The 50,868-nt window shown below is 57.2% G+C and carries 43 protein-coding genes, 1 pseudogene and 3 CRISPR repeat arrays (1 of these 47 only partly in view); of the genes and pseudogenes, 15 read left to right on the forward strand and 29 right to left on the reverse strand.

What is annotated here, in order from left to right:
* The 4 genes from DXX3274_RS18080 to lpxO all read right to left on the reverse strand — a co-directional run.
* On the reverse strand, positions 1-1,434 hold the 5' portion of the coding sequence (locus DXX3274_RS18080; protein WP_042860945.1) for a glycoside hydrolase family 1 protein. The gene continues 57 nt to the left of window position 1, outside the view; 1,434 of the gene's 1,491 nt are visible here — the first part of the coding sequence; it begins with the start codon at positions 1,432-1,434; its stop codon lies off the left edge, out of view.
* Between the two features lie 16 nt (positions 1,435-1,450).
* On the reverse strand, positions 1,451-3,367 hold the full coding sequence (locus DXX3274_RS18085; protein WP_042860946.1) for a beta-glucoside-specific PTS transporter subunit IIABC: 1,917 nt from the start codon (positions 3,365-3,367) through the stop codon (positions 1,451-1,453).
* 221 nt (positions 3,368-3,588) lie between these two features.
* On the reverse strand, positions 3,589-4,461 hold the full coding sequence (gene licT / locus DXX3274_RS18090) for a BglG family transcription antiterminator LicT (RefSeq protein ID WP_042860947.1): 873 nt from the start codon (positions 4,459-4,461) through the stop codon (positions 3,589-3,591).
* Positions 4,462-4,986: 525 nt separating this feature from the next.
* Positions 4,987-5,889 carry a lipid A hydroxylase LpxO gene (gene lpxO / locus DXX3274_RS18095; RefSeq protein ID WP_042860948.1) on the reverse strand — a complete coding sequence of 301 codons (903 nt, stop codon included), beginning with the start codon at positions 5,887-5,889 and terminating at the stop codon, positions 4,987-4,989.
* Between the two features lie 398 nt (positions 5,890-6,287).
* On the opposite strand from lpxO, the gene galR reads away from it, so the two are divergent.
* Positions 6,288-7,298, forward strand: coding sequence for an HTH-type transcriptional regulator GalR (galR, locus tag DXX3274_RS18100; RefSeq protein ID WP_042860949.1), 1,011 nt, complete (start codon positions 6,288-6,290; stop codon positions 7,296-7,298).
* Positions 7,299-7,669: 371 nt separating this feature from the next.
* Here galR and DXX3274_RS18105 read toward each other — a convergent pair whose 3' ends face one another.
* From DXX3274_RS18105 to DXX3274_RS18125, 5 genes are all read right to left on the reverse strand, one after another.
* Positions 7,670-8,158, reverse strand: coding sequence for a GNAT family N-acetyltransferase (locus tag DXX3274_RS18105; protein ID WP_050569898.1), 489 nt, complete (start codon positions 8,156-8,158; stop codon positions 7,670-7,672).
* A 3-nt stretch (positions 8,159-8,161) separates the two neighbouring features.
* Complete coding sequence (locus tag DXX3274_RS18110; protein ID WP_038921112.1) at positions 8,162-8,929, reverse strand: FCD domain-containing protein; 768 nt, start codon at positions 8,927-8,929, stop codon at positions 8,162-8,164.
* A 179-nt stretch (positions 8,930-9,108) separates the two neighbouring features.
* Complete coding sequence (locus DXX3274_RS18115; protein WP_042860951.1) at positions 9,109-9,426, reverse strand: PTS sugar transporter subunit IIB; 318 nt, start codon at positions 9,424-9,426, stop codon at positions 9,109-9,111.
* 9 nt (positions 9,427-9,435) lie between these two features.
* Positions 9,436-10,872: a glycoside hydrolase family 1 protein gene (locus tag DXX3274_RS18120; RefSeq protein ID WP_042860952.1), complete on the reverse strand. Its 1,437-nt coding sequence runs from the start codon at positions 10,870-10,872 to the stop codon at positions 9,436-9,438.
* A 45-nt stretch (positions 10,873-10,917) separates the two neighbouring features.
* The gene (locus DXX3274_RS18125) at positions 10,918-12,258 is read right to left on the reverse strand and encodes a PTS sugar transporter subunit IIC (RefSeq protein ID WP_042860953.1); all 1,341 of its coding nucleotides are present in this window, start codon (positions 12,256-12,258) and stop codon (positions 10,918-10,920) included.
* A 235-nt stretch (positions 12,259-12,493) separates the two neighbouring features.
* On the opposite strand from DXX3274_RS18125, the gene DXX3274_RS18130 reads away from it, so the two are divergent.
* Together DXX3274_RS18130 and DXX3274_RS18135 are read left to right on the forward strand one after the other, a co-directional pair.
* Positions 12,494-12,820 (forward strand): PTS lactose/cellobiose transporter subunit IIA, encoded by a 327-nt coding sequence (locus DXX3274_RS18130; RefSeq protein ID WP_042860954.1) that lies wholly within the window; start codon positions 12,494-12,496, stop codon positions 12,818-12,820.
* 127 nt (positions 12,821-12,947) lie between these two features.
* Positions 12,948-13,958, forward strand: coding sequence for a LacI family DNA-binding transcriptional regulator (locus DXX3274_RS18135; protein WP_042860955.1), 1,011 nt, complete (start codon positions 12,948-12,950; stop codon positions 13,956-13,958).
* Between the two features lie 15 nt (positions 13,959-13,973).
* On the opposite strand, the gene lysA is transcribed toward DXX3274_RS18135, so the two are convergent.
* Entirely contained in the window at positions 13,974-15,236 is a 1,263-nt protein-coding gene (gene lysA / locus DXX3274_RS18140) for a diaminopimelate decarboxylase (protein WP_042860956.1), read from the reverse strand.
* A gap of 485 nt (positions 15,237-15,721) precedes the next feature.
* Between lysA and DXX3274_RS18145 the strand changes: the two genes are divergently transcribed.
* The 4 genes and pseudogenes from DXX3274_RS18145 (at position 15,722) to DXX3274_RS22430 (ending at position 18,414) form a co-directional block, all read left to right on the forward strand.
* Complete coding sequence (locus tag DXX3274_RS18145) at positions 15,722-16,654, forward strand: LysR family transcriptional regulator (protein ID WP_042860957.1); 933 nt, start codon at positions 15,722-15,724, stop codon at positions 16,652-16,654.
* A gap of 142 nt (positions 16,655-16,796) precedes the next feature.
* Positions 16,797-16,913: pseudogene (locus DXX3274_RS24565) on the forward strand (IS5/IS1182 family transposase); the annotation flags it as partial.
* A 186-nt stretch (positions 16,914-17,099) separates the two neighbouring features.
* A complete protein-coding gene (locus tag DXX3274_RS18150; protein WP_042860958.1) occupies positions 17,100-17,579 on the forward strand; it encodes an Hcp family type VI secretion system effector in 480 nt (159 codons plus the stop codon).
* A 1-nt stretch (position 17,580) separates the two neighbouring features.
* Positions 17,581-18,414, forward strand: coding sequence for a DUF4225 domain-containing protein (locus DXX3274_RS22430; protein WP_050569899.1), 834 nt, complete (start codon positions 17,581-17,583; stop codon positions 18,412-18,414).
* Between the two features lie 38 nt (positions 18,415-18,452).
* On the opposite strand, the gene DXX3274_RS18160 is transcribed toward DXX3274_RS22430, so the two are convergent.
* The 6 genes from DXX3274_RS18160 to DXX3274_RS18185 all read right to left on the reverse strand — a co-directional run bounded on the left by DXX3274_RS18160 (position 18,453) and on the right by DXX3274_RS18185 (position 23,849).
* Positions 18,453-18,842, reverse strand: coding sequence for a hypothetical protein (locus DXX3274_RS18160; protein ID WP_042860959.1), 390 nt, complete (start codon positions 18,840-18,842; stop codon positions 18,453-18,455).
* Positions 18,843-19,282: 440 nt separating this feature from the next.
* Positions 19,283-20,275, reverse strand: a complete 993-nt coding sequence (locus DXX3274_RS18165; RefSeq protein ID WP_042860960.1) for an ABC transporter ATP-binding protein — start codon at positions 20,273-20,275, stop codon at positions 19,283-19,285.
* A gap of 33 nt (positions 20,276-20,308) precedes the next feature.
* Positions 20,309-21,091: an ABC transporter permease gene (locus DXX3274_RS18170; RefSeq protein ID WP_042860961.1), complete on the reverse strand. Its 783-nt coding sequence runs from the start codon at positions 21,089-21,091 to the stop codon at positions 20,309-20,311.
* A gap of 20 nt (positions 21,092-21,111) precedes the next feature.
* Positions 21,112-21,954, reverse strand: coding sequence for an ABC transporter permease subunit (locus tag DXX3274_RS18175; RefSeq protein WP_042860962.1), 843 nt, complete (start codon positions 21,952-21,954; stop codon positions 21,112-21,114).
* Positions 21,951-22,775: an alkaline phosphatase family protein gene (locus tag DXX3274_RS18180; protein WP_042860963.1), complete on the reverse strand. Its 825-nt coding sequence runs from the start codon at positions 22,773-22,775 to the stop codon at positions 21,951-21,953. Before DXX3274_RS18180 ends, DXX3274_RS18175 begins: the two co-directional genes overlap by 4 nt.
* Before the next feature lie 21 nt (positions 22,776-22,796).
* The gene (locus tag DXX3274_RS18185; RefSeq protein ID WP_042860964.1) at positions 22,797-23,849 is read right to left on the reverse strand and encodes an ABC transporter substrate-binding protein; all 1,053 of its coding nucleotides are present in this window, start codon (positions 23,847-23,849) and stop codon (positions 22,797-22,799) included.
* A 267-nt stretch (positions 23,850-24,116) separates the two neighbouring features.
* Here DXX3274_RS18185 and DXX3274_RS18190 point away from each other — a divergent pair, with 267 nt between their 5' ends.
* A complete protein-coding gene (locus DXX3274_RS18190) occupies positions 24,117-24,824 on the forward strand; it encodes a UTRA domain-containing protein (protein ID WP_042860965.1) in 708 nt (235 codons plus the stop codon).
* A gap of 38 nt (positions 24,825-24,862) precedes the next feature.
* Here the strand turns inward: DXX3274_RS18190 and DXX3274_RS18195 are convergent, their stop codons facing one another.
* On the reverse strand, positions 24,863-25,321 hold the full coding sequence (locus DXX3274_RS18195; RefSeq protein WP_042860967.1) for an RES family NAD+ phosphorylase: 459 nt from the start codon (positions 25,319-25,321) through the stop codon (positions 24,863-24,865).
* Positions 25,321-25,773, reverse strand: a complete 453-nt coding sequence (locus DXX3274_RS18200; protein ID WP_042860968.1) for an antitoxin Xre/MbcA/ParS toxin-binding domain-containing protein — start codon at positions 25,771-25,773, stop codon at positions 25,321-25,323. The genes DXX3274_RS18195 and DXX3274_RS18200 overlap by 1 nt, the downstream gene beginning before the upstream one ends.
* 145 nt (positions 25,774-25,918) lie before the next feature.
* Between DXX3274_RS18200 and dusA the strand changes: the two genes are divergently transcribed.
* Together dusA and pspG are read left to right on the forward strand one after the other, a co-directional pair.
* On the forward strand, positions 25,919-26,935 hold the full coding sequence (gene dusA, locus DXX3274_RS18205; protein ID WP_050569900.1) for a tRNA dihydrouridine(20/20a) synthase DusA: 1,017 nt from the start codon (positions 25,919-25,921) through the stop codon (positions 26,933-26,935).
* A 189-nt stretch (positions 26,936-27,124) separates the two neighbouring features.
* Positions 27,125-27,400, forward strand: a complete 276-nt coding sequence (pspG, locus tag DXX3274_RS18210; RefSeq protein ID WP_042860970.1) for an envelope stress response protein PspG — start codon at positions 27,125-27,127, stop codon at positions 27,398-27,400.
* A 421-nt stretch (positions 27,401-27,821) separates the two neighbouring features.
* Here the strand turns inward: pspG and DXX3274_RS18220 are convergent, their stop codons facing one another.
* Together DXX3274_RS18220 and DXX3274_RS18225 are read right to left on the reverse strand one after the other, a co-directional pair.
* On the reverse strand, positions 27,822-29,216 hold the full coding sequence (locus DXX3274_RS18220; RefSeq protein WP_042860972.1) for a cytochrome P450: 1,395 nt from the start codon (positions 29,214-29,216) through the stop codon (positions 27,822-27,824).
* Positions 29,217-29,565: 349 nt separating this feature from the next.
* The gene (locus tag DXX3274_RS18225) at positions 29,566-30,567 is read right to left on the reverse strand and encodes a quinone oxidoreductase (protein WP_042860974.1); all 1,002 of its coding nucleotides are present in this window, start codon (positions 30,565-30,567) and stop codon (positions 29,566-29,568) included.
* A gap of 122 nt (positions 30,568-30,689) precedes the next feature.
* On the opposite strand from DXX3274_RS18225, the gene dnaB reads away from it, so the two are divergent.
* Complete coding sequence (dnaB, locus tag DXX3274_RS18230; RefSeq protein WP_042860975.1) at positions 30,690-32,093, forward strand: replicative DNA helicase; 1,404 nt, start codon at positions 30,690-30,692, stop codon at positions 32,091-32,093.
* Between the two features lie 53 nt (positions 32,094-32,146).
* Positions 32,147-33,223 (forward strand): alanine racemase, encoded by a 1,077-nt coding sequence (gene alr / locus DXX3274_RS18235; RefSeq protein WP_042860977.1) that lies wholly within the window; start codon positions 32,147-32,149, stop codon positions 33,221-33,223.
* Between the two features lie 144 nt (positions 33,224-33,367).
* Here alr and DXX3274_RS18240 read toward each other — a convergent pair whose 3' ends face one another.
* The 3 genes from DXX3274_RS18240 to DXX3274_RS18250 all read right to left on the reverse strand — a co-directional run bounded on the left by DXX3274_RS18240 (position 33,368) and on the right by DXX3274_RS18250 (position 36,889).
* Entirely contained in the window at positions 33,368-33,616 is a 249-nt protein-coding gene (locus tag DXX3274_RS18240; protein WP_042860978.1) for a YdgH/BhsA/McbA-like domain containing protein, read from the reverse strand.
* A 243-nt stretch (positions 33,617-33,859) separates the two neighbouring features.
* Positions 33,860-34,627, reverse strand: a complete 768-nt coding sequence (locus DXX3274_RS18245) for a transporter substrate-binding domain-containing protein (protein WP_042860979.1) — start codon at positions 34,625-34,627, stop codon at positions 33,860-33,862.
* A 205-nt stretch (positions 34,628-34,832) separates the two neighbouring features.
* Positions 34,833-35,161: a CRISPR direct-repeat array (repeat unit 28 nt; unit sequence GTTCACTGCCGTGTAGGCAGCTTAGAAA).
* A gap of 354 nt (positions 35,162-35,515) precedes the next feature.
* Positions 35,516-36,889 (reverse strand): amino acid permease, encoded by a 1,374-nt coding sequence (locus DXX3274_RS18250; RefSeq protein WP_042860980.1) that lies wholly within the window; start codon positions 36,887-36,889, stop codon positions 35,516-35,518.
* 371 nt (positions 36,890-37,260) lie between these two features.
* Here DXX3274_RS18250 and DXX3274_RS18255 point away from each other — a divergent pair, with 371 nt between their 5' ends.
* The 3 genes from DXX3274_RS18255 (at position 37,261) to DXX3274_RS18265 (ending at position 39,838) form a co-directional block, all read left to right on the forward strand.
* On the forward strand, positions 37,261-37,737 hold the full coding sequence (locus DXX3274_RS18255; protein ID WP_042860981.1) for an Lrp/AsnC family transcriptional regulator: 477 nt from the start codon (positions 37,261-37,263) through the stop codon (positions 37,735-37,737).
* A gap of 251 nt (positions 37,738-37,988) precedes the next feature.
* Positions 37,989-38,603, forward strand: a complete 615-nt coding sequence (locus DXX3274_RS18260; RefSeq protein WP_042860982.1) for a YitT family protein — start codon at positions 37,989-37,991, stop codon at positions 38,601-38,603.
* Between the two features lie 41 nt (positions 38,604-38,644).
* Positions 38,645-39,838 (forward strand): amino acid aminotransferase, encoded by a 1,194-nt coding sequence (locus tag DXX3274_RS18265; protein WP_042860983.1) that lies wholly within the window; start codon positions 38,645-38,647, stop codon positions 39,836-39,838.
* Positions 39,839-40,269: 431 nt separating this feature from the next.
* Positions 40,270-41,558: direct repeats of the CRISPR family, unit length 28 nt; unit sequence TTTCTAAGCTGCCTACGCGGCAGTGAAC.
* Positions 41,559-41,687: 129 nt separating this feature from the next.
* Here DXX3274_RS18265 and cas6f read toward each other — a convergent pair.
* The 6 genes from cas6f to cas1f form a co-directional block, all read right to left on the reverse strand.
* Positions 41,688-42,242, reverse strand: a complete 555-nt coding sequence (cas6f, locus tag DXX3274_RS18270) for a type I-F CRISPR-associated endoribonuclease Cas6/Csy4 (RefSeq protein ID WP_042860984.1) — start codon at positions 42,240-42,242, stop codon at positions 41,688-41,690.
* Between the two features lie 6 nt (positions 42,243-42,248).
* Positions 42,249-43,256, reverse strand: a complete 1,008-nt coding sequence (gene csy3, locus DXX3274_RS18275; protein WP_042860985.1) for a type I-F CRISPR-associated protein Csy3 — start codon at positions 43,254-43,256, stop codon at positions 42,249-42,251.
* Between the two features lie 16 nt (positions 43,257-43,272).
* A complete protein-coding gene (csy2, locus tag DXX3274_RS18280) occupies positions 43,273-44,211 on the reverse strand; it encodes a type I-F CRISPR-associated protein Csy2 (protein WP_042860986.1) in 939 nt (312 codons plus the stop codon).
* Positions 44,208-45,545, reverse strand: coding sequence for a type I-F CRISPR-associated protein Csy1 (gene csy1, locus DXX3274_RS18285; protein WP_042860987.1), 1,338 nt, complete (start codon positions 45,543-45,545; stop codon positions 44,208-44,210). The genes csy2 and csy1 overlap by 4 nt, the downstream gene beginning before the upstream one ends.
* Positions 45,546-45,940: 395 nt before the next feature.
* Positions 45,941-49,240, reverse strand: a complete 3,300-nt coding sequence (cas3f, locus tag DXX3274_RS18290) for a type I-F CRISPR-associated helicase Cas3f (RefSeq protein WP_042860988.1) — start codon at positions 49,238-49,240, stop codon at positions 45,941-45,943.
* Positions 49,237-50,217, reverse strand: coding sequence for a type I-F CRISPR-associated endonuclease Cas1f (gene cas1f, locus DXX3274_RS18295; protein ID WP_042860989.1), 981 nt, complete (start codon positions 50,215-50,217; stop codon positions 49,237-49,239). Before cas1f ends, cas3f begins: the two co-directional genes overlap by 4 nt.
* A gap of 297 nt (positions 50,218-50,514) precedes the next feature.
* A CRISPR array of direct repeats spans positions 50,515-50,842; the repeat unit is 28 nt; unit sequence GTTCACTGCCGAGTAGGCAGCTTAGAAA.
* The last annotated feature ends 26 nt before the right edge of the window (positions 50,843-50,868 follow it).

The following is a 50,868-nucleotide window of genomic DNA, read 5'->3' on the forward strand; positions in this document are numbered from 1 at the left end:
CTTGCGCGAGCGCTGCTGGGTGCCGTGGCCGTCGTCGTCCTGATCGACGTAAATAAAGCCGTAGCGCTTGGAGATTTGCGAGGTGCCGGCGCTGACTACGTCGATCGGCCCCCACCAGGTGTAGCCGAACAGTTTGACGCCGTCCGCCAGCGCTTCCTTCATTTGTTCCACATGTTGGCGCAGGTATTCGATGCGGTAGTCATCGTCAATTGAACCGTCCGGGTTGACGCTATCCACCGCGCCCAGCCCGTTTTCGGCGATGAACAGCGGTTTCTGATAGCGGTCATACAGCTGGTTGAGCGCCAGCCGCAACCCTTTCGGGTCAATCTGCCAGCCCCACTCGCTGGTGGGCAGGTAGGGGTTGCGGATGCCGCCGGTGATCAGGTTGCCGGTCGCGCTTTCCAGCTTTTCCGGGTGGGCGCTGACGGTGCTGGACATGTAGTAGCTAAACGACACGTAATCCACCGGGTACTGCCGCAGGATCTCGTCGTCCCCTTGTTCCTTGTTCAGCACCACGCCTTTTTCCGCCAGCATACGGTCGGTATAGGCCGGATAGTAGCCGCGCGCCTGCACGTCGCTGAAGAACAGCGACACCCGCTGCGCTTCCTCGCAAGCCTGTAGATCGTCCGGGTGACAGGTGTTGGGATAAAGGATCTGGTAGCTGATCATGCAACCGACCTGCGAGCCGGGAATGATCTGATGGCAGGCCTTGGTCGCCAGCGCGCTGGCGATGAACTGGTGGTGCACGCCCTGATACTTGTCCTGCTCCAGATGCGGATTGTCTTCCTCGATCACCCCGACGCTGACGTAGGGGTGATGCTTGACGCAGTTGATCTCGTTGAAGGTCATCCAGTATTTGACCTTGTGTCGATAGCGCTCAAATACCGTGGTGGCGAAACGCACGTAGAAATCGACCAGCTTACGGTTGGGCCAGCCGCCGTATTCGGTGACCAGACACAACGGCATCTCGTAGTGGGACAACGACACAATCGGCTGAATGTTGTGCGCCAGCAGGGCATCAAGCACCCGGTCGTAAAACGCCAGCCCGTCTTCATTCGGTTCGGTTTCGTCGCCGCGCGGAAAAATGCGCGTCCAGGCGATCGACATACGAAAGCACTTGAAGCCCATCTCGGCGAACAGCGCGATATCTTCCTTGTAGTGGTAATAAAAGCCGTTGCCCCTACGCTTTGGATAGTACTTTTTACTTTGCGGGTCCTGCGCGTCCTCCACCTGCCGGTGGGTCATAAACAACCACTGATCCAGCCAGCGTTCTTTGGGCGTGCGGCTGTCAAAGGTATACACGTCCGATACCGACAACCCTTTGCCGCCCACGTTCCAGGCGCCTTCCAGCTGGTTGGCGGCCGTCGCGCCGCCCCACAGAAAATCCGGTGGAAAAGCGTTTAAATCCGATGGATACGTTTTTGATACGCTCATGCTTGTTTCCTCTCCCTCAGGCCGCCGCAGCGGTCAGTTTCATCAAGGCGTCGCGCGAGTGGACGTCGCCGTTCAGCAACGGGCTCACTTCGCCATAACATTCGGTATTGGTGACGATCACGATCACGCTGGGGTCGATGCCTTCCGCCAGTAGCGCCGGCAAGTCGAAACTCACCAGCGGTTCGCCCACTTCCACTATCTGCCCGGGCTGGGCGTGACGAATAAAGTGGCGGCCGTCGAGTTTGACGGTATCGATGCCGATGTGGATCAGCACCTCGGCGCCAGTGTCGCTTTTGAGCGTCAGCGCGTGGTGGGTGTCGAATATCGATTCGATGCGCCCATTAACCGGCGACAGCAGTTCGCCGTTTTCCGGGTAGATGGCGATCCCCTTGCCGAATACCTCCCCGGCAAAGACCGGATCGCTGAGGCTCTCCAGCGCCACCACCCGCCCGGCTACCGGCGCAAACAGCTTTTCGCTATGGAGCAGCTTGTCGTTATGGAACAACGAGCCGTCATGTCCGCTCAGCGCCACCGGCGCGGCCGGCATTACCGTCTGCCCTTCATGCGGTACGGCGGCTTTTTCCACGTTCTCCTCGAATCCGAGTACGCAGGTCATCACCGTTGCCGTGGTGAAAGAAATCGCCATGCTGGCCAGCGCGTACAGGAAGGTCGGCCCCACCAACGCGGGTAACCCCGGCAGTCCGCTCAAGGCAAAGGCGTAGGTTTTCACCCCGAAAAACATGGCGAACGCGCCGCCACAGGCGCCGCCAATCAGCGCGGCGGCGAACGGGCGTTTGAAACGGATATTGACGCCGTACATCGCCGGCTCGGTGATGCCCATAGTGGCGGTCAGGCTGGTGGACAACGCCAGCGACTTGGTTTTCTTGTCGCGGGCGCGCAGGAACACGCCGAACGCCGCCCCCGCCTGCCCCATGTTGGCGATATAGAAGATTATCTTGAACGGATCGAACCCCATCTTGCTGATGTTGTTGATCATGATGGGGATCAGCACATAGTGCATGCCGGTAATGATGATCATCGACAGCGTGCCGCCCAGAATCAGCCCGGCGAGAATGCCCATGTTGTCCACCAGCCAGACGATACCGGTGGAAAGATGGTTGCCGACGATGATGCCGAGCGGGCCGATGGCGATCAGCATGACTGGCGCGACGATCAGCAACGTCAGCAGCGGCACGAACATGGTTTTCAGTGCGCCGGGCATGATGCGGTCGACGCGGCGCTCCACCCAGGACATCAGCCACACCGCCAGCAGAATCGGGATCACCGACGAAGCGTAAGACACCGGCGATACCGGCAGCCCGAGGAAGGTAATCTCGCCGCCGCCTTGAAACAGCTTGGTCAGGGTGGGATGCAACAACGTGGCCGCCAGCGCCACCGCCACATACGGATTACAGCCAAACTTGTGGGCGGCGCTGAACGCCAGCACCAGCGGCATGAAGTAAAAAATGCCGTCGCTGATGGCGGACAGGATCAGGTAGGTTTGATTGGTGTTGGATACCCAGTGCAGCGCCACCAGCAGCGACAGAATCCCTTTGAGAATACCGGCGCCGGCAATGGCCGGGATCACCGGCGAGAAGATGCTGGAAAACGCTTCCAGCAACGCCGAGATAGGGTGTCGCGGCCGCCCGGCCTCCGGGGCGTCGGCGGTCTGGCTCGCCAGCAGCGGAAACTGCCGGATCAACGCGCGGTAGACATCCGCCACGTCGTTGCCGATGATCACCTGAAACTGTTCGCCGGCGACATTAATACCAATTACCCCGTCTAATGCTTCCAACTGGGCGCGATCGATACGTTGCGCTTCATGCAAATAAAAACGCAATCGGGTAATACAATGAAAAACCTGTCGGATATTTCCTTCCCCTCCGACAAGCGCCACAATGTTCTTTGCCGTCTCCTGATAATTAACTGACATAATAATTCCTCTTTCCAGAAAGAAATCTTACGATTTCTGCAACAACCGCACGGTATTTACCGTGGCGCTTTGTTCCTCTGGGGTTTGCCTGCGTCAGCGGATATCGCCGCTGCCAGTAACAAGCCTATTCGGAATGATTTATACCCTTCATACTTCACGTTGCCGGTGTGTTGGCTGCCCTCATTCACCCCGGTCACTTACTTATGTAAGCTCCCGGGGATTCATTCGGTTGCCGCCTTTCTGCAACTCGAATTATTTTGGGTAAGATAATGGATCATATTATCGATATGAATGGTTAGGTAGAGTTTCTCCGAATTGGTCATGGTGTGTTGGTAGTTTTTTTTGATAAAGGTATTGATGGCTTCCACACAGCCCAGCGTTTTTTGATAGCGTTGTTGAACCATGGTAAATAAATCGCCGTCGTCATTATCCAGCGAGGCGCCTTCCACCACCCGTTGAGAAAAAAACTTCAGGTGGGTAATGAAGCGGTAATAATTGCCGTTGTTTTCATCCAGCGGTACCTGAAAATAATATTTGACGATATTCTGCACCTGGTAAATCAGCTGCGTAATCTGCTTCATATTGCCGATATTCTCGCCAAGCTCGGCATTGACGATATGCAACGCAATACTGCATGCCTCATCTTCCGGCAGAGTGACGCCCAGCGTTTCCCGTATCAACGCGAGCGCTTGCTCCGCCACGGCATACTCTTGCTTGTAGAAGTGGCGCACTTCCCAGTGCAGCGGGTTCTGAATCAGGGTGCCGTTGCGCTGGCACTGCAGGGCGAACGCGAGGTGATCGGCCAGCGTGACGTAAATGCCTTCGCTCAGTTTCTGCTGTAGTTGCTTTTTCACCGTTTCGACAATGTCGCTGGTCAGCTGCAATATTTCCAGCGGGACTTCCTGCGCCAGGTCCTTAAAACGCGCGGAAATGACGTTATCCTGCAAACGAAATATTTTCTCCACCCGCGGCATTTCCACATCCTGCCCGGTTCGGGAATGAAAACCCAATCCGCAGCCGGTCAAGATAAGCTCCTGCCCCTGATTGTCGGTAACGCTGACTACATTATTATTCAGGACTTGAGTTATCTTCATCGCATTTCTCCTGAAAACAGAAACGGGCAAAACTTAAATACAGCAGACGGCGAAGTCAGTCGACTTCATACTGTTGCTGCACTTATGTTTTGCCCGCCGAACGGTAACAAGCCTTATGCAATAAGCAGAAACTATCACCCGCTATTTTTGGCGTCAATCGCGCCTCTGACAGGTGGCAGGATTTCTTTTTTATTTGTGACAAGGGTATTATTTTCCCGCCTGCCGGAACGCAGGCAAAAAAAAACCTACGCATCCGCGTAGGTTGGTGCAATTTGAATGGTTCAATGTGGAGAACACATCGATTTGTCACCCATCAATACCTCTGGGACTTGTTACTCTAAAGAGAGTCATCCCGAATCACTAGCGCAGAATCGAAAGATAAACGTTCGAAGTGCAACCAACTGTAAAATTCTCGAGTGAGCTGTAATAAAGCCGTGAAAAACAACAGTTGTCATGCAATTCGGCCGACTTTACCGACCGACGCCGACCAGAATTCAGCCGGCGGACGATCGCCGTTCGAACCGGCTATAGCGCCAGCCAGATCAGCGCCGCGATACCGCCGAACAGCGTCCACTTCACCAGATAGTAAACCGGCTTATTCCAGCTTTTCAGCCGCTTGCCCACTTTTCTGATCGCATAAACATAGCGGAAGATCCGGTTAATCCCGCCGGTGCGATCCGCGTCGGTATTGGGCGCGGCCGCCGCGCTCATCAGATTGCGCCCCACCCAGTGATTAACCGCCTGCGCCCAGCGATAGCGCATCGGCCGTTCGATATCGCAAAACAGGATCAGCCGGTTCTGGCCGCTGGTGTTTTCCGCATAATGAATATAGGTTTCGTCAAACAGCACGCCTTCGCCATCCCGCCAGCTGTAGCGCTCGCCGTCGACCTCGATAAAGCAGCGATCGTCATTGGGCGTATTCAGCCCCAGGTGGTAACGCAGCGAACCGGCATACGGGTCGCGATGGCGCGGCAAACGGCTACCGTCCGGCAGGGTGGCGAACATCGCCGCCTTTACCGACGGCAGCGAACGCAGCAACGCCGTAGTATTGGGGCACATCACATCCGCGGACGGATGGGCATCCTCATACCATTTCAGGTAGAACCGTTTCCAGCCGGTCTTGAAGAACGAGTTGAAACCGGCGTCGTTATAGCGATCCGACGCTTTGATTTCCTGCATCGCCAGCAGCTTTTCCCCCTCTTCCCGGATCATCGGCCAGTTCTCCTGCAACACCGCCAGTTCGGGGAAATGGCCGGGCCTGAGATACGGCGTCACCGGGACGCGGGAAAACAAGTACATAAAGCCGTTGAGCGGCGCGGTAAAGGTTGAGTGATCCGACAGTTGGCGCCAGAACTTATAACGTACGCGACCACGAAAGTGGACGTAGGCGACCGCCAGAATAAACACCATCAGAATGACATATTTCATGCAGTGACTTCCCTGAAAGCGATGAGCCCACCCGGCGCAGGATGACGGCTCGTTGAAGAAACACACCCATAACGTATGGCAAACAACATATTTACGTTTCACCAATATTGCGGCCGGGGAGAGTATGACGACGCGCCGACAGCGAAAGTTGCGATCCCCGCCTCTTGCGGCTGCGGCTTAATTCCGTGACACTCTGGCAGTCACTTGATTCAGCGCACCATTTTCACATTAAGAGCCTATCCCAGTAGGCGTTATTGGCGCAGCCAGTTTGGACTCGGACAACGCGCAGAAACCGGAGCGTACACATAGTACGTGAGGATTTCGAGCACTGCCCAGGGCCAAAATGGCAAGTGAAATAGCCCTAATGGGATAGGCTCTAAGAACAACAGGAAACCTCCATGGCCACCATTAAGGACGTCGCCAGGCTGGCGGGCGTGTCGGTCGCAACCGTGTCGCGCGTCATCAACGATTCGCCGAAAGCCAGCGCACAGGCGCGCAACGCCGTACTGCAGGCCATGCAGCAGTTGCAATACCATCCGAACGCCAACGCCCGCGCGCTGGCCCAGCAATCCACCGAAACGCTGGGGCTGGTGGTGTCCGACGTATCCGATCCCTTTTTCGGCACGATGGTCAAAGCGGTGGAGCAGGAGGCCTATCGCACCGGCAACTTCCTGCTGATCGGCAATGGCTACCATGTGGCGCACAAGGAGCGTCAGGCGATCGAACAGTTGATTCGCCACCGCTGTGCGGCGCTGGTGGTCCACGCCAAAATGCTGCCGGATGAGGAACTCACGCAACTGATGGAACAGATTCCGGGCATGGTGCTGATCAATCGCATCCTACCGGGGTATGAAGCGCGCTGCGTGGCGCTGGATAACCGCTACGGCGCCTGGCTGGCGACCCGACACCTGATCCTGCAAGGGCACCGTCAGATCGGCATCCTGTGTTCCAATCACGCCATCTCCGACGCCGATGACCGTCTGGCCGGCTACCGGGACGCGCTGGCCGAACACGCGATTCCGCTGGATGAGCAGTTGATCGCCTACGGCGAACCGGACGAAAGCGGCGGCGAAGCCGCGATGATCACGCTGCTGGAACGCGGCCGCCCGCTGACTGCGCTGAGTTGCTACAACGACCCGATGGCCGCCGGCGCGCTGGCGGTGCTGAGCGATAACGGGATTGAGGTGCCGCGGGATATGTCGCTGATCGGCTTCGATGATGTGCTGCTGTCGCGTTACCTGCGCCCGCGCCTTACCACTATTCGCTACCCGATCACCGCGATGGCGACGCAGGCAGCGCAGATAGCGCTGGCTCTGTCCAACGACACGCCGCTGCCCAACGCCATCAACCTGTTCCACCCGACGCTGATCCGCCGGCATTCAGTCGCCAGTTTGAATAATGGGCACTAAATTAGTAAGGCATTAAGACGCAGCAGATACTGGTAAGCACCTTTAGCTAAAGGTGATGGTTTTACGGCGTCAAAAACTGTGCTGAGGCGGGCGACTTCGCCGGGTGAGCGACAGGACGTCGCGAAAGCCCGTGCCGCGTCTGGAACGCGTCACGGGCGGCCCGAACAGCGAAGGCGAACGCCGAAGGGACCGCGGTAGCGGCACAGTTTAGCCACTAGCCAGAGGTCAAGGAGAGGCGGCGCTGAGCCTCTCCTTGTCGTGCGTGCGACGATGTTGCAAAGGGATACCAAAGTCATCAAGCACGAAATCTCTCACCACTCTCAAATGAATCGGCAGTAAAAAACAACAAGGCTGTTTGTCAACAGCACAAATCACCCGAGAGAACGGTGGTACAGCCGCACCATTTTATCGGGGTACTCCGGCGCGTCGCCGAGATAGCGCCAGCCGTGGCGTTCGTAGTAGCCGCTGAAACCGGCGTAGAGATAGAGATCGTGAAAGCCGCGCTCGCGGCTGAACTCCACCACAAAGCGCTGTAGCTCAGCGCCCAGCCCGCGATCGCGGTAGTGCTCGTCCACATAAAGCGCCGCCAGCCAGGGGGTCAGATCCTGCCGGCTGATCAGATCGCAGCGCCATAGCCCGACGGTGCCCACCAGTCGCTCGCCTTCCAGCGCCACAAACGTCAACGGCAACGCCTGCTTGTCCATGCTGTGATGCACGACGCTGGCAAAAAAGTCCCGACTCAGCCCGTCGCCAAACGCCAGCCACAGCCAGTCGACGACCTGGGTTTCAAAATGCGGGTAATCCGCCAGATAGCCAATCGTTAGATAACCAATCGTTGGCTTAGATTTCATCGTCGTCATGCGTCAGACCAGTTTTCCCTGAAAGATCGGTACCGAATCGAACAGGTAGCCGTCAAATTCCGGCGCTTCGGCGTCGGAAATCTCCATCAGGGTGGTTTTGACGTTTTCCAGATGCTGCCACATCGCCTGATAAGAACCACTGACGTCCCGACGGCGCAGCGCCGCCAGTATCGTCTGGTGGTCCGCCAGCCATTTCAGCCGGTAGCCGTGGTTGCCGACATGGCTGTAAAGCTGCTGCCAGATGGGGCTTTCGTCCCGGCAGGACCAGATATTGCTGACCGTTTCCAGCAGCATCTGATTTTGGGTGGCGCCCGCCACCTGCAGATGAAAGATTTTGTCGAAATCGCTGCGGTAATCGTTGGCGGCGATGGCCGCCTGCTCCTGCTCCAGCGTATGCCGTAAGGTATCGATATCATTACGGGTCGCCATGCGGGCGGCAAAGGCGGCGATATTGCTTTCCAGCAACTGACGCGCCTGCAGCATTTCAAACGCGCCGATGCGATTTTGCGCATTGGGAGACGGCTCCTCCGCCGACGGCACGCGCAGCACGTACACGCCCGACCCCTGGCGGATATCCACCGTGCCTTCCAGCTCCAGCATCAGCAACGCTTCACGCACGATGGTGCGGCTGACGCCGTAAGTTTCCGCGATATTCCGCTCCGGCGGAAGACGCGACCCGACCGGGTACTCCCCCTGCTGGATTTTCTCCCTCAGGTCACACCCTATTTCCTGGTATTGCTTTCTTTCTTGTAGAACCACAACCTTCGCCACAATGCCACCCTGAACGGCCGAGAATTGAACACCGCTGCCGCCCCGACGCGGGGCCGGATACCAGGCTGCGCGCCCCTGAATCATCACCTCGCCGGCACAGCGCGCGTTCGTCAGGGGCCACAGCCTAAACGCGGACCGGGGTTGGCACCACCGGTCCGCGCTTTACAGCAATCAGAGGCTCAGTTTACCAAACTCAGCGCCTGATCGAGTACCTTTGCGCCGTTCAGGGTGCCGTAAGCCACTGAGTCGATCACCGCAATCGGAATCTGGTACTCGTCGGTCAGTTTCTTGTTTTCCGTCAGCTTGAAGCGCACCTGCGGCCCCAGCAGCACCGCAATAATATCGCCGCCGTAGGTTTGCAGTTCATCCCGCAGGTTCTGTTCGGGAATGGCGTAAATCTGGAATTCCATGCCGCGCGCCGTCGCTTCTTTTTCCATCTTGGTCACCACCAGCGACGTGGACATGCCTGCCGAGCAGGCCAGTACGATCCGTTTCATCTTTCCCCCTTATTTATCTTCATCGTCCAGTTCGAACGCCAGCACGCCGCTGTCCCGCACCTGACGGAACCAGCCTGCCGATTTCTTCGGCCGCCGCTGCCGGTCGTGCTCCAGATCGATTTCAATCAGGCCGTAACGGTTCTTGAACGCGTTCATCGGCGAGACGTTGTCGGTAAACGCCCATAGCATGTAGCCCAGACAGTTGGCCCCGTCTTCGCGCGCCTTCAGCGTCCAGTAAAGGTGCTCGGCGATGAACGCGATGCGATAATCATCCTGCACCACGCCGCGGCTGTCTTTGAACTGCCCTTCGTTTTCAATCCCCATGCCGTTTTCCGACACGAACCAGGGCACGTTGCCGTATTCATCTTTCAGGCGCATCGCCATGTCGTAAATAATGCGAGGGTTGATTTCCCAGCCGCGGGACTTATTCATGCGGCGGCCGGGCAGCTCGAAATGCTCGTAGTAGTAGGCCGGGTGGAACGGCGTGTTGCTGTTCCACGCCCGGCTGGGCGCTTTGACCCGGTGCGGGTAGTAGAGGTTGATCCCCACCTCATCCACGGTATTGGCGCGGATGATCGCCAGCTCTTCCTCGTTGTAATCCCATTTGACCTGATGTTTTTCCAGCAGCGCCAATAACTCCGCCGGGTACTCGCCTTTCAGCGCCGGATCCAGAAATACCCGGTTGTAGAACAGATCATACAAGCGCGCCGCTTCCACATCGTGCGCGGCGCTGGAACGGGGATAGGTCACTTCCGGATTGAGGATCACCCCGATGCTGCCGCCCTGCCGGTGATAGCCTTTGTCGCGGAACAGTTGCACCACTTTGGCGGTCGCCAGATTCTTGTGGTGGTTCCACTGCATCCAGACGCCGGTGTCCTGCTGGTAGGGATAGCGCGCCGCGTCCAGATAGACACGGGTCTGCACCACGACAGGCTCGTTGAAGGTGAACCAGCGTTTAACCTTACCGGCATAACGGGCGAACACCGCGTCGGCGTACTGTACGAACCACTCCACCACCTGCTTGGACGACCAGCCCTGATACTGCTCGAACAGCACCGCCGGCAGCTCATAGTGCTCCAGGCACAGCATCGGTTCGATGCCCTGCCGGTGCATTTCGTCGATCAGGTTGTCGATGTAGGCGGCGTATTCTTCATCCACCACACCGTTCTCGTAGTCCAGCATAAAGCGCGACCAGTTGATGGAGGTGCGGAAATGGGTCAGCCCGGTTTGCTTCATCAGCGCCACGTCTTCGCGGTAGCGGTTGTAGAAGTCGGTAGCCACCGCCGGGCCGTAGCCGTTGTGCCACACCTGACGGTCGCGCTTGTACCACAAGTCCAGATAGGAATCCTGCCCGGCTTTCTTACCCGACCATCCCTCGGTCTGCCAGGCGGACGCCGCCGCCCCCAGAATGAAGCCCTCGGGAAGGGTCATTGATACCTTGCTCATGCCTGTCTCCCTTTCATTTTTCGACTCGCTTCGTGTTTCGATTCGCTAGTTTTTCGCTGCACCGGCCTGTTCGGCTTCCGCTTCACGCTGCGCCTGCTCGGCACGACGGGACGCCACTTTGACGAACGGCAGGTAAATCAGGGTGGCGACGATGATGCAGACAATCTGCGTCGCCACCGCGCCCATAGAACCGGCGGTGGACAGCCAGGCGTTGATGATGGGCGGCGTGGTCCAGGGCACCATCACCACCGCTTTACCGGCAAAGCCCATGCTGGTGGCGAAGTAACCGATGGTGCCGGTCACCAGCGGCGTGATGATGAACGGAATAGCCAGAATCGGGTTGAGCATGATCGGCATGCCGAAGATCACCGGTTCGTTGATGTTGAACACGCACGGCCCGAAAGAGATCTTGGCGATCTCTTTCATCTCCCGGCGTTTGGAGGCGATCATCACCGCCAGCAGCAGGCCGATGGTCAGGCCGGACCCGCCGATGCTCATGTACACGTCCCAGAACGGCATGGTGATGATGTTCGGCACCTCATGGCCTTGTTCGAACGCGGTCATGTTCACCGCGATGGCCCCCAGCAACAGCGGTTCGCGGATCGGCTTGATCATCTGGTTGCCGTGGATGCCGATCACCCAGAACAGCTGCGCCACAAACATCAGCACCAGCAGCCCCGGCAGGCTCTGCACCACCGACTCCAGCGGCCGTTGCACCACCATGTAAATGGCGTCGTACAGGTACATGCCGGTCACTTTCAGGAAGGCGAAGCCGAAAGTCGCCACCAGCGTCACGGTGATAATCGCGGGAAGCAGTGCCGAAAACGACGCCGACACATTCGGCGGCACGCTGTCCGGCATCTTGATGCGCAGCCGGTCCACCGATTCCAGCTTCGAATAGATTTCGACTGACAGAATGGCGATAAACATGCCGAGGAACAGGCTTTTGGTGTCGGAAAACTGGCGCGCCAGCACATCTTTCACCGGCAAAGTCTGGCCGTTGATCACCATATCGATGGTGGTGGGGGTGATGGAAATGAAGCAGATCACCGCCAGCAAACCGGGGAACAGCCCGCGGGAGCCGTTGATGCGCCCCAGCTCGATGCCGATCAGAAACACGGCGCCGATGGTGAGAAAGTTCAGCGTGGCATAGTTAATGCCGCTCATGATGGGCTTGAGCGGCGCCAGAAATGAGAACATGGCGAAACTCGCCAGTCCGTTCTTGGGGTCAAGCACCATATTGGAGATCAGCACGGAGAAAGCGCCCACGATGATCACCGGCATCAGCGTGATGAACGAGGCTTTGATCGCCATGATGTATCTCAGGCTGTTGAACTGGTTGGCGAACGATCCCAATGAATCGATGGCCTGATCCTTGAATGACATAACTCCACCTCTTTGATTTACCTGCATTTTCAGGGGTTGTTGTTATCAGAGGCTATCGCCTCCGTAGTGGCCGTTACGCGCGGAAGAATGGACGGCAGGTTCAGCGCTTTCGCGTTTGGCATGCCAAAAAATAAAACAAATGAATAATTTTTCTGTGACATTGTTCTCACAAGTCAATATTGGAATTCCAATAACATGGCAAACATCAAATTTGGCATACCAAGAGGGCAACACGATGGAATTCGATATGGAACAGACCGTGATGGAGTTACTGATCAACGCCGGCGAAGCCCGTTCCAGCGCCATGATGGCGATTCAGGCCGCCCGCGGGCAGGACTGGGCGCAGGCCGACGCGCAGTTGCTGGCCTCGAAGGAAGCGGCGAAAGCGGCCCATCTTATCCAGACCCGGCTGATCGGGCTGGATGAGGGCGAAGGCAAGGTGCCGGTCAACCTGATCATGGTGCACGCGCAGGATCATCTGATGACCGCCATGTTATGCCACGATCTGGCCGAAGAGCTGGTGCTGCTGCGCAAAGAACTATTTGACCGCCCGTCGGCCTGACGACGCCGCGCCGGCAGAGAGATATTCTGCACCTGCCCCACTGGCGCCGTGCCAGTGTGCTAGTATGTGACAAAGATTGATAACAACTCTGTGACAGACTTCGGTAAAAACAGGGAAGGTGCAAACCATGATGACCATGCTTGATGTGGCAAGGCATGCCGGCGTATCCAAAGCAACGGTATCACGGGTGCTGAACGGTACCGGTCAGGTGAAGCAAAGCACGCGCGATGCCGTGTTCAAAGCGATGGAAGAATTGGGTTATCGCCCCAATTTTCTGGCGCGATCGCTGGCGCAACGCAGCTCAAACAGCCTCGGGCTGGTGGTATCCAATTTCGACGGCCCTTATTTCGGCCGTTTGCTGCGCCGGGCGGCGGAACGCACCGAAACCAGCGGCAAGCACCTGATCGTTACCGACGGCCACGATACGCCGGAAGATGAACAACAGGCGGTGCAACTGCTGACCGATCGCCGCTGCGACGCCATTGTGCTCTATACCCGTCACATGTCCGACGCGGCGCTGATGGCGCTGCTGGAGCAATCCACGGTGCCGATCGTGGTCATCAACCGCCACCTGCCGATGGCGCCTGACCGCTGCGTCTGGTTCGAACAACAGCAGGCGGTGTTTCAGTTGATCGATTATCTGGTGCAGCAAGGGCACCGCGAAATTGCCTGCATCACCGGACCGATCAACACCCCGACCGCACGCGCGCGTCTGGCGGGTTACCGACGGGCGCTGGACCATCATCACATCCCCTATGACCCGTTGCGGGTCATCAACGGCGACAATCTGGTGCCCGGCGGTTATCAGGCGGTGCGCGAACTGCTGGCGCATGACGCCGGTTTTTCCGCGATCTTCGCCAGCAACGACGATATGTGCATCGGCGCGATGAAAGCGCTGCTTGAAGCCGGTAAACGGCTGCCGCAAGACGTGTCGCTGTTTGGTTTTGACGATATCCCCAGCGCCCCTTACCTGAACCCGGCGCTATCCACGGTGTATTTACCGATTGAAGAGATGATCAGCGCCGCTATTTCCCAGGCGCTGAAATTGTGCGAGGACGAATCGGTCAAACCGATCGCCCCGTTTACCGGCGAGTTGAAACTGCGCGCGTCAGTGGCGAAAGGGCCGCACGCGCGCTGAATCGGCGCAGCGCGGTTACACCCGCTCCAGCGCCAGCAGCTCGTCCAGCGTCTGGCGACGGCGGATCAACCGCGGCTGGCCCTGTTCAAACAGCACTTCGGCAATCAGCGGGCGGCTGTTGTAGTTGGAAGACATCGACGCGCCGTAAGCGCCGGTGTCATGGAACACCAGATAATCGCCCACCTGCGCCGGCGGCAGCGGCAGCGTTTCCACCCCGCCGCCCGCCTGCTGGGTAAACACATCGCCGGATTCGCACAGCGGACCGGCCACCACGGTGTCGCGCAACGCGCACTGGCTCAGGTCGCGCCCGTCGCCCGGCAACAGGGTGATGTGATGATAACTGCCGTACATCGCCGGGCGCATCAGGTCGCTGAACCCGGCGTCCACCAGCACAAAGTGACGGCTGCCCATGTCTTTTACCGCGCGCACCTGCGCCACCAACACGCCGGACTCCGCCACCAGAAACCGCCCCGGTTCGATTTCCAACGTTACCGGATGCTCCAGATGCGCGGCGATCTGCTCCCGCGCCCGGTTCCACAGCCCATAATAGTGCTGAGTGTCAATGCGCTCGCCGCCGTGACGATAGGGAATCGACAACCCGCCGCCGGCGGAAATGGCGTCCAGATCCTGCCCGACCGCCAATACCTGCTGCACCATCGCGTCGCACACCTGCTCCAGATGCCCGTAATCAACGCCGGAGCCGATATGCATGTGAATACCCACCAGCTTCAGACGGTAACGGCCCAGCGCCTCCAGCGCCTGCGGCAAATCGGCATACCAGATACCGTGTTTGCTGTTTTCACCGCCGGTGTTGGTCTTCTGACTGTGACCGTGGCCAAATCCCGGATTAATACGCAGCCACACCGGGTGACCCGGCGAGCGCTCGCCCAACTGATGCAGCATGTCGATAGAGCCGGCGTTCACCGGAATGTTCAGTTCGTGCACCCGTTGCAGCGTCGCTTCATCCAGCACATCGGCGGTAAACACGATCTCATGCGCGTCGGTGCCCGGCTCGAACCCGGCCGCCAGCGCGCGTTCGATTTCGCCCAGCGACACGGAATCCACCTTTACGCCTTGCTGGCGCATCAGCTTCAGAATATGGAGGTTGGAGCAGGCTTTCTGCGCAAAACGGATGGTGTCGAACTGGCGCAGCTGACTGATGCGCTCAATGATAGTCTCGGCGTCGTAGGCCCACAGCGGGCAGCCAAAGCGTTCCGGCAGCGCGCGCAGGCTCTGGGCGTTCAGCGCGTGAGAAAAGTCATTCAGGTCATGTGGCATGGATATCGTACCGTGGCGTTATCAGATGCCGAAATTGTGCTGGCCTGCAACCTATAATACAAATATCCTTTTTCGCAGACTCTATTCATTTCTGATATGGGAATATTCAACAAAAGAACAGACTGCTGATAATCCCCTTTAAGTGCGAAATGAACGGGTTTTACAGCATCAAAAACTGTGCTGAGGCGGACGACTTCGCCGGATGCGCGGCAGGGAAGCCGCGCAAGCTCGTGCCGCGTCCGGAACGCGTCACGAGCGGTCCGAGCAGCGAAGTCGAACGCCGAAGGGACCGCGAAGCGGCACAGTTTAGCCACCAGCCAGTGGTCAAGGAGAGGTGGCGCTGAACCTCTCCTTGTCGTGCGTGCAGTGATGCTGCAAAGGGACAACCGATGCCATCAAGCACGAAACTTCTCACTGCAGGCATAAAGCGCCAATAACAAAGCAACAGTGCTGTTTGCCAACAGCCTCAATAAGAGAGGGGACAGATGGCTGATATTTCCCTGCGCCACATCGAGATCTTTCACGCGGTCATGACCACCGGCAACCTGACGGAAGCCGCGGCGTTGCTCAATACCTCGCAGCCGACAGTCAGCCGCGAGCTGGCGCGCTTCGAACATCTGGTGCAGATGCCGCTGTTTGAGCGGGTGCGCGGGCGGTTGCACCCTACCGCGCAAGCGTTGCAGTTGTTCGACGAAGTGCAGCACTCCTATTACGGGCTGGATCGCATCATCAACGCCGCGCGCGATATTCGGCAGTTCCGACAGGCGCCGTTATCGGTGGCCTGCCTGCCGGTGTTCTCCCAATCGTTGCTGCCCGAGGTATGTCAGCCGCTGTTGGCGCGCTATCCGGCGCTCAACCTGCACGTCATCCCGCAGGAATCGCCATTGCTGGAAGAGTGGCTGTCGGCGCAGCGCCACGATCTGGGACTGACGGAAAACCTGAATACGCCTGCCGGAACGGAACGACAGACGCTGATGGAGCTGAATGAAGTTTGCGTGTTGCCCATCGGCCACCCGCTGGCGCGCAAAACGGTGCTGACGCCGGAGGATTTCCGCGACCAGCCGTTCGTCAGCCTGTCCAGTACCGACAGTTACCGGCAGTTGCTGGACCAGCAGTTTGAGCAGGCAAACGTGGCGCGGCGGCTGGTGCTGGACACCCACAGCGCCGCCTCGGTGTGCGCGATGGTGCGCGCCGGGGTCGGGTTGTCGATCGTCAATCCGCTGACGGCGGTGGATTACGCCAGCAGCGGCACGGTGGCGGTACGCCGTTTCAGCATCGAGGTGCCGTTTACCGTCAGCCTGATTCGCCCGCTGCACCGCCCGGCCTCATCGCTGGTAGAACAATTCACCGAACAGCTAATCGCTTTCGCCGAACGCTTTCCCGCACGGTTACAGCACTGGCTGGCGGCACCAGCCTAACGCAAACAGGCTTGACGGCGGTAAACCGCTTTCGTACCCTCAAATTAACATCAATATTTAAAAATTGAGGTAACATGGCAAAACATCCTGTAGAACAAGCAACTAAGCTTGATTTCACCGCCAGTGATTTCAATGAAATTTTGCATACCTCAGCAAATATGGGATGGCAGATGCGCAGGAATTATCTGTGCCGATTGATACCCGCGATTGTCATGATGCGTTACTGAAGAGAAAAATCAGACCTCAGATTCCGCCACGACATATTTTCATTCCCTGCCAGTCTCCTGCCTTTTCCGGTGCCTGCACCGATCTTATCGATATTATTCAATCCAGTTAATCGGCTGAGAAATGCTTACTGTTGACTCCCCTGATAAAATATGTAGAAATCTTACCCTCACAAGGCGATGGATTTTGTGAAAACGCATGGACACAGCGAGGGATTGATATGGCAAATATCATTTATTTGAAGCTTACAGGTGAGAAGCAGGGGCTTATATCTGCCGGATGTTCGACCGCAGATTCTATCGGTAATAAATACCAGTTGGCACACGAAGACGAAATCTTCGTCTATGAACTGATAAATCAGGTAACAAGAGTAGAGAATGTATCTTTACACCCTGTAGAAATCAGGAAGCCTGTAGATAAATCCACACCACTTCTGGCTCAGGCACTGAACGATAATGAAAAGCTGAAATGTGAATTTCTTTTTTACCGGACTTCTCTATCAGGTGGTAATGAACTTTATTTCAAAGTTAAACTGAGTGATGCCGTCATTACGGATCTTCGTTTTTTTTATCCCAATTCATTAACGAATAATGAGATGCAGCCACAGGAGAACGTTTCTTTCAAATTTGCATCAATAGAATGGGAACACGTTGTTGCCCGTACCAGCTCTTATATATTATGGAATAATGTAGAGTACTGATATGACGGCAGCAGCCTTGCTATATGGATTTTATGATGAGAGTGAGCGACTGAGAAGGATCGCTCTTCTTGCATCTTCTTTTTTCATTGAAGATAAAACCATTCGTATGGAGTATATTAAAGAAATAGACGATTTCATTAATACACTCCGCGTAAAAATCACCTCTTCCACATCAGAGTTTAGCGATCAGAATGCTATTCTAGAAGAGATAAGAAAAGAGCGAGAATCCACAGAAAAAGAGTATCAACGATTAAGAACAGGCGATTATATAAAATATATTGTTACCGACATCTTTGAAGATCAGGGTGTACTAAAATATGCCAAAATTGCATCAGGGGTAGTTTCAGGCGGATTTCAGACATTTGCAGGATATAAATTAAATCAGTTTGGAAAAACGTTCCATATAAAACACTTTAAATCTTTTGGCGTTTTACTAATAGCGCATGGCGCTAATAATATGTACGAAGCGGCATCTCCGTTATTTAATGATGGAATACATAAATCTGGCACATTAAGAAATATATATAGATATATCACCAATTCTTTTGGGTATAACAACGATGATGGTGATTTACTTTATAGTGCAGGAGATCTTTCATTAACCTTATACGCTGCATTCAGAACACCAATACTATTTGAAAATCCAAACCGCATTGTATCCAGAGGTTTTATGGATAGCCCAAGAACTATAAAATTATTCTACTACGTGAATAAAGATCATATTTCTAAATTTTCATCAGCAAGCAACCTGATGAAAATGTATATGGTCGGTAATTCGGCCAGAAAAGTTTACGCCGAATTCAAGGACGGAAATTACGTCTATAGTAAAAATTAGCATTCATTCACTACAAATGGATTTTTTCAAGCGCTGAATTATTTCATCGAATAAAACATCATCATGACTCTGAGAAACATCAATTTCAGAGTCATTTTCATGCTAATCTTGAAAAATACGTTTTTACTTTTAATAAAACAAATCATCATTACAATAAAAAGAAAAGAAAAAACCTTTAAGCTTTTCATTAAAAATTCATCTTCCAGATAATCACCTATTGCAAAAAAAAGACATAAAGCAATGGTAATAGCGATTCCGTCCCAGCATGAATATGCTGTTAAAAAAATATATTCCTGTAATGACTCTGCTGCTTTTATATTCTTACTTTTTCTATAAGGATTCTCTTTAGTAGCCATATAATTTTTTTTGAGAACAAGCAACTCTTTCCTGGAAAGTCCTGCTTTTGCGATAAAATTCCGTTTATTCATTATTACTATCCTTTTTCTCCATTAAACCCTTACCACACATCCAGGCTCAATCCTGATCATTTAAGTTCTTGGTGAGCCAATTTCTTTAAAGCAAGTATCCCAGACTCATCCCTGCATTCGCCACTGTTTCCTCCAAAAATTTGCACAGCGACGGGGCTATACCAATCTGAAAAGTCGAGAATTTACTAGATTTCCCTGGTCATGGTTAGCCATTAACATACCTCAGTCCTGAGATTACATTGCGCAAACAGGTCAGACCTCACCCCAGATCACCTGAAAATCGAGTCCATCCAAAAAGGTATGCAGTACCAGACCGGGGCTAACCACAACGTTATAAGGACTAAGGCTCAAGAAGGGCAGCGTACTGTCCAACTTCTCATTCAGTTGATCTTCATACCCTACATCGTGCGAGTGGCAGAAATACAGTAAGCCAATCCCCTTTACGCCACCTCACGCAGCGCGCTGAGATCGATCTGTACCCCGACCCGGCTGCCGGCCGGGTGTAAATCGGCCACCGAGCGGTTGAGCACATCCACCGACAGCTCCACCTCGCTGATGCGCACCCGATAGCGCACCACGTTGCCCAGCAGGCTATGACCGACAATATCTCCGGCCAGCCCTTGTTCCGGCGAGCACAGCAGCACCGACTCCGGACGCAACGCCACCTGGCTGGAAAAATGTCCGCCGGTCAGGCTCATCGCCTGCTCGGCGCTCAACAGGTTGTAACTGCCGATAAACCCGGCGGCGAACAGGCTGGCCGGTTGGGTGTAGAGCGATTCGGCGTCGCCGTTCTGCACGATTTCGCCTTTGTTCATCAGCACGATACGGTCGGATAACGTCAGCGCCTCTTCCTGATCGTGGGTGACGAAAATGGCGGTCAGATTCAGTTCCTGCTGGATACGGCGGATCTGCTCGCGCAGATGGCGACGAATACGCGCATCCAGCGCCGACAACGGTTCGTCCAGCAGCAGCAGACGCGGGCGGGTCACCAGCGAGCGCGCCAGCGCCACGCGCTGACACTGGCCGCCGGACAACTGATGCGGATAACGGCGGGCATAGTCGCCCAATTCCACCAGGGCGAGCACTTCCGCTACCCGCGCGCGAATCTCGCCGACGGACAGTTTCTGCATCTTCAGGCCAAAGGCCACATTGCCTTCAACGGTCATATTGGGAAACAGCGCGTAGTTCTGGAACACCATGCCGATATCGCGCTTTTGCGGCGACAGCGGCACGATGTCGCGGCCCTGCAGTAAAATCTGGCCGCTGTCCACCGACGTCAGCCCGGCCAGACAGCGCAACAGCGTCGACTTGCCGCAGCCGCTCGGCCCCAGCAGGGTAACGAACTCGCCTTCATCGGCCGAAAATTGGATATCCTGAAACACTCTGGTCGGCCCGTAGTGTTTATTCAGATTGATGACGTCAAGGTAGGCCATGTTCAGCGTGTCCCTTTTTACTCATTACTCGATTCATTGATTGCGGTTAAGCGCATTCGCCAGCCAGGTCACCAGCAGCACCACCAGAAAATAGGAGATCACCAGCGCGCTGGTGAAATGCCCGCTGTCGTTGCGTTTGTTGTAGAGGTACACCTGCAGGGTTTCGTAGTTGGTGCCCGCCAGCAGATTGGCGAATACGAACTCGCCGATCAGGAACGAAAACGACAGCAGCACGGCAATCATCACCCCTTTACGCAGGTTGGGCAGCACCACCCACAGCGCCGCCTGCCAGGTACTGGCGCCGAGCAGGTGCGCGGCGTCCAGCAATTCCTGCAAATTGATGGCCTGCATGTTGTTGGCGATGGCGCGATAAATAAACGGCAGCGCGATGGTGAAATAGCAACCGATCAGAATCCAGGGGGTGCCGGTCAGCGCCAGCGGCTCGGCGGAGTAAAGCTGCAACAGCCCGACCGACGACACCACCGGCGGCACCGCGAACGGCAGCAAAATCAGCACGTTCATCACCCCGTCCAGCTTCGGAAACGCCCAGGCGATCACGAACATCGCCGGCAACACCAGCAACAACGAAAACAGCAATGCGCCGAAACAGATCAGCAGCGAGTGACCCAGCGCCACCAGAAAACGGCCGTCGCCCCACAGTTGCGTAAACCATTTCAGGGTCAATCCCTGCGGCAGAATGGTCGCGCCCCACTCGGTGGCGAACGCGTAAACCAGCGTGGAGAGCAGCGGCAACATCAGAACCAGCAATATCAGCCAGACCACCAGCAGGTGGTAACGGCGTTCAGCGTGGGACATGGCGGTCTCCGGTGACAGAATTAGCGGGCAGCATGGAGGTAACTCCGGCGTAGCAGCCATTGGTGGGCGACGGTAATCAGCGCCATCAGCAGCACCAGCAGCATGGACAGCGCGCTGCCCAGGTTCGGGTCCAGCGAGATATCGCCGGAGACCAGCGCCGCGATGCGGACAGGCACCACGTTGAAATTGCCGGTGGTGAGCGCGTAAATCGTGGCGTACGCCCCCAGCGCATTCGCCAGCAGAATGACGAAGGTGCCGAGCAACGCCGGCGTCAGCACCGGAATGCCGATGTGCAGCCAGTAACGCCAGCGGCTGGCGCCCAGCAGCGCCGCCGACTCCTGCCATTCGCTGCGCAGCCCGTCGAAGGCCGGATAGAGCAGCAGGATGCCGAGCGGAATCTGGAAATAGGTATAAATCAGGATCAGTCCGTCGCGGGAATAGAGATTAAAGCCGTCGATCAGTCCGTTTTGCTTGAGCAACAGGGTGATAAAACCGTTCAGCCCCAGCATGATCACGAAGGCGAACGCCAGCGGCACGCCGGCGAAGTTGCTGGTCATATTGGCGAACGACATCACCAAGCGCCTGATTCGCCCTTCCCCCAGCTGTTGCAGCGAATAGCCGCCGACCAGCGCGATGAGCAGGCCGTACAAACTCGACCAGAACGAGATATCCAGCGAAAAGCGCATCGCCTGCAAATAGAACGGCGACGTCAGCAGGTCACGGTAGTTCGCCAGCCCCCAGGCGCTTTCCATGTCGCTGTAAAAACTGTTGATCGCCATCCACACCAGCGGGGCTATCTGAAACGCGATAAACACCGCAAAAAACGGCAGCAGAACCAGCGCCGCCAGCCATCGACTCCTCACGCTCGCCCCTCCGCGGTGCCTTTTATCAGTAAATTGCGGCTCACAGGCTTGTCATGCGCCACGCCAAGCAGCCGGCACACCGTGCCGCACAGCTCGGTTTGCTGCGGCGCGGCGTCCGGTTGCAGCGAGAAACCGTCGCCGAACACGTACAGCGGCACCTGCCGCTCTTCCGGCAGAATGCCGCCGTGGCTGCGGTCGTCATTCATGCCGTGGTCGGCGGTCACCAGCACCTGATACCCCTCCTCCAGCCAACGCGGCATCCAGTGCGACAGGTAGCCGTCCGCCATGCGCGCCTTGTTGCGGTACTGCGGGGTGGACAGGCCGTAGCGGTGCCCGGCGTCATCGATGTTCATCGGGTGAATCAGCAGAAAGTCCGGCTGGTAACGCAGGCGCAGACTTTCCGCGTCTTCAAACAGATGGGAGTCGGGATAGCCGTCGTCATGGTAGAAGTGGCCGTACTGGATCGGCAGCGACGGCTCGACGGTATGACGATCGCGCGCCGCGTCAAACGGCGTGCGATTGTACAGCTCGCTGACCCAGTGATACGCCGCCGCCGCGGTGGTCAGGCCGGCGTCGCGGGCGTAATGGAAAATGCCGCGCTCGCGGCTCAGCCGGTCGACGCCGTTGTGGATAATGCCGCTCTGCACCGGCGTCACGCCGGTGAGAATGCACTCATACAACGGGCGCGACAGCGACGGCAGCTCGCACTCCAGCTGGTAGAGACAACCGCGCCCGGCGGCGCACTCCGCCTGCAGGTAGCCCATTGCCTCGCGCCCGACCTGAAAGCTCAGCCCGTCCAGTATCACCAGAATCGTTTTCATCCCGTGCTCCCGCCTGCGCCGTTACTGCTTCATGTTGATGATGACGTTTTCCTGCCACAGACGCGGCAGCGCTTTCACCGTCTTGTCCCAGGCTTCGGCGTCGGCGATCGGATGCGCGTTTTTATACTGTTCCTGCGGCAGCAGCTTGGCTTTCACGTCATCCGGCAGGGTAATGTGCTGGGCGCGGATCGGGCGAGCGTAGCCGCGCGCCAGGTTGATCTGGCCGGCGTCGGAGAAGATGTACTCACGCGCCAGTTTGGCGGCGTTCGGGTGTTTGGCGTATTTGTTGATGATGGTGGTGTAGCCGGAGATCACCGAGCCGTCAGACGGGATCAATACCTCGAAGCGATCCTTGTTGATCTTGTCGCGGTAATTCAGGCCGTTGAAGTCCCATACCACGCCCACCTGCACTTCGCCTTTCTCGATATTGGCGATAGCCGGGTTGGTCAGCCCGAGGCGGCCTTCTTTCGCCAGTTTGGCGAAGAAATCCAGCGCCGGTTTCAGGTTCTTCTCGTTGCCGCCCAGCGCGAAACTGGCCGCCAGCACGCCGCTGGAGGCCTGGGACGCGGTGCCGACGTCGCCGATGGTCACCACGTATTTGCCTTTTTGCAGATCCGCCCAGCTATGCGGAATGTCTTTTACCTGCTGTTTATCGACGATAAACGCAATGGTGCCGGTGTAGGCCATCGCCCAGTGGCCATCCTTGTCTTTCGCCCAGTCCGGCACCTGTTCCCAGGTGGTCGGCTTGTACGGCTGGCTTACGCCTTTTTGCACCGCTACCGGGCCGAAGGCCACGCCCACGTCGCCGATATCCGCGCTGGCGTTCTCTTTCTCGGCGGCGAACTTGGCGATCTCCTGCGCGGAAGACATGTCGGTATCGCTATGTTTCAGGCCATATTTGGCGCTCAAATCGTCCCAGGTATCTTTCCAGTTGGCCCAGCTGTCCGGCATGCCGACGCTGTTAACTTCACCTTCGGCGCGGGCGGCTTTTTCCAGCGCCGCCAGATCCTGCGCCATGACGGCGGTCGAAAACAACGCGCTGCTGATTAATACAGAAGACAACAATTTTTTCATCATTATGCTCCATAGGAAGGGAAGTGATACGCTGTTGGTCTGATACTCTGCTGGTCTAGTCCAGCAATAAGTACGCCAATTCAGCACACGGCGATGAAGTTTTCATGTCGGCAGCATGACAAAAAGGTTTCAGCGCCGGTCTGCAAGCGCCTGCAGGCGGCATCTGACGCCCGTCGGCTTGGGATTTGCATCATCCCGACAGACATGCAACCTGATAGTCAACAATCCCTGCTATGGTGCAGGCTGCACAACATCAAGGCTCTAACGATGATGAAAATACAACCGACCGCCGTCGCCCAGATTGCCGATGCGCTGCTCGAACGGATTCGCCGGGGCGAGTTCGCCAGCGGGCGGCTGCCGTCCGAACGGGCGCTCAGCGAGCAGTTTTCCACGACCCGCATTACCCTGCGCGAAGCGCTCACCCTGATGGAATCGCAGGGCATCATCTATCGTGAACTGCGGCGCGGTTGGTTCATCTCACCGCCGCGGCTTAGCTATAATCCGCTGCACAGAAGTCACTTTCATGAAATGGCGGAAAAACAGGGGCGTAAAGCCGCCACCGAGGTGCTGGATGCCGGCGTCATCGCGGCGAATGCGGCGATCGCCCGTCATCTGGAACTGGAGGAAGGCGCGGATATCTACCGTATCCGCCGTTTGCGGCGCCTCGACGGGCGCGCGGTGCTGTACGTGGAACACTACCTGAACCCGGCCTGGTTTCCGGATCTGCTGAAGAGCGACCTGACACGCTCGCTCACCCAGCTTTACCAGTCGCAATACGACATTCGTTACGGCCGGGTGCGTTTCACCATGCTGCCGACGCCGCTGCCGCCGGTGGCCGCCCCGGCGTTAAAACTCGCGCCCGGCAGCCCGGCGCTGTTCATCACCCGCATCAACCGCGATCAGCACGACCGCATCATCGACTGCGACTGCGAGTACTGGCGCTATGACGCGCTGTATATTGATGTGGAAGCGTGACCCGCAGGCCACGGAGGGGGACAGGAAGACCGCCGGAACTACAACAGGCGGGAATCGAAATGGAACGGCACCACCTGCAGCGTGGATAACACCTGCTGCGCCTGCGGGTGTTCAGGGTTGAACAGCGCGTTCCATTCGCCGGTCAGCGTGCTCGGCACTTTCAGCACCAGACTGACGCGCGACGCCAGCCACTCATCGCCGATCTGCCGGGTGGCGTCCGGCGGCGGATCCTGTTGCCAGTCAGCGGGCAAGGCATCCCGGCTTAATTCCATCACCAGCGTATCGGGTACCTCCACCGATAGCAGCGAAAACGCCGGCAGCATGGTCACTTCCCTCAGATGTACCAGCGTCTCCAGCAGGCACAGCGCGATGGTGCCGCCCAGATAGACGCAGGGAACGCCCTTGTTGTTCCAGCGCCCGCCGTACAGTTTCGCGCCCGCGCCATCAAACGCCTGTGACACATATGTCTGCTTTACCAGGCGGTAAAACGTCGCCATCAGCTGATGACGCCGTGGCCGATGCGACCAATCAGATCCAGCACCGCTTCGGTGCCGGCCGGGGTTTTCAACATGGCGGCCGGCGGTTGCCCACCCAGCGCCTTAGCCGGCTGATTCAGCCAGTCAACGGCTTTGGCGTAATCATGATCGAACAGCCGGGCGGCGGCATCCAGCACCCGGACGCTGGCGTAAATTCTGGCGCCCTGCTCCACCGACCAGGTTTTCTCCGGATGTTTCAACCGGCGGTGGTAGGTGCTGCGATCGACGCCGACCAGCCGCAGCAAATAACCTTCATCCAGCTGCGCCTTATTGGCGGCTTCGCGGATGATGCTGACCGGTAAGCCTTCGCTGATCTGTTCATGCGCCCGCACCAGCGAAGAAGAGAGGGACAGAGCGGCTAAGATCCCCTCGTGCTCAAGTACACGGACGGTCGGCGTAAACAGCGCTGTCATAATTCCCTCCTGATTCGTTGCAGTTGCAACATCAGTTTATTGCAACTGCACGGGAAACGCAAAATCCGCCGCCGACCTCCCAAAGACCGGCAAATCACGCTACTATAACGCCCCTTTATTTTCAGCCAGACAGTGAGTTCGTATCGTGACAAGTCCAGCCCCAACCGCTTTCGCCACCGACCAGCCCCAGACCTTCTGGCACGGCCGCTTTAGCGTGGCCCCGATGTTGGACTGGACTGACCGTCATTGCCGCTACTTTCACCGGCTGCTGAGTCACAACGCGCTGTTGTACACCGAGATGGTGACCACCGGAGCGATTTTGCACGGCAAGGGCGACTATCTGGCTTACAGCAACGAAGAGCATCCGCTGGCGTTGCAGCTCGGCGGCAGCGACCCGGCGGCACTGGCGCAATGCGCGGTGTTGGCGGAACAGCGCGGCTATGACGAAATCAACCTCAACGTCGGCTGCCCGTCCGACCGCGTGCAAAACGGCCGTTTCGGCGCCTGCCTGATGGCGGAAGCGCAACTGGTGGCGGACTGCGTGAAAGCGATGCGCGAACGCGTCAGCATTCCGGTGACGGTCAAAACCCGCATCGGCATCGACGATCAGGACAGCTACGAATTTCTGTGCGATTTCATCCGTACCGTTTCCGAACAGGGCGGCTGCGATACCTTCATCGTACACGCCCGCAAAGCCTGGCTGTCCGGCCTTAGCCCGAAAGAAAACCGCGAGATCCCGCCGCTGGATTACCCGCGCGTCTACCAGCTCAAGCGCGATTTCCCGTCGCTGACGCTGGCGATTAACGGCGGCGTCAAAACGCTGGCCGAGGCGCAGCAGCACCTGCAACACGTGGATGGCGTGATGGTGGGCCGCGAAGCCTATCAAAACCCCGGTATGCTGGCGCAGGTCGACAGTGAACTGTTCGGCGCAGACTCGATTGCGCCGGATCAGGCCGACGTGGTGCGGGCGATGTACCCGTATATCGAGCGCGAACTCTCCGCCGGAGCCTCGTTAGGCCACATTACCCGCCATATGCTCGGGCTGTTTCAGGGCGTGCCCGGCGCGCGCCAGTGGCGGCGTTACCTGAGTGAAAATGCCCATAAGCCCGGAGCGGATGCCGCCGTGGTGGAGCGTGCGCTGGCGCTGGTTAACATCGCCTAAAAAAACCAACTATTGGTATTTTTGACCAACTTTCCATCCTCACCTTTCTGCCTGTCGCTGATAAATCAATCACTTATCAGCGACGCATTCTGGCACGGTTCTTGTAATACAGTTCCTGTAATAGTCATGTAGCACGCAGAACGATATTTCCCCTGCGCAAGACGCGGTTTAACGGCTAAGGAGCACACCATGTTGGAAATTTTCTTCGTTATCGGCTTTTTTATCATGCTGCTGGTCACCGGCGTGTCGCTGCTGGGGGTCATGGCGGCGCTGGTTGTCGCCTCTCTGGTGATGCTGATTGGCGGGCTGTTCGCCGTGGCGATAAAAGTACTGCCGTGGCTGCTGTTGGCGGTCGTCGTAGTCTGGCTGTGGCGGCGGTTTCAGGATCGACCGGCATCCAATATGCACCGCTACACGTACCGTAAAAAATATACCTTTCGCCATCGCCGGGGCGGTGAGTGGTAATGCCTGAAAAGCAACACAATCTGCATGACGGATGGAAATGGCGGGCCTTATTACGCCTGATGCAAAATTGTGCGCCAGCAGATATTTTTTCCTTATCGTGGCTGCTAGGATGTCGCTCACTGTTTGGCTCGCCCTTTTCATTAAGGTGCGAGCCGACCCTTTAATTCATCATCGTCAGGAAATAATAGCCGCCCAGCGGTACCTTCGTGACGAGCACCACACTGTACCCTACATGCAGTGGATGAAACTGGCGTCATGGCAACAGCCGTCCTGTGGAATAATGCCGACTCGTCAAGGGTCGGTATTATTACCCGGTTTTATCGCCCCCTGATGTTATCGCGCGCTGTAAAGAATCCCCCACGTCATGACTTATCACCCGCCAGAGCCATCAAGAACGCGGCATAGATTGGCAATATCAAACTCAGGCGGTATCGGGTTGAGGTCGCTTATGCAGCCTCACGCGAAAACCGATCGGGGTCACGGTGAAGGCAAAACTCTCCATAACGTCCGACGCCGGCTGTTGCGCTTCAACACGAAATCCGCTGCACAACGCATGAAACCCCTGTTTGATTTCAATTAATGCCAGCGAGCGTCCGGGGCACATGCGCGCCCCTCCGCCAAATGGCTGAAGGTCGGAAAAAGACGCCTGTCCGCGCTCAAGCCACCGCTCGGGCATGAAATCACCGGGCTGATGGAATAAAGCCTCGTCAAATCCGCTTGCGTTCAGCATCAGCAAAAGGGGCGTTCCCTTTTTGATAAGGAAATCAGCAATGACGGTGTCTTTAACCGGTTCAAGGTAAAGCAGCGGCGCCACCGGTTTAAGCCGCATCGACTCATACATCACGGCGGTGAGCAAAGGCATACGGGGCAAGGGCCACGGCAGGCCGGTCCCCACCGCCTCAGTCGCCTGATGGCACTCCTTAACGACCAGTGCTTCCACCGAAGGTGAAGAGCAAAGCAGAAAGCTCATCCAGGCAAGCGTATTCGCGGTCGTATCCTCTCCCGCCAGCAGTAACGTAAACGCATTAGCCAGAATGTCCGCGTCCGTCAGCGTCCCGTCTTGCTGCTGTTCTGCGATCATGATTTGCAGCATATTTTCAGGGGCGTCCATGAGCTGGGGAGACTGCTGGATGCGCTCCCGCTGACGACGAATAAATTCGTTAAGCTGGTCGTGAATCAGCTTCAGGCTGGCATCAAACTGCTTATCCCGCGCCATCTTGATATAACGCCATAGCGGAATGGGAGAACCACAGCGTTCATTAATCACCGGGAACAGGCGACGTAAACTTTCCGATAGCGGATTCTCGCCCTGCTCAAGGATATTGATATCCTCGCCAAAGGCTAATAACGACGTGATATCCACCGTATAGCGCTTAAATTCATCCACCAGAGAAACCACTTCCCCGGTTTCTGCCAATTTGGCGAAACGTTCTGATAAACGTGTGGTGACTTTCCTGAGACTGGGATAGAAATGTTTCAGATGCCCAGGCTGAAACATCGGTTCCGTCAGTTTCCGCTGATGCATCCATCGTGCGCCCTCCGCGGAGAAAACACCGTTCAGCCCGGCTTCCTGAAAAACGGATTCAATACTGCGTCGACGCCGAAAATCATCAGGACGGGCCTTCATTATGGTACGAATCCATTCTGAATCGGCGATCACCATCGCCGGCGTGAATCCCAGTCTTAACCGGTAAAAAAGACCATAGCGTTCTTTCCATTGCAGCATCTGCAAATGGATGTCAGGTCGTTTTAAATAATCAACATGTCCGAGAATGCTTCTGGCCGGAGGCGCGGGCAGTTGCCTGATTGCTCTCATACTCAATGTCCTTCCTGATCAGGTGATAAGTGACCTGCGAAAAAGCAACTATCGTGATCCCGAAGAGATAAGGAGAGAAGGAATGGCAAATAACGACGCTAAAAACGACGGCACGTAAAAGACTATGGGTAACAGTGCGTATGCCCGGTTTACCGGGGCATGGTTGGCGTTATACAGAATCCGCAATGTGCGGTCACATCGTACCGATCGGCAGGTTAAAAAATAAACATTGCCCGGAGGCTTTTTTGTTAATAAGTAATACACCGGGAAGGGAGAAGGTGTGGCGGGTGCGCCCTTCCCGGTGTTTTAACACGGGGAAAGGCGCCGGTTCCGACAGTTTTCAGGTTACTTAACCATGAGAGACGGAACCGGGAATCAACAGGCATGACCCCTGAGTACTGCGGCTTTCCAGCGCGCGGTGGGCGGACCGGGCGTCTTCCAACGCGAACTTCTGGCTGTCCAGCACGTCTACCTTGATGGCACCGCTGGCGATCAGCGCAAACAGTTCACGGCTGGCCTGCTCCAGTTCCTGACGATTGGTGATGTAGCTGAACAGCGACGGCCGGGTGACGTACAGCGACCCTTTCTGGTTGAGAATGCCGAGATTCACCCCGGTGACCGGGCCGGACGCGTTGCCGAAACTGACCATCAGCCCGCGACGCTTCAGGCAGTTGAGCGAGGCTTCCCAGGTGTCTTTACCCACCGAGTCATACACGACCGAGACTTTTTCTTCGTGGGTCAGTTCCAGCACCCGATGGACGATGTCTTCCTTGCGGTAGTTAATGGTGGCCCAGGCGCCCGCCTGTTTTGCCAGTTCCGCCTTGTGGTCGGAACCGACGGTGCCGATCAGTTTCGCCCCCAGCGCCTTCGCCCACTGGCAGGCAATCAACCCAACGCCGCCGGCCGCCGCGTGGAACAGAAACACCTCGCCCGGTTTCACTTCATAGGTCTGGCGCAGCAGGTAATACACCGTCAGCCCTTTCAGGAATGAAGCCGCCGCCTGCTCAAAGCTGATGTCATCCGGCAGCAGCGCAACCTTGTCCGCCGGAACATTATGCCGTTCGCTGTAAGCGCCCAGCGCCGACTGGGCGTACACCACCCGGTCGCCCACCTTGAGATGTTTTACATTAGCCCCGGCTTTTATCACCACGCCGGCCGCTTCGGTACCCAGACCGGAGGGAAACGACGGCGGCGAATACAGCCCGGAACGAAAATAGGTATCGATAAAGTTAATGCCGATGGCGCGGTTTTCCACCTGAACGTCGTTAAGACCCGGCTCGCGCGGCGTGTAATCCACATACTCCAGCACCCCCGGCCCGCCGTGGTCGCTGAACTGAATACGTTTTGCCATGATGATCTCCTCGCTCTATCGTATGTGCCCGGTGATGTCATCGGACAATATGTCATTCCTGAGTTTAGGATATACAATGCTCCCACCCCTAAAGGTAAATCAACCAGTAAAGAACGCGTTTCATGGCAGAAAAAAAACCAACTAAACCGGCAGAATCCCGCGACCGTCAGGTAGAAGGGCTAAAACTCCCGCCCCATTCCATCGAAGCGGAACAGTCGGTGCTAGGGGGGTTGATGCTCGACAACGAGCGTTGGGACAACGTCGCCGAGCGCGTCTCCGCCAACGACTTTTTCAACCGCGCCCACCGGCTGATCTTTAACGAGATGCAGCGCCTGCTGGAAATGAGCAAGCCCATTGACCTGATCACCCTGTCGGAGTCGCTGGAGCAAAAAGGCGAGCTGGAGTCCTCCGGTGGTTTCGCCTACCTGGCGGAACTGGCGAAAAACACCCCCAGCGCCGCCAATATCGGCGCGTATGCCGACATCGTGCGCGAACGTGCGGTAGTGCGTGAAATGATCGCCGTCGCCAACGAGATCGCCGACGCCGGTTACGACCCGCAAGGCCGCAGCAGCGAAGACCTGCTGGATCTGGCCGAATCCCGCGTGTTTCAGATAGCGGAAAACCGCGCCAGCAAGGATGAAGGGCCGAAAAGCATCGACCGCATTCTGGAAGACACCGTCTCGCGCATCGAACAGCTTTACCAACGCCCGCATGACGGCGTGACCGGCGTTTCCAGCGGCTATCAGGATCTGGACAAGAAAACCGCCGGCTTGCAGAGATCGGACCTGATCATCGTGGCGGCGCGTCCCTCAATGGGGAAAACCACCTTCGCCATGAACCTGTGCGAAAACGCCGCCATGACGCAGGAAAAACCGGTGCTGATCTTCAGTCTGGAAATGCCCGGCGAGCAGATCATGATGCGTATGCTGGCGTCGCTGTCGCGCGTGGACCAGACCCGCATCCGTACCGGTCAGCTCGACGACGAAGACTGGGCGCGTATCTCCAGCACCATGGGGCTGCTGCTGGAAAAACGCAACATGTACATCGACGACTCCTCCGGCCTGACGCCGACCGAAGTGCGTTCCCGCGCCCGCCGGGTATTCCGCGAGCACGATGGCCTGAGCCTGATCATGATCGACTACCTACAGCTGATGCGGGTGCCGTCGCTGTCTGATAACCGAACGCTGGAAATCGCCGAAATTTCCCGTTCACTCAAAGCGTTGGCAAAAGAATTGCAAGTGCCGGTCATCGCGCTGTCTCAGCTCAACCGCAGTCTGGAACAGCGCGCCGATAAACGTCCGGTCAACTCCGACCTGCGTGAATCCGGCTCTATCGAGCAGGACGCCGACCTGATCATGTTTATCTACCGTGACGAGGTGTATCACGAAAACAGCGATCTGAAAGGCATCGCTGAAATCATTATAGGGAAGCAGCGTAACGGGCCGATCGGCACCGTTCGCCTGACCTTTAACGGGCAGTGGTCGCGTTTCGATAATTACGCCGGGCCACAATACGATGATGAATAACCGCATGACGATGAATAACCGTCAATGACGAATAAACGCACTAAGGACTCAGAATGAAAACGGCAACCGCCGTCATTGATCGTCAGGCTTTGCGCCACAATCTGCAATGTATCCGGCAGATGGCCCCGCAAAGCCGGCTGATCGCCATAGTCAAAGCCAACGCCTACGGACACGGCGCCGTGGAAGCCGCCCGCGCCTTTTCCGACGCCGACGGTTACGGCGTTTCCCGCCTCAGCGAAGCGCTGGCGCTACGCGCCGCCGGCATCACCAAACCCATCCTGCTGCTGGAAGGTTTTTTTGCCGCTGACGAGCTGCCGTTGCTGGCCGAACACCAGTTGGAAACCGCCGTACACTGCGAAGAACAACTGGCGGCGCTGGAACAGGCGCGTCTGCCGCACCCGCTGACGGTGTGGATGAAGCTCGACACCGGCATGCACCGTCTCGGCGTGCTGCCGGAACAGGCCGAAGCTTTTTACGCCCGGTTGAGCGCCTGTTCCAGCGTGGTGCAACCGGTGAACATCATGAGTCACTTTTGCCGCGCCGATGAACCACAAGCGGGCACCACTCAGCGTCAGCTCGACTGCTTCGACGCCTTTGTGCAAGACAAACCGGGCCGCCAGTCCATCGCCGCCTCCGGCGGTATTCTGTTGTGGCCGCAGGCTCACCGCGACCAGATCCGTCCCGGTATTATCCAGTACGGCGTTTCGCCGCTGGCGCAGGGCGACGCCAGCCAGTGGCAGCTCAAACCTGCCATGACCTTAACCTCGCACCTGATTGCGGTGCGCGAGCACCACGTAAACGAGCCGGTCGGTTACGGCAGCACCTGGACCAGCCCGCGCGATACCCGGCTGGGCGTGGTGGCGATTGGCTACGGCGACGGCTATCCGCGCGACGCCAAAAGCGGCACGCCGGTGTGGATCAACGGCCGTGAAGTACCGCTGTCCGGCCGGGTTTCAATGGATATGATTACCGTCGATCTGGGGCCGGACGCGCAGGACAAGGTCGGCGATGAAGTGATTTTGTGGGGCGGTCCGCTGCCGGTGGAAAAAATCGCCGCCTACACCGGCATCAGTGCTTATGAACTGATTACCCGCCTGACCAGCCGCACCCGGCTGGAGTACATCGGCTAGCCCCAGCGTTCGTTGTTCAATATCGAGCATTCCATACGCAAAAAGCCCGAACCTCGGATCATCCGGGGTTCGGGCTTTCTCGATCACCGTTAGGGAAATCAGTGATTAATCAATCAGTGATTAAATAAACCGGCGATTAGGCGATTAGTTGTACAGCTCGGCCACACCGCGCAGCTGCTCATCGCCGGTAGCGGTGATGATGCGGAAAGATTTGGCGCCGGCGGCATCGGCTTTGGCGGACAGCTGAGTCTGCAAATCATCCAGAGTGCGGGCAGTGGCGGAAACGGTGCCCAGGTCGCGGCTCTGTACCGATTGCACTTCGGTGGCGGCCATCGAGCCGAAAGAGATAGTAGCCAGAGCGACAGCAGCAACAACAGTTTTGATCGATTTCATGGTAAGCCTCTTCACGTTAATCAGGTTGGGAAGGCTTGACTGCCTTCGATGTGAAGCAGGATAGCGCTGTTAGCGGGCTGTTAAAATCGGGTTAATTTGCTGTCATCTTTCAAAAAGGTTGAATAAAAAAAGCACCAAAAGATAAGCAAAAACTATCTCATGGTGCGCAATAGCGGGATATTATCCCGCTACATACTCTTCAACATATTGCCTTACGTTGATTTACATAACAATAGCCAACTTTTATTCCGCCTTACCCAACCATTCAGAAATTATCCTCTGGTATTCCCCGTTCGCTTTCGTCAGGTGTAGCCATTGATCCACGTATAACTTCCAGCTTACGTCGTCGCGCGGCAGCATATAGGCTTTCTCGCCATACTGCATCGGCGAGGACGGATTGACCGCGCACAGTTGCGGATAGCGTTTCTGCTGGTACAAGGCTTCCGAGGCATCGGTAATCATGACGTCCGCCTGCTTGTCCACCAGTTGCTGGAAGATGGTCACGTTGTCATGCAGCATCAGGTTGGCCTGCGGCAAATGGGCATGAACAAACGCCTCGTTGGTGCCGCCTGCCGGTTCAATTACCCGCACCGACGGCTGATTAATCTGCGCCACCGTCTGATACTTGCTCTTGTCGTCGCAACGCACCAGCGGGATCTTGCCGTCCACGTCCAGCATGCCGGAGAAAAACGCCTTTTTCTGACGCTCCAGCGTCACGGAAATCCCCCCCATAGCGATATCGCACTTACCGGACTGAAAATCCGGCATCAGGGTTTTCCAGCTGGTTTTTATCCACTCCACTTTCACGCCCAGGCTTTTAGCCAGCGATTGCGCCATCGCGATATCGATCCCTTCGTAATCGCCATCGGCACGCAGCGATGTGTACGGCTTATAGTCGCCGGTGGTGCACACCTTCAGCACCCCTTGTTCCTGCACCTGATCGAGATGAGACGCGGCGTTGGCGCCGCCGGCCAGCCCCAGTAACAGAATGAATGAAAACCGTTTTTTCATGATAGTTCCTTGCAAGGTCACGCCTGTCTGGCAAAAGCGTCACTGTAGCACGCCCCTTCCTCGCCCGCCGATTTTGACCTTTTTTTTTCGCCCGTTTATAACTATCTGATTTTTAAAGGTGATAACGGTCGATTAAAAAAAGGGGTTTCAGACAAAAATCCTCATTTCTCTTTTAAAATCAGCCCACCAGCGATAAATTGCTACGGTTCACTGCCGTGTAGGCAGCTTAGAAAGCGCTGAATGCGCGCGGACTCAGCCGTAATCTGTTCACTGCCGTGTAGGCAGCTTAGAAAAATGTCATCCCGATTTATGGTGACAATCTGCATGTTCACTGCCGTGTAGGCAGCTTAGAAAGCTACCGGCTCGACCTGACGCCGGGCGTGTACGTTCACTGCCGTGTAGGCAGCTTAGAAAGGTAGCGACATCCAGGCCTGAATAGCGTTATCGTTCACTGCCGTGTAGGCAGCTTAGAAATGCCAATCAAGGGCGCGACTGGCATTGATAACGTTCACTGCCGTGTAGGCAGAAATTAACGGGTTTGCTGGCGTTAAAAACTACGCTGAGGTGGGCGACTTCGCCGGATGCACGGCATGGATGCCGTGCAAGCCCGTTCCGCGCCGGGAGCGCGTAACGGGCGGTCCGAACAGCGAAGGCGAACGCCGAAGGCACCGCGTAGCGGCGTAGTTTAGCCCTCAGCCAGTGGTCAAGGAGAGGCGGCGCTGAGCCTCTCCTTAAGTCGTGCGTGCAATGAAATGGCAAAGAAACGACACCGTTTATCCCGCACGAAATGAACCACCGACCCGGCATACATTCGACAAATGATTCACTCACCAGGCATAAATCCGACAGTAGCAAAGCCGCCTTGCTGTTTACCAACAGCCCTCTCCCTTACTCCGCCGCCAGTGCGCGAACCGCCCCTCTTTTCTTTTTGATGGCATAACCGGCGGCCAGCGCCAGCAGCCAGAACGGAATCAGCCACACGGAGATCTGGATGCCCGGCGTCATCGCCATGATCACCAGAATCCCGGCCAGAAACAGCAGGCACAGCATGTTGGTAAGCGGATAACCCAGACTTTTAAAGCGGGTTTGCTGTTGCGCGCGCTGCTTGGCCTGACGGAATTTCAGATGGGTGATGCTGATCATCGCCCAGTTGATCACCAGCGCCGACACGACCAGCGCCATCAGCAGTTCAAACGCCTTGCCCGGCATCAGGTAGTTGAGCAGCACGCACAGCGCCGTCGCCAGCGCCGAGACGCCGAGCGACACCAGCGGAATGCCGCGGCGATTGACCGTCAGCAGCGCGCGCGGCGCGTTGCCCTGCTGCGCCAATCCGAACAGCATACGGCTGTTGCAGTACACACAGCTGTTGTAGACCGACAGTGCGGCGGACAACACCACCAGATTCAGCACATTCGCCACCAGATTGCTGTCCAGCGCATGGAAAATCAGCACGAACGGGCTGCCGCCTTCCACCACTTTCTGCCACGGATACAACGACAGCAGCACCGCCAGCGCGCCCACATAAAACAGCAGGATGCGGTAAATCACCTGATTGGTGGCGCGCGGAATGCTCTTTTGCGGGTCATCCGCTTCGGCCGCCGTAATCCCTACCAGTTCCAGCCCACCAAAGGAAAACATGATCACCGCCATCGCCATCACCATGCCGCTGACGCCGTTCGGGAAGAAACCGCCGTGCTGCCACAAGTTGGCGACGTTGGCTTCCGGCCCGCCATTGCCGCTAAACAGCAGATAGCCGCCAAACACGATCATGCCGATAATCGCCGCCACCTTGATGATGGAGAACCAGAACTCCAGCTCGCCGTAGACCTTGACGTTGCTCAGGTTGATGGCATTGATGGCGACAAAGAACACCGCCGCCGATACCCAGGTCGGCACCGCCGGCCACCAGTACTGGATGTAGATGCCCACCGCGCTCAGTTCCGCCATGCTCACCAGCACATACAGCACCCAGTAATTCCAGCCGGACATAAACCCGGCAAAATTACCCCAGTATTGATTGGCGAAGTGGCTGAACGAACCGGCCACCGGCTCCTCCACCACCATTTCGCCCAGTTGACGCATAATGAAAAAAGCGATCACGCCGGCGATGGCGTAACCGAGCAGCACCGACGGCCCGGCCATGCGAATCGTCTGTGCGATGCCGAGAAACAACCCGGTGCCGACCGCGCCGCCCAGCGCGATTAGCTGGATATGCCGGTTCTTTAGCCCCCGTTGCAATTGGCTGTCTTGCTGTGTGTCCATCACCCTTCCCCCAGAAAAATGGTTTAATTCATTTGAAGTAATCACTCTCTCACGGCAATTATCAGGCCAACCACGTCATCGCCGACCGCGGCAGCATGTTTAAGGCGCTTAACAAACTGAATCAATTTAGAAAAAGTTTCACATTCACGCCTCTTGCAACAAAATAGCCATCACGTTGATTTAGTGCGAAAAACACTCAAAATATGCATGAAATCGCCAACCATCCTGGCCGGCATACACTAAAATGAACCAGGATGGTGCAGCCGGTCAGACGGAAAAACGCGCTGGCGGCATAAGATGGCAAACAACAAACTTCCGGAAGCAAAAAAAGCTGATAGTCTGTCTTTTTGTGCTTCTGGCAAGGCAGGGCTATGTACAACATTGATGATTTTGATCTGAAGATCCTCACACTGCTGCAGGCGAACGGACGCCTTACCAATCAGGAACTCAGCGATCTGGTTGGGCTGTCTGCCTCACAGTGTTCTCGCCGTCGTATTGCCCTCGAACAGGCGCAACTGATTCTCGGGTATCACGCCCGACTGGCGCCGGATGCGGTCGGGCTGGAAGTGATGGGCCTGATTGAAGTGCGATTAATCAATCACACTCAGGAATGCGTAGACAGCTTTCACCAGATGCTGGGTGAAGTCGACGCCATTATCGACGCCTACAAAACCACCGGCGACGCGGATTACATGCTGAAAGTGGCGGTGGCGGACCTGCACGGCCTGAGCGCGCTGATCAGCCAGATTCTGGCGCGCAACAAAAGCGTGGCGCACCTGAAAACCTCGGTGGTGCTCAACCGCCTGAAAGAGAACGGGCTGATGGCCCCGGCGACCGCGTTGCCCTAAATTGGTGCGGATGCTGCTTCCACACGGTGCAAGAATGCATGACTCTTGCACCAAAAACAAAATCAACACACGATATAACCATATAAAACAAAATCCACGCACAAAATACGCATAATAAATTCATCCTGTGCATTCAATGCCTTAACCCTTCTCCCGTACAGAAAACCTTCAAACGATGCCTGCCGTCATGACGACTGGTGCGCTTTTTGCTTGAAAAGACAGGTATTCCTTCTTTTATCAGGCGATATTTCATGGATAACGTCATTACCCCCCAACCGGTTTCACATACGCTGCTGGAAGACGTTCTGGCGCTGCTTATCAGCACCCTGATGGTGTCCTTCGGGGTTATTATGCTGCGTCAGGCGGGGGCGCTGACCGGCGGCACCGCCGGGATGGCGTTTCTGTTGCACTACGCCACCCATATCTCGTTCGGCGCCGCGTTCTTTCTGCTTAATCTGCCGTTTTACTACCTCGCCATTCGGCGCATGGGCTGGCAATTCACGATCAAAACCTTCTGCGCGGTAGCGATGGTGTCGCTGTTTTCCGACCTGCACCCGTTATTCATCCATTTTGATCACCTGCAACCGATTTACGCCACGCTGTTTGGCAATCTGATTATGGGGCTGGGGTTCATTGTGCTGTTCCGACATCGCGCCAGTCTGGGCGGGGTGAATATCCTGGCGCTCTATTTACAGGACAAAAGTGGAATCCGCGCCGGAAAATTCCAGATGGCGGTGGATGTAACCATTGTGCTGACTTCACTGTTCGTGGTAAGCATACCCATGCTGATCGCGTCAGTGTTGGGTGCGGCGGCGCTGAATCTGATTATCGCCATGAATCATCGACCTGGCCGTTATACCGCCTAGCGAACAGCTTGACCCTTTATATCTCAGGAGAGTTACCGACCGTGTTCCAGAATGTTGACGCCTACGCTGGCGACCCTATCCTGTCCCTGATGGAAAAATTCAAACAAGACCCGCGTACTGACAAAATAAACCTCAGTATCGGGCTTTATTACGACGGACAGGGCGTCATTCCCCAGTTGCAGGCGGTCAGCGCCGCGGAAACACAGATGCAGGCCGAGCCGCAGCAAGCGTCGGTCTACCTGCCGATGGAAGGGTTGGCCGACTACCGCAGCGCGGTGCAGACGCTGCTGTTCGGCGAACACCACCCGGCGCTCACCGCGCAGCGCATCGCCACCATCCAGACCCTGGGCGGTTCCGGCGCGCTGAAAGTGGGCGCGGATTTCCTCAAATGCTATTTTCCGGATTCCGAAGTCTGGGTCAGCGACCCGACCTGGGAAAACCACATCGCCATTTTCTCCGGCGCGGGCTTTACGGTGCACACCTACCCGTACTTTGACGCCGACACGCTGGGCGTCAACGTGGAAGGCATGATCAACGCCCTGAAACAGTTGCCGCCGCGCAGCATCGTGCTGCTGCATCCGTGCTGCCACAACCCGACCGGCTCAGACCTGACCCACGCCGAGTGGGACCGCGTCATCGAAGTGCTGATCAAAGGCGAACTGGTGCCGTTCCTTGATATCGCCTATCAGGGTTTTGGCGGCGGCATGGACGACGATGCGTACGCCATCCGCGCCATCGCCAGCGCCGGTCTGCCCGCGCTGGTCAGCAACTCGTTTTCCAAAATCTTCTCGCTGTACGGCGAGCGCGTCGGCGGGTTGTCCGTGGTGTGCGAAGACCAGGACGCCGCCGGCCGCGTACTCGGCCAGTTGAAAGCCACCGTGCGCCGCAACTACTCCAGCCCGCCGAGCTTCGGCGCGCAGGTGGTATCGCGCGTGCTGAACGATGGCGCGCTCAACGCCAGCTGGCATGAAGAAGTGGAAGCCATGCGCCTGCGCATTCTGGAAATGCGTCAGACGCTGGTGAATGAACTGAAAAAAGCGCTGCCGAATCGCAACTTCGACTACCTGCTGACCCAGCGCGGCATGTTCAGCTACACCGGCTTTAGCGCCGCACAGGTGGACCGCCTGCGCGAAGAGTTCGGCGTGTACCTTATCGCCAGCGGCCGTATCTGCATCGCCGGTTTAAACCATCACAACGTGCAGCGCGTGGCTGCCGCATTCGCTGCCGTACAGTAAGTTATTCCTTTCACTTTTTTACGCCTTTTCCCCCAGCCGGTAACGGCCGGGGGATTTTTTTATTCCTGTGCAGGAATGGGGCTGTTGACACACAGCCAGGGTGTCTTGTTATTGATTAGCGATATATATCAGGCAGGTGAGTGAATCATTTGTCGCATATATGCCGGGTTGGTGGTTCATTTCGTGCGGGATAAACCGAGTCGCTTCTTTGCCACATCATCGCACGCACGACAATGAGAGGTGCAAGCGCCACCTCTCCTTGACCTCTGGCTAGGTGGCAAAACTACGCCGCTACGCGGTGCCTTCGGCGTTCGCCTTCGCTGTTCGGACCGCCTGTGACGCTCTCCCGGAGCGGCACAGGCTTTCGCGGCGTCCTGCCGCTCATCCGGCGAAGTCGCCCACCTCAGCGTAGTTTTAACGCCAGAAAACCCGTCAACCTCTGCCTATGCAGCAGTGAACGTTAAAGGGGCGGCTGGGCCACCGGTACGCCCTTTCTAAGCTGCCTATGCGGCAGTGAACAACCGGCGGCGCTACGACCAGCCCTCCGCGCAATTTCTAAGCTGCCTATACGGCAGTGAACCATCACGGCTGCCGCTGGTTTTCATCGGAGCGTTTCTAAGCTGCCTACACGGCAGTGAACGCGGTGTTGGTATAGCTACCGGCACTTATCGTTTTCTAAGCTGCCTACGCGGCAGTGAACAGCAACGGTAATGTTTTTATCGTTCACCTCTTTTTCTAAGCTGCCTACGCGGCAGTGAACGCGCATACCAACCGCCGCCGCGACCGCTTCGATTTCTAAGCTGCCTACGCGGCAGTGAACTCAGCATCGCTGCCGTTATAATCCATTGCACCTTTCTAAGCTGCCTACGCGGCAGTGAACCACTCGTGCTTTGCGGATCGGGACGCGGATTATTTCTAAGCTGCCTACGCGGCAGTGAACGAGAATGCATAAATGGCAATCCCATTACGTAATTTCTAAGCTGCCTACGCGGCAGTGAACAAGTGCAAAAATATGGTTTGCCGTTTTCATACTTTCTAAGCTGCCTACGCGGCAGTGAACTGGCACTACTCGATCGTGTGACCCGCATGAACTTTCTAAGCTGCCTACGCGGCAGTGAACGTCATATGACAATCCGACAGCGTCAGCCAATTTTTCTAAGCTGCCTACGCGGCAGTGAACCAGGCCCGCCGACACACACGCCATCTGCCCGATTTCTAAGCTGCCTACGCGGCAGTGAACCCGTAGCTATAAACCACGTAGCGGCGCGGATACTTTCTAAGCTGCCTACGCGGCAGTGAACACTTTGCACAAGTCCGTAGAGATAACCTACGTTTTCTAAGCTGCCTACGCGGCAGTGAACCGCTTCTAAACCGTCTGCCGCCGCTTCTACCTTTTCTAAGCTGCCTACGCGGCAGTGAACAACGCCTTTTGCAGCGATTTAGCGATGGCGTATTTCTAAGCTGCCTACGCGGCAGTGAACGACGATATCAGCGCAGCGCGCCGGGCATCTGTTTCTAAGCTGCCTACGCGGCAGTGAACTATCCTTCGATAACGTCGCTGTTCTTCTCGTATTTCTAAGCTGCCTACGCGGCAGTGAACACGCTCATGTCCCCCTTGAGTAGCCGTGATGCTTTCTAAGCTGCCTACGCGGCAGTGAACGTGCGTATCGCTCCTAACCAAAAGCGCGGCGATTTCTAAGCTGCCTACGCGGCAGTGAACTGTAGCGAACTCGTGCTTATCACCTGATTGTTAAAGAAAAAATGCCATTTTGACGGGAAAACCCTTTTTTCTGGCGGCCAGATTGCGGTATTAAAAATCAATACGTTACAACTGGCCGCAAAAAAAGGGTCAAAACCACGGGATGGTGGCGGCGGCGCTTAGCCCGTAGCTGGAGAACGCCCCGGCGACCGGTTTGTCCTGCAACGGGCCGTGCTCGACAAACAATAAAAACGTTTGCCCGTTGGAGAGGCTGCGCAGCGGCAGATACGGCAGCGAGGTGCGTTTTTCCACCGCATAGGGAATGCGGGCAGCGGCTTCATCCTCCGTCATCCGGCCTTTGCTCACCGCGCGGCGGCGCAGCCGTTCGGCGCTGCTTTTCACCTGCACCCGGCGCACGGTGCGGTGCTTCGCGCCCGCCGGCACCGGCAGCGGTTCGGTGATGGCGGTATAGTCGCGCAGCCCTTTCAGCCAGCCGGTTTGCTCCAGCGCCGCCAGCTCCTGCACGCTGCCGTGCAGCCGCAGCCGCTCCCCCAGCGTTTTGTCTACATCAGGGAAACTCACCCCGATGGCGCCCGTCGCCCGCTGCCCCAGCGCCCGGTGCAACTTGGCGAACAGCGCGCTCAGCAACTGCACGCCGCTGAACTCCGGGTCGGGCAACACCCGAATCTCGATATAGTGGTCCATAGCGCGTTACTCGCCTTTCTCGCCGAACACCCCGCCGCGAATCAGCGTGGCGATCACGTAATGCTGCTGCGCCACCTCTGGCACGTTGCCCTTGATTACCCAGTTATCCAGCAGGGTGTAGAAATCCATTTTATCTTTCGGCTGACGGTAGGCGCGGCCGCGGCTGGTCACCGAGCCATAGGGTTCAACCGCGATCGGCCCGGTTTCCGCCGCTTCCGGGTGCCAGTCATCGACGGTGCGCAGCGCGTTGCCGATTTTCTGCGAATGGATCGCCGCCACGCCGTTGACCTGATACAGAATCTTGCTTTTGCCGTTACGGGCCCGCTCATCCAGCACCAGTTCCTGCGACGGGAACACTTCCTGCCCGTTGCCCAGCTTCACCTGCGCTTCCACGCGGAAAAACGCCGAGTCGCTTCCGGCCAGCGCCTGCTCGATGGCGTGCGCCAGCTCAGCCAGTGCGCCCGACGGTTGGCTAAACTGGCGCAGCGAGTAATCTTCGCTGTTGAATTCCCAGCGCTTATCGTTATGCGTCACCACCACCTGCACCGCCTCCGCGCCGATACGGTTGCGCCACAGGAAACGACCGCTGGCGATGTTCTCGGCGTAACGCGCCGCCAGCACGCCAAAGCCCTGCTCGCGGGCGTAGCCGTTAATCAGTTCGGTCAGCGCCTGCTGATAATCCTGATCGTTACACACCGACGGCAGCGCCAGATTGCCGAGCACTCGCAGCGTGAAGGTCACTTTCAGCGTGTCGGCGTCAAACGGCAGCGCCGCCACATCCACCGTTTGCAGGTTGGCTTTCTGGATTTCGGCGTCCAGCTTGGCCGGGTCGCTGCTGACGGCGTTTTTCAACCGGTTGGAGATGGTGCCGCGCACCGATTTTTCCTGAATCACCACCGGCACCCACTGCTCTTGCTGCCAGTTGCCCGCCAACATCAACGCATCGGAATTCGCCAGCTTGCGCTCAAACGCCAGTACCGATGCGGTTTTCAACGTGGTTGCTGCTTTTGCCATGTTCTTAATCCTTTTCTCAGTAATTGAATTCGAGTTCGTCGTAATCATCCGCTGCGCTGTTCAGGTCGTCAGCGGTTTGCAGGCATCGGTAGGTGCCGTTTTGATAGTGGTAACGCCAGAGGATACGGTTGATATCACTAATACGATGCGCGCCGCGCCACTCGCCGACGCCGTAAATGGCCTCGGCAAAACAGAACGGGGTGGACGGGTCGCGGGTTTTCTCCACCTCGCCGGGAGCATAGAGCGGCGAAATGGCGCGGTAGCCGGTCATCAGCGGCACCAGATAGCCGCCATCAGGCTTGGGCAGAGGTTGCCAGCTCACGTCATCGTCCGGGGAGCGCACCGCCTGATACTTCAGGGCGGCGAAATCGAGCCAGGCATCCAGCATCTCTGCCTGCGGGTCACTCTGCTGTAAAGTCTGATGATGCGACGGCAATAGCGCGGTGCGGTCCAGCAGCACAAACCCCGGCAACAAACGGCGCATCAGGCCGCGGGTTTTGCTCTCGTCGGCAGGCATGTCATGGAAGGAGATCTGTTCAATATCCACAATCAGCCCGCCCGCCAGCCGCTGGCGCAGCGCCAGTTGCTGCAACCGCTGTTTCAGCGCCTCGCGCCCGCCCTCGCCGGGCAACATACCGTGACACTCCATCAGCAGCGATACGGTGAGATGCATCCGCCCCTCTTCATTAAAGGCGGCGGTTTTTTCCTCTTTAGTCAGCGGGTTGCGCGTCAGTGCAAAGCTGCGGTTCCAGCCGCTGCCGTAAGCGTGCAACTGGTGCTGATGGCACACCACGCCGCAGCCTTCCAGCGTCAGGCCATGTGATAGCTGCAACTGGCGCGACAACGCGTGGGTAAAGCCGAGAAAATGGCTGATGGCCGGAAAGCCGTAAGTGTGCCCGGCGATGGCGTTGGCGTTTTCCACCTGAATACGCCGCAGAATAATCAGGCTGCTCATGCCAGTTCCTCCTTCAGCAGTCGCTCGGTTTCACGCAGACGCTGTTTGAACAACGCGGCGGTAGACCACTCGCGGCGCTCCACTTCGCCGAAAATCAGTTTCTCGTGCTGTAATCGCGCATTCAGCCAGCGGCCAAATTCATAAGCGACCTCCCGCTGCCAGTCACCGGCGTCGCGTTCACGCAGAAAATCCTTATCCTGCAAGCCGCGCAACGGATCCAACCACAGTTGCAGATGGCGTTTCAGACCGGAATCTACGCTCCAGCCCACCGGGCGCAGGTTTTGTAACGTGGCGACATAGCCAAATAAGGTATCGATCAACTGGTCGAGGTAGCGCCGGCGCTGATTGCGAATCTCGCGGTTGTTGTCCACCTCTTTTACGCTGAGCAGGAATTGCCGCATCTCCCGGCGTTCGATGTAGGTCAGCGCATCCACCTCACCCCGCTCACGGAAGATGGTGTCATGCTCAACCGGCGGTTTTAGCTGGCTACGCCATTGCGGCGGCGCGCTGCTGAGCAAATAGGAACGGCCGCTGCGGGCGGAATTGAGCGCAGAGATATTTTGCGGCTTGGTGCCGCCCATATTCTGCACCGCAATACCGGGATAGCTGACGTCAACCTCATCGTGCCAGCGCTTCTGCCGCCGGGCCTCGCGAATGGCTTTGGCCGCTTCTCCAAAGCGCACCGCCGTCAGGCGCTGGTCCAGCGCCTGCGACAGCGAGGACGAATACAGCGGGCTGAGTAAGTGGTATTCCCCGTCCCCTACCGGGAAGTAGATCTGTTTCGCCAGCTTGTGGGAACTGGGCTGTTTATCGGTCAGCACCTGCCCGAACCCGGCCAGCCACTGTGTGAGCTGCTGCGGGCTTTCCGCCAGCGCCTCCAGCGCGCGGTGGTCGCCGCGCTGGAGCGCCGCCACCAGCGAATCGCCGTGATGCTCGGTTTGCAGCAGTTTAGCCACGTCCAGCGCCGCCGCGTTGCCCACCGCGTCAATCGCCGGTTGCGCCAGCGACACGGTAGACAACACCGCACCGTCGGCAGCCGGTTCGGTGCTGAACACACTGCTGCCTTTGGCGTCGCTGTGGGTGAATTTCAGCGCATGGGTCACCAGGCTAATCTGCCCGGCGCGGCTGGCGGCATCGGTCAGCCAGGTGCGCACCTCGTAAATCTGTTCTATCTCGCGCCGCTGCTGCGCCAGCATCAGCTCCGCTGCGGCCAACGCCTCGCCGCTTAACGCCGCGCGCTGCTTATCGGCGGCTTTATCGAAGGCGTCCAGCTTGGCCTGCTTTCGATTTTCGATATACGACAGGATAAACGCTTGCAAACCTTCACTACTCATAGTCGATTCCTTGAGCGTATTATCAATTACTGATTAGTTACGGTTAATGGTCAGGGAGAAAACCGAAAACCACTGCGCTTTTACTGATGATTCGGGTGGATTGTTCACAGTCATGGATACCGGTTTCATCAGCAATCCAGCAGCCATGCAAAGTACAGCGATACAGAACAATCTCGATTGCCGAGGCTTCATTTCATTATCTCCGCTTACCATTATTGACATGATGAAATGAATAGTAGCCCGACCACCCAAATGATCAACCTAGACAGAGTTACTATTATTATAATAAAGCCTGGCCTTTGCTTTTTAAGATCTCTAAAATCAACTTCACTACCGTTCAGGTAGCTTAGAAAGAGACTGAGTTGCTACTAACTGCCGCATAGGCAGCGGCGCACTCATTTAAGTGCGCCAAACACCCCTAACAGCGGATGCCAGAACCATTCGTTATCTCGCTTGCTCAGGCTAATTTCACCGAAGCGGGCGCTGACCCACGCCAGTTCCCACTGTTTTTCCTCCGCCAGTTGCGAATAGCGTGCGGTGCAGTCCATCGCCACCCAATTGGTGACGCCCTCGGCCAGCGTCAGCGTTACGGGCCGGATCGCGTCGCTGTCTTTCCAGCCGCTCGGCCCGTCGTCCGGCACCATAAAACGCGGCGCGTCGCTTTCGTCGTCCAACCACAAGCAGTAGCGCTGCTGTGGCTCTGACCGGCGAAACGCCGTGTGCCGTTGCAGTTCGCCGTTCCAGTGCAGCGGTTCGCGCCACCACTTCACCGCCGTTGGCTGCGAAAGCGACCCGTTTTTCGGCCCAAACAGCGTTTCGGCCAGGGCAACATGTTCCAGCGAAATCAACGTAAACGGTTTTTTCAGTACCGGTGGCTGTTGAATACGCGGTGCAGCGCTGATGTTTTGGTAATCCTCCGGTTTGAGGATCTCCCGCAGGTCATGGCTGGCGAGTTTGAAGCCGTGTTTCGATTCAAAACCGGGCCGGTAAAACGCAATCGTTTGCTCATCACCAGCCGGACCATTACACAGCGCCCGTACGTTATGGCTCAGCAAATAAAAATTGGGCGACGTCGGCACATACTCGTCACGCTGGCGGTGGCGCAGAATGCGCCCGGCCAGTTGGATTAGCGAACGCATGGAGCTGGGTTCGGCGATAGCCCAGTCGTAGTCGTGGTCCCGTCCCACTTCCGCCACCGAGGTTGCCAGCGCCACAAACACATGATGTTGCTGCGGCTGCTGTTCGATGGCGTCACGAACTTCCGCCACCTGCCACAGTGCCTCCGGGTGTTTGCGCATCAGGGCCGCATCCAGTCGCGCTTCGATGTGGGAACGCATCGCCAGCGGGTGCTGGCTGTGATACACGCAGTAATGCACGCAGCAATCCGGCGGTGAGGGCATCGCCATCAGCGCACGCGCCACCGCCACCAACGGTTTGATGTTCGCCATACGGATTAACCCCAGCGACACGGTTTTGCCGCCGGAATGCGTCTGGTGATGGTGCTGATGCAGCGCAAACAACCGTTGGTGCAGGGTTTGCGCCACCGCCTGGCACACCGCTCCCGCATCCTGCGACGAGCTGGTCACCGGTTCAATCTCCGCCCAGCGCAGTCGCTGTTCCTGCTGTTGCAGCTTGTCGATGCGCCCGGCGACAAACGCCTGATGCCGTTCGGCAAAGGCGGCGGTATTCGCCAACTGCTGGCAGTCGCTGTCGAATTCATCAAACCAGCCGCAGCAGATAGTCAGCGGCGTATCCGGCTCGCCATACGCCTGCTGCCAGGCAGCGCGACCGTTCAGATAAGCCTCGAACAGCGCGCGAATCAGCGCCGGCGGCAGCGTGGCGGACGACAGCAACACCCTTGAACCGAGCATCCCCGCCCAATTCACCAGCCGACACAGCGCGGGCAGGTCTTCCAGCCCGAAATCGTCCGGTTCGTCCAGCACCAGATCGGCGGTCAGCAACCGCAGCATCGGTGCAATCTGGTGACCGCCGCGCAGGCTTTCGGTCGCCGGCATCAGGTGATCAATGGTGGTGACCAGCACCGGCGCACTCAGCAGTTGATGCAGCGTCGGCGATTTTTCCAGCCAGGTTTTCAGCCGCCCGTCATCCAGCGAGCCGTCGTAACTGACGTACTGATGCTCGCTAAACAGCGCCTCGGCGGATTCGCTGCCGCTCTGCGCGGCACGCGCTTCCTGCTGGCACAGCTCATGCAGTTCCTGCACCGCCTGCGAGCCTATCAACACCGCCAGATCGTCCTCATCCAGCGTCAGACGCTGGCGCAGCGCGTCGCCGGTTTGCAGCGTCAGCGTGCGCAAGCCGAGCGCCACGGAGAAACGGCACCCGCGTGATTCATCCGCCAGCCCGTACATGATCCGAGCGTTAGCCAGCGTCTTGCCACGCCCGGTAGACGCCATGTTGACGCCAAAGAAGCCGTGGCGAGCGGTTTGCTCACGTATCGCGCAAACCTTGTCAAACGCTTTGTCCTGCCAGCGGAAACGCGCATCGGTACTACGCTGGCGAAAGCCCTTGTGCCGGGTGATGGCGGGCAGCGTGTCGCGCAGGTGCGGCAGGCTGCGCCCCAGCAGCAGCGCATTCTGCCCGACGCCGACGCAGTGTTCGTCCAACTGCTGCTTGAGTTTGCCGGTCTTCCTATCCGTGTTGGCCCATACCGTATAGCGGGGATCCTGCCAGCCGCTTGTGGCTGAAGCAGATGAATAGTGGTGATCCGCCAGCATCAACACCAGCCGCGCCAAATGCACCGTCAGCCGTTGATCCAACTGACTGAATGTCGGCAGCGACGGCAATTTCAGCGCGCGGGCGGCGAACTTGCGCGCCTTTTCGCACCAGACGCGGCTTTGCAGCGGCGTGCCGTGTGGGAAGAGCCACACCTGTTCCCACTGCGTATCGCTGCCATCAAAATTCAGATGGTTGACGGCATTCCAGCGCGGTGAAACCTGCCCGGTAAGCCAACGGTCAGCGCACGCCAGATCGGGCGACACGTTGTCGCCATCTTGCTTTTCCCACGGCTGAAACAGCGGCAAGCGGTGATGCGACACAATCAGCCAGCCCACCACCTGCGCCAGCGGTGGCAAACCGCGAAACGGCGATGCCCATGACTCCGGATCATCCTGCTGCAACCGCGCCAGCAACGCGGCCTCATCCTCCGGGCTGACGGCGGCAAGCGCCGTCAGCCAGCCGGTATCATCCCGCTCGCCGACAAACGCCTGAAACAGCCGCAGCGACACCCATTCATGGCGATAAGGCTGGCTGCGCGGCCCTTTACCCTGCAATCCGGCCTGAAATAACCCATTGGCTTTGCCGATGTCGTGGAACAGGCCGGCAATCGCCGCCAGCAGGCTGAAGGCTTCGGCGCTATGCCACGGGTTTTCATCGTTGCTGCGCAGAATATCGCGCTCGGTGCGGTTGGTGGGCACGCTGCCCTGCAGGTTGAAACGCCGCAGATTACCAACAATCCACAGCAGTTCGGTGTGATTGGCGCTGCGAATCCAGTGACAGGCGACGGCGGTGTTGCGTCGTGCGGTTTTACGCAGCAACTGGCGCAGCGTTTTCAGTCCTTCTTCGGTGATGGCGGTCTGCCAGGTGCGCTCGCCCTTGCGCTCGGCGAACTGGTCCAGCACCCGGCGGGTTTCCACCAGCGCCCGCTTGTTGCATTCGGAAATCAGCAGAATATTCATCGCGCCACCTGGCTGCGCTGCTGCGCCACCTGTTGCAGGCTGTCGATCATCACATCCAGCGCCTCTGACTGGCGAAACGCCGTCAGGCAGCGCTGACGGAATTCCTGCTCGTCTTCGCCTTCCATTGCGGCAATGAACGCCTGCGGCAAAATCAGCGCGTCTTTGATCAGATCGGCCACATCAAACACTAGCCCACCGCGCCGGGTTTTGCCGTGCAACACCGCCAGACCATGCGGCAGGCCCAGCACCCACAGCGCCACCGCCGCCAGCCCATAAGCCAGATAGTTGCCGTGATCGAGAAAGCGGTTCGCCAGGTCAGTGCCGCCGCCGCGTTTGGCGCGGGTAAACTCGCCGTAGCTCACCGCGTTGGCCGCCAGCCGGTACAGCGCTTTGGTCATCATCGCTTCCTGCACCAGCACATCGTTACCGGTGCGACAGTCAATCAGCCCTTGCTGATAACGGTTAAGCAAGGCTTCCACCTGTTCCGGTTTGATGGCGAAACGCGATTCGCGCGACAGTCGCCCTCCCAGCCAGTGCTGGCGAATCTGCCCGATGCGCACCTGCTGAAAGGCAATGGCCGCTGCCAGCCGCTGCTCTTCGTCAAACCAGAAGCTGACCCAATCCTGCAAATATTCGGTAGGCCGGTACTCGCTCTGCGGCGACAGCCACGACACCGCCACTTCGGCCTCATTGGCGGCGAACAGCGGCGTGCCCCCACCGCCGCAAAACCCGACCATCACCCCGGCGCGGGCAAATTCCCGCATCGCCGCCTGCGTCACCGAGGTGCCGGTGCCTAGCATCACCACGCTGGTATTGGCGATAGGGATATTCCAGTACAGCGACTGATTCCCTTCTTCCGTGACATATTCCACCCGTCCGCCATTCACCAAAATACGGCAATGCTGGAGGTAATAAATATTGGCGCGTTTGGAATGCAGAATGGTTTTTAAATCCGACGGGCTGAATACGTTATCCATAAAACCGTTTCTCTGTGGTGGTGATAAAACAACCCCATCCGCGTAATAAAACGCAGACTAATAATTCATTAAAAAACTCGTAATACACTGGAAATTAACGAGAATCAGCCTAGCACAGCCCAAACGGGAAAGTGAATGACGCCAGAAACACTTTTCCCGCTTCGATACCCTTTTTTTCAGCCGCCTTTTTCGGTATTGAAAAATCAATAAGTTACCGAGGACCGAAAAAAAAGGGTCTGACGGCGAAAATCGCCAATTGTGAGCCGGGATACAACGGGTTAGAGTCAACGAGCTACAGTTCACTGCCGAGTAGGCAGCTTAGAAAACCATCTGCCACTGCCGGGGCAACAGAGGCAGGTTCACTGCCGAGTAGGCAGCTTAGAAAGGTGCCAGTCGGCGCAAAAATCCTGATACGCCGTTCACTGCCGAGTAGGCAGCTTAGAAAAGTGAGGCCAGTAAACTTGCCTCGGTAAATAAGTTCACTGCCGAGTAGGCAGCTTAGAAAAGCAGTGCAAAAAATGGTGGCAGGGAAAACGCGTTCACTGCCGAGTAGGCAGCTTAGAAATAGCGGCGTCGAGTTGGCAGGCAGGGTATTGGGTTCACTGCCGAGTAGGCAGCTTAGAAAACGACGCTCAAATTTTGGAGCTGGGT

It is taken from the genome of Dickeya sp. NCPPB 3274 (genome assembly GCF_000406205.1).
Taxonomy (GTDB): domain Bacteria; phylum Pseudomonadota; class Gammaproteobacteria; order Enterobacterales; family Enterobacteriaceae; genus Dickeya; species Dickeya fangzhongdai.

What these genes read in the sequence shown, in the direction of transcription:
- DXX3274_RS18085 (WP_042860946.1), bottom strand. Translation starts at nt 3,367, where the DNA reads ATGTCAGTTAATTATCAGGAGACGGCAAAGAACATTGTGGCGCTTGTC.
- licT (WP_042860947.1), bottom strand. Translation starts at nt 4,461, where the DNA reads ATGAAGATAACTCAAGTCCTGAATAATAATGTAGTCAGCGTTACCGAC.
- lpxO (WP_042860948.1), bottom strand. Translation starts at nt 5,889, where the DNA reads ATGAAATATGTCATTCTGATGGTGTTTATTCTGGCGGTCGCCTACGTC.
- galR (WP_042860949.1), top strand. Translation starts at nt 6,288, where the DNA reads ATGGCCACCATTAAGGACGTCGCCAGGCTGGCGGGCGTGTCGGTCGCA.
- DXX3274_RS18105 (WP_050569898.1), bottom strand. Translation starts at nt 8,158, where the DNA reads ATGACGACGATGAAATCTAAGCCAACGATTGGTTATCTAACGATTGGC.
- DXX3274_RS18115 (WP_042860951.1), bottom strand. Translation starts at nt 9,426, where the DNA reads ATGAAACGGATCGTACTGGCCTGCTCGGCAGGCATGTCCACGTCGCTG.
- DXX3274_RS18120 (WP_042860952.1), bottom strand. Translation starts at nt 10,872, where the DNA reads ATGAGCAAGGTATCAATGACCCTTCCCGAGGGCTTCATTCTGGGGGCG.
- DXX3274_RS18125 (WP_042860953.1), bottom strand. Translation starts at nt 12,258, where the DNA reads ATGTCATTCAAGGATCAGGCCATCGATTCATTGGGATCGTTCGCCAAC.
- DXX3274_RS18130 (WP_042860954.1), top strand. Translation starts at nt 12,494, where the DNA reads ATGGAATTCGATATGGAACAGACCGTGATGGAGTTACTGATCAACGCC.
- DXX3274_RS18135 (WP_042860955.1), top strand. Translation starts at nt 12,948, where the DNA reads ATGATGACCATGCTTGATGTGGCAAGGCATGCCGGCGTATCCAAAGCA.
- lysA (WP_042860956.1), bottom strand. Translation starts at nt 15,236, where the DNA reads ATGCCACATGACCTGAATGACTTTTCTCACGCGCTGAACGCCCAGAGC.
- DXX3274_RS18145 (WP_042860957.1), top strand. Translation starts at nt 15,722, where the DNA reads ATGGCTGATATTTCCCTGCGCCACATCGAGATCTTTCACGCGGTCATG.
- DXX3274_RS18150 (WP_042860958.1), top strand. Translation starts at nt 17,100, where the DNA reads ATGGCAAATATCATTTATTTGAAGCTTACAGGTGAGAAGCAGGGGCTT.
- DXX3274_RS22430 (WP_050569899.1), top strand. Translation starts at nt 17,581, where the DNA reads ATGACGGCAGCAGCCTTGCTATATGGATTTTATGATGAGAGTGAGCGA.
- DXX3274_RS18160 (WP_042860959.1), bottom strand. Translation starts at nt 18,842, where the DNA reads ATGAATAAACGGAATTTTATCGCAAAAGCAGGACTTTCCAGGAAAGAG.
- DXX3274_RS18165 (WP_042860960.1), bottom strand. Translation starts at nt 20,275, where the DNA reads ATGGCCTACCTTGACGTCATCAATCTGAATAAACACTACGGGCCGACC.
- DXX3274_RS18170 (WP_042860961.1), bottom strand. Translation starts at nt 21,091, where the DNA reads ATGTCCCACGCTGAACGCCGTTACCACCTGCTGGTGGTCTGGCTGATA.
- DXX3274_RS18180 (WP_042860963.1), bottom strand. Translation starts at nt 22,775, where the DNA reads ATGAAAACGATTCTGGTGATACTGGACGGGCTGAGCTTTCAGGTCGGG.
- DXX3274_RS18185 (WP_042860964.1), bottom strand. Translation starts at nt 23,849, where the DNA reads ATGAAAAAATTGTTGTCTTCTGTATTAATCAGCAGCGCGTTGTTTTCG.
- DXX3274_RS18190 (WP_042860965.1), top strand. Translation starts at nt 24,117, where the DNA reads ATGATGAAAATACAACCGACCGCCGTCGCCCAGATTGCCGATGCGCTG.
- DXX3274_RS18195 (WP_042860967.1), bottom strand. Translation starts at nt 25,321, where the DNA reads ATGGCGACGTTTTACCGCCTGGTAAAGCAGACATATGTGTCACAGGCG.
- DXX3274_RS18200 (WP_042860968.1), bottom strand. Translation starts at nt 25,773, where the DNA reads ATGACAGCGCTGTTTACGCCGACCGTCCGTGTACTTGAGCACGAGGGG.
- pspG (WP_042860970.1), top strand. Translation starts at nt 27,125, where the DNA reads ATGTTGGAAATTTTCTTCGTTATCGGCTTTTTTATCATGCTGCTGGTC.
- DXX3274_RS18220 (WP_042860972.1), bottom strand. Translation starts at nt 29,216, where the DNA reads ATGAGAGCAATCAGGCAACTGCCCGCGCCTCCGGCCAGAAGCATTCTC.
- DXX3274_RS18225 (WP_042860974.1), bottom strand. Translation starts at nt 30,567, where the DNA reads ATGGCAAAACGTATTCAGTTCAGCGACCACGGCGGGCCGGGGGTGCTG.
- dnaB (WP_042860975.1), top strand. Translation starts at nt 30,690, where the DNA reads ATGGCAGAAAAAAAACCAACTAAACCGGCAGAATCCCGCGACCGTCAG.
- alr (WP_042860977.1), top strand. Translation starts at nt 32,147, where the DNA reads ATGAAAACGGCAACCGCCGTCATTGATCGTCAGGCTTTGCGCCACAAT.
- DXX3274_RS18240 (WP_042860978.1), bottom strand. Translation starts at nt 33,616, where the DNA reads ATGAAATCGATCAAAACTGTTGTTGCTGCTGTCGCTCTGGCTACTATC.
- DXX3274_RS18245 (WP_042860979.1), bottom strand. Translation starts at nt 34,627, where the DNA reads ATGAAAAAACGGTTTTCATTCATTCTGTTACTGGGGCTGGCCGGCGGC.
- DXX3274_RS18250 (WP_042860980.1), bottom strand. Translation starts at nt 36,889, where the DNA reads ATGGACACACAGCAAGACAGCCAATTGCAACGGGGGCTAAAGAACCGG.
- DXX3274_RS18255 (WP_042860981.1), top strand. Translation starts at nt 37,261, where the DNA reads ATGTACAACATTGATGATTTTGATCTGAAGATCCTCACACTGCTGCAG.
- DXX3274_RS18260 (WP_042860982.1), top strand. Translation starts at nt 37,989, where the DNA reads ATGGATAACGTCATTACCCCCCAACCGGTTTCACATACGCTGCTGGAA.
- cas6f (WP_042860984.1), bottom strand. Translation starts at nt 42,242, where the DNA reads ATGGACCACTATATCGAGATTCGGGTGTTGCCCGACCCGGAGTTCAGC.
- csy3 (WP_042860985.1), bottom strand. Translation starts at nt 43,256, where the DNA reads ATGGCAAAAGCAGCAACCACGTTGAAAACCGCATCGGTACTGGCGTTT.
- csy2 (WP_042860986.1), bottom strand. Translation starts at nt 44,211, where the DNA reads ATGAGCAGCCTGATTATTCTGCGGCGTATTCAGGTGGAAAACGCCAAC.
- csy1 (WP_042860987.1), bottom strand. Translation starts at nt 45,545, where the DNA reads ATGAGTAGTGAAGGTTTGCAAGCGTTTATCCTGTCGTATATCGAAAAT.
- cas3f (WP_042860988.1), bottom strand. Translation starts at nt 49,240, where the DNA reads ATGAATATTCTGCTGATTTCCGAATGCAACAAGCGGGCGCTGGTGGAA.
- cas1f (WP_042860989.1), bottom strand. Translation starts at nt 50,217, where the DNA reads ATGGATAACGTATTCAGCCCGTCGGATTTAAAAACCATTCTGCATTCC.